The organism is Salmonella sp. 2020_1395, assembly GCF_043848115.1.
GTDB classification, from domain to species: Bacteria; Pseudomonadota; Gammaproteobacteria; order Enterobacterales; family Enterobacteriaceae; genus Salmonella; species Salmonella enterica.
Genome location: NZ_JBCMFH010000004.1, coordinates 338,650 through 396,320, shown reverse-complemented (window position 1 = coordinate 396,320; position 57,671 = coordinate 338,650). Strand labels below are relative to the sequence as shown.

The window sequence follows — 57,671 nt, the reverse complement described above, 5'->3', positions numbered from 1 at the left end:
GACAGGCTCTGGATCCTCCACCGCGCCGTGGTGGACTTCCACCTTCATTTCCGGCAACTCAGGCAGGGGCGGAAGGTTTTCCTCCGTGACGGGCTGCGTGCTCTCCGGGGCGTAGATCAACGTTCTGACGGTGGTCTGCGGCGGAATGTCCACGCTGCTTTTCGGCGGCGGCTCAAGCCGCTTACGTGTGTTCTGCACAAAATAAAGCAGGTTCTCCACATGCGGCTGGCGTTTCAGTTCCACCTGCTGGAGTTTGTCGCAAATCAACTGTAACGCCCGTTCGGTGCGGTACAGCAACGGCAGGTCCGCGCCGGAGAAGGACAGCTGCTGGCGCAGAATATTGCCGGTGCGCGAATTAAGCCAGTCGAGCATCCCGGTGCGGGCTGACTCATCCTGTGGCCAGAATTTGTCCCAGTCGTGGCTTATCATGGCCGCCAGCAGCTCCACCCCTTCGCAAAATCCGGCCAGGCCGTGCGTGCGGGTGCGCGCCAGGGTGTAATAAGTGGCCGTGTGCAGATCCACGCCATGGGCTTTAAAAATGGCCAGCGCCAGCGATTCCACCAGTTTCCAGTTCAGCTCCGGCTGCGACGGGTGAGACGATTTGTTGATCTCTTCCCGCAGGGCGCTGAACTCCGGCAGGCCGCGCGGATCCTGGCCGGTAACAATAATGTGCGTGAGTGCGTCCTGACTTATTTCAGCCTCCTCAGTACAGGGTATCCGGCAGCCGGAACTGACTGAACAGCCCGCCGGTGAAGGGGTTATCTTCCGTATCGGTATGTACCCGGTACACCATCGCTCCGCCGTCCACGTTAAAGCGCACGCTGAATGTCCCCTCCTGAACGCCGGTAAGTTGCCCGGCGCCGAACAGCCTGAACTGTGCCCACGGCCCGCTGAAACTGATGCTGCGCGGCGCGCCGCCACTGACGCCTATCAGCGCCCGCTTACTTTCATTGCCTTCACGCATGTTGTTCGGCCAGACCAGATGGGCGGTGTAATTGCGGCCCTGGCTGTATGTGGAAAAATATATAAGTAAAAAATTACGTTACTATTTCATGTATAAGTGATACTGTGCTTTCTTATGTGGTGATTATATATGATGTTTATCTGACTGTCTTTAATTAATAGTTCGGATATGTTTTGGTTGTTCTCTCTGTATTAGGTCAGGATAGTCTTCAACATCAGATTTGTTTCAACTTCGTCCGTTTCCCAGGAACAAAATGCTTAAAGTCTCATCCAGCCATTTATTGATTTTTTCAAGTATCTATTATCGTTAGTCATTTTTTACAGGTTAAGTTTCTTGCCTGATGATATGGATTTTAGAACATGCAATTTATTAACTATCATTTTCAAAAAAGATGGATAGCAACCATATAATGAACCCAGCAATCAGTATTGATATAATGATGTAGACTATTCTTAGTGTCCATGTGTTTAAATAGAGCAACCAGTAAAGACACAGAATAAAGGTCCATCCACTGATTGCTGAAATTAGACCATATATGAGAAAATCAATGATTTTTCTTGACGCTTTTTTATTTTCTGATCTCATTTGCCATTAGCTCCATCATTTTTTCGAAAGCAATCTGACCATCATTTCGTCTTATTTTTATTGCGTCAACAACAGGTTCCATAATTGATTCAACAAGGAAGTATAATAAATCTAAATCGGTTGGTCTTAATCTGTTATAAATCTCAGGACAGTCTTCTTTCAATGCCCTGGATGTATAAATCGCTCTTTCTGCCATACCTCCTGTTAATAGTATATTACCAATTATCGCACCTGAAATGGAAGCGCTTATTGATATGATTTTGCTTAACTGTGCTGATGATACAGAACTTATTGCTTTCTTCATGGTTGCTTTAGCAATTTCTCCAGAAACAAAGGCATTAGCTATAGTTCTACCAAAGATAGCGCCACCAATATGGCTGAATATTTTATTTTGCGTTTTTTCTGGAACGTGAGAAAATAACTCATCGAATATTAAATTGATTAGTCTGGTAAATGTGTCTTCATCAGAAATCTCTCTTTTTATAAGTGTTGCTAATCGGTAGTGCTCAATTTCATTTCTATATCTATTCTCCGTGTCCAGAAAAGCCCGTCCAAGGTAAAATATATCTACTGGGACAGATAATATCCCATCTGGTATACCACCAGCAGATTCAGGAGATACCATTATTTTGATAAGCCTTCTAACAACATCATAGTACTCACTTAGACAATACGCATCGACGGGCAACGTGCTGTTACCCATATTTATGACGTAATGATTACTCATGGAGTATATATCTCCATCTGATGAGTATGTCTCATTACCACATAAGGTGGAACGCTTGTTACTCATTTTTTCATTGTTTTGCTCTCTGATCGAAGGCATTAAATATCCCTTTGTTGTTTTTTTTAAAAAAGACGCGTATTCCAGGTGCTGAATGCACTGGTCCCCGCAATACAATGTTCATGCGTAAATGTTTCATAAATAAATGATATATTTTCTTCCGGTTGCCCGTCACTGCTGCTTACCGTATGTGGAACTATTAAATGAATGCTTGCAATACGGGCTTTAAGCAACTGTATTTTGTAATACATCTCATTTATACCGAAGCGATTAGTCCGGTAAAACTCAATATCGCAGGTCAGAATTTCATTTTCTGTAATTGCTTTATTTAACAAAGGAGTAGCTTTATCCACTGGTTTTCGAATAGTCAGAGCAAGGTGGTTTACGTTTTGATTCCGCGTGACGCCATGTTCAAGGGCCAGGACTAAAATTTGATCGATGTGAGCGATTTGTGCCTTATTGCCAATGGATGCCATTGATGAACACCCCGCTGAAATCAGTCCCTGTTTTTCTCCATTAAGTGTCAAATAACTTAAATTCGCCATATTAATCTCCTTTCATTACTATCTCTTTCCGGCTTCCGTTTCGGTTGCCGTCGTCGTCAGTATATTGTTTTTCAGCAACAGCCAGCGGCTTAACACCCCATCCAGCCGTTCATTAATTTGTTTTTCCAGCGCCTCCGTATTCCGTCCCTGAGCGCGGGCATCCTGGTACTGCGTCAGCAGGGATTCCAGCGGCGTTTCCTGATTCAGCAGGCGTTCCGCCTGCCAGGTCACCGTTTTAATATAGGAGAGGGTAAAGCCCTGCTTCTCCGTTTCCCGCTGCATCATCAGGTCAGCAAAGTCACGCAGATTCTGGCGCGCCTGCTGCCAGCCGCGCATTTGCGGGCTGCTTTGCGCGCGGGTTTTCAGGATTTCATTCCACTGCGCTGTCGCCTGCTGCTGTTGCAGACTTTCCGGCCAGCGGCTGTCTGCGGTTCGCATCATCTGCATCCCCGCCTCCAGCAGTTGCAGCGGCGAGGCGTCGGGAAGCTGTTGTAACCGCTGCCCGTAGCTGTCCAGTTCAGGCGAGGCCAGCCAGAGCGTTGCCGCGCCCTGCGCCGTGTCCCTGACCTGCGCCAGTTGCTGTTGCATCGGGTACACCTGCCACCACCAGAGGACGGCAGCGACAGCCGCAGCGCAGACGACACCGGCCATAAAGCCTTTTATAGTCCGGCCTGACGTGGCCCTGGCGACAGGCTCTGGATCCTCCACCGCGCCGTGGTGGACTTCCACCTTCATTTCCGGCAACTCAGGCAGGGGCGGAAGGTTTTCCTCCGTGACGGGCTGCGTGCTCTCCGGGGCGTAGATCAACGTTCTGACGGTGGTCTGCGGCGGAATGTCCACGCTGCTTTTCGGCGGCGGCTCAAGCCGCTTACGTGTGTTCTGCACAAAATAAAGCAGGTTCTCCACATGCGGCTGGCGTTTCAGTTCCACCTGCTGGAGTTTGTCGCAAATCAACTGTAACGCCCGTTCGGTGCGGTACAGCAACGGCAGGTCCGCGCCGGAGAAGGACAGCTGCTGGCGCAGAATATTGCCGGTGCGCGAATTAAGCCAGTCGAGCATCCCGGTGCGGGCTGACTCATCCTGTGGCCAGAATTTGTCCCAGTCGTGGCTTATCATGGCCGCCAGCAGCTCCACCCCTTCGCAAAATCCGGCCAGGCCGTGCGTGCGGGTGCGCGCCAGGGTGTAATAAGTGGCCGTGTGCAGATCCACGCCATGGGCTTTAAAAATGGCCAGCGCCAGCGATTCCACCAGTTTCCAGTTCAGCTCCGGCTGCGACGGGTGAGACGATTTGTTGATCTCTTCCCGCAGGGCGCTGAACTCCGGCAGGCCGCGCGGATCCTGGCCGGTAACAATAATGTGCGTGAGTGCGTCCTGACTTATTTCAGCCTCCTCAGTACAGGGTATCCGGCAGCCGGAACTGACTGAACAGCCCGCCGGTGAAGGGGTTATCTTCCGTATCGGTATGTACCCGGTACACCATCGCTCCGCCGTCCACGTTAAAGCGCACGCTGAATGTCCCCTCCTGAACGCCGGTAAGTTGCCCGGCGCCGAACAGCCTGAACTGCGCCCACGGTCCGCTGAAACTGATGCTGCGCGGCGCGCCGCCACTGACGCCTATCAGCGTCAGCTTACTTTCATTGCCTTCACGCATGTTGTTCGGCCAGACCAGATGGGCGGTGTAATTGCGGCCCTGGCTGTAGTCCACTAACTGCCCGTCCAGGTTCAGCACGCTGCGCCGTTTGTTGCCGGAAAGCGACACGGTTTCCACGGCAAACTGCGCGCCCAGGCCGTTCTGTCTGCTGAAAAACGCCTCGCGGATTTCCTGTGCGGTATCCAGTTGCTCCCGGACATCCTCACGAATAATCACGTTGTTATCCCCGTCCTCCAGACTCAGATCGTTTTCCATAAACAGCCGCAGGTTCTGCTGATAAAAGGTATCCAGTACGCCATTCGGTTTAAAGAAGCGTTCAAACGCATCCAGCGACGCATCTGACTGTGAGCGCGGGTTAAACGGATAGTTGTTGGCAAGCTGTTCGTTAAACGGTTTCACCACGTTGTCACGCCAGTCAATCTCCATGTAATGGACCGCTTCCACCATCACCACGTGCCAGGCCTGATCCGCCAGCTTGCCCACCCAGCGGTTGAGCGGGGCAGGCAGGGTTTTCGCCATCTGGCGGGTGGCGAAAATAGGATCGCTGCTGTTCTGATCCAGCCGTAGCTGCACCGCTTTCAGCGCTGATTTTCCCGGCACCGGCGCGTTCTGAATAGCCAGCAGGTAACGGTGCAGCTCCGTCAGTTGCTGATAGACCGCCTGGAGGGTGTTTTCTTTGTCTTTCTGTATCGCCAGCGTGCTGTTTTCCGGGGCAAATTCATGCCCCAGGCGGGTCAGCAACTGGTAATCCGGCTCCGCCATCGCCTCCTGAAGCGCCTTGTCATCCAGTTTTTCAGAGAGAACGGCAGGCTGCGTGTTGTCGCGCAGTGCCGTCAGCGCCCGCTGGAGCGGCTGATCGCCGCTGATGATCTGCTCCAGCGCCCCGGTCAGTTGCGCAATGGATTCGTAATTGCGCACGTTAAGGTTGTCCATTCCGGCTCGCCAGGTGGCGGTGTAGTCGCTGAGATACTGTTCAGTGAGCTGGCGCTGGATTTCTGCCCGGTCGGCGTCGCTGTATTTCACGCTGCGGGTCAGGTTCAGCACCCAGGAATCCATCGCCGTCAGTTCGATCAGCGCGTCGCGCTGTTTGACAAAATAACTTTGCAGACCGTAACGGGTGAGGAACTGCGGAACAATGAGCTTATTATCATCCCCGGAGGTAAAGACCTGATCAAACGTGGCGCCCACCTGGTCGCGCAGGTTCAGGTCAGCGGGCAGCACGCCCATCGCCCGCGTTTTCAGACTCTGGTAAACGCGCTGGTAGACGGGCAGTTTGCTGAGCTCTTTCTGCGCCGCCACGACCGGACTGTCATACGGCGTCCAGCGGCTGATGGCGTCGCCGTCGCCTGCCTGACGCTCCGCGTGCCAGTCGGTGTGTTTCAGCGCGTAGTCCAGATGAGACATCAGCTGTGCCTGAATATCGCGCTGGCCGTGAAATTTATCACTCCAGCGTTTCGCCATATACTGCTTCACCACCTCGTCGCTGCGTCCGCTTTTATCTTCCAGCATTCTGATAACGCGCAATACCGCAAGCTTCTCCTCGCTCTCCGCAGGCGCGGCATTCATCTCTTTGACCAGGCCGTTAAACAGGGCGGGCAGGTAACGCTGCTCCAGCAGTTGCAGGTAGGTCTGCTCCACATATGGGCCGACACGCCTGCCCTGATATAATCCCATATCGGCCAGGCGGCTGCGATCGCCCCAGTCGCCGTAGGCCAGCGTGGCGTCACGCACCGGGTTAAGTAACGGCAGTTGCAGGTTGCCGTATTCGTCCATACCCTGCGGTGGCGGCACGGACATAAAGGCTTTGGCCTGCTCCAGTACGGTGATGCCGGAACGCCAGTTGTTATTGTAATAGTGATGCCAGCCGATAATCAGCAGCAGGGCGGCGATGCCGCCGGTGGCGGAAAACACGGACAACCGGCGGCGGGACTGCATCAGCCAGACGCGGCTTTCACTGGCGAGGTTAGGCTCAGCCAGTAAGGTCTGCGGAAACAGATTACGGGTGAAATACGGTAACGTGTCCACCAGCGGCCAGGCGGTCAGCGGGCTGCTGCCCAGCCGGAACTGACGGGCGGCGGACTGCATAAAAATATCGTCTATCTGGCCGCGTTGCAGGGAGGAGGTGAGGTACACGCCGCGCAGCATCACATCCATATTTTCCCCGTCCAGCAGCCCGTTCAGCAGGGCGATCAGCGGCTCGCGGCCCCCCTGGATCTGGCGGACAAAGCTGAACAGGGAACTGCGGGAGCCGGGGGCTAACATCCGCTCCGGCAGGGCGTTATTCAACCGTTCGCCCCATGCCTGCCAGAAGGCATTCAGTTCTGTACGCCAGTCGTCATTTTCATGGGCATGACGGGTAAAGGTGACGCCAAGAATGGCGTCGCGATCGTTGCGGTCCAGTGACTGAAACAGGGCGGCGAAACCGTGCAGTAGATCCAGCCGGGTCAGCACCACATAGACGGGGAGCTGGCAGTGAAGATGCTGGCGTATATCCTGCAAACGTCCGCGCAGGATCTGCAACAGGTGCTCACGGCGTGGCTTGTCGGCGGTCAGCAGATCGGGCAGATCCAGCGTCAGTATCAGACCGTTCAGCGGCTGCCGGGCGCGTTTTTGCGCCAGCCAGTCCAGCATATGGGTCCACAGGCGGCGATGCAGTATATCCGCATCCTGTTGCTCAAAGAGGAGACCGTCGGCGTCAAAAATCACCGCCTGTTTTCCCACATGCGGGATAACATACCGGCGCTGCTCCACGCCCCGCAGCGCCTCCGGGGCATAAATGATGTCGGACGGATACCCTTCGCGCAACAGCGTGGTTTTACCGCTTCCTGCCGGGCCAATGACCATATACCACGGTAGCTGCCACAGATAGCGGCGGCTGTCGAGATGGCGTTGCAGACGCAGTAACCAGTGATCGAGATAGCGTTGCTGGGTGTTCAGTTCCACGCTGAGCGGATCCTGCGCCTCGTCCCGTTGCTGGCGCTGCTGTTTTTCCAGCAGTTGCAGGCGCTTCATGACCCGGACGGTCAGCCACGCCAGCGCAATCAACCCCCAGGCGGCGGTGGCCAGCCAGCGGTTCGCCAGCGGGGCCAGCCAGCGCTGCTCGTAGAGCGTCCATGACGGACCTTTCCACCAGATCCATACCAGCAGCAAAATCCACGCCAGCGCCAGCAGCCAGGCGGCAGAAACCTTAAACCGGGGCATTGCCGGTCTGAGTGCCGATCTCAGTGTGCTGAATAATCGGGGTGTCGGTAATCTGAACACAAAAACTCCTGTTGTCTCTTACTGTTCTGCCGTGAGTTTGTTTTCCAGTTGTTCCAGCAGGGACGGCTCCCATTCAGCCAGCGTCATGCGCAGCCCTGCTTTAAACAACATCCGGTACTGTTGCTGTGCCAGTTGCGCCATCCCGGCTTCTTCTAACAGTTGCGCGCCAAGATACTGCCGGTGGAACCGATCGCGCGGATCGCCTTCCGGCAGGGTTTCCAGGTATCGCAGCGCGGCCTCCAGCCCCTGCTCGCTGAAACACTGGCGGACAGCCTCGGTGTCTTCACTGGTCCGCACCATCGGGGCTGTCTGACTACCCGGAGACGCCGCCAGCCACTGTTTTGTCTGTTCGCTGATAAACGGCGTGCGGTCATTAAACAGCAGGGTGGCAAGTTGCGGCAGGCGGGCGAGAAAACGGACCACCTCATCCCGGATGGCTTCTGCCGCGCTGGTGTAGCCCAGGCGTTGTGCGGCCTGCGCTGAAAGGTAATGACCATCGAGCCAGTACGGGGCCAGCAGCAGGCTTTTTTCCACCTGTTGCCAGAGCGCCAGATCGGCGTTGTTCAGCCGCGCCTGGTAATCGGCGGTCATGTCGGCAGGCACCGCCGCCAGCGGTGTGCGCCCGTCGCTTTCGGCTTGGGGGACGGATGTAATGGCCTGCCATAACGCATGGCGGCGCAGGCGGTAGCCCTGCGGTGAATCCGGCTGGCGCTCACAGAGAATGGCGGCCACTTTCAGCAGCGTGTCGCGCCAGGCTTTGTCGTCATGGCTGTCGATATCCACCGCTGGCGCCGTCGTCGCCGCAGGCGCAGACGGTGATACCGGGGCGGACGGCGTGGCCGAAACCGGAGCCGGATGCGTGGACGGGCCAGCCGCTGGCGGCACCGGGGCGGCCCCGCGAAATGCCCGGCGATACTGCGACGAGAGGTCATCGACGGCCTGTGTCAGCGCCGGGATATTCTGCTCCTGCCAGCGCTGCGCCAGTTTCGCCAGTTCAGCCAGCAGGCTGTCGCGCTGCGCGGTACGGGCTGTCTCTGCGAAACTCTCCACGCCGGTTTCAAAGCGTTTCAGCACCTGGGTGGCGAAACGCTGTTTATGTGCCGCATTTTGCGGTGCCGCCACAGTCCAGTAATGCTCCACGTACAGCGCCAGCAGACGCAGCGCCAGCAGCGGATCACCGGCATGTTGCAGGGTGCGCAGCAGATGGGCCAGCAGGCGAAAATCCTTGCTTTCCGAGGCCAGGATCACCAGCCCCCGGCGCTGAATTTCCGGGATATCCAGCTGGCTGTGCGCCAGCGAGCCGAGTTTAAGCATTTCGCCGTCGATATATTCCCAGCCGGGATTATCGTCTTTCAGCGCGCAGGCCAGTTTGTCATCCGGCAGATTTTCCAGCAGGTGCGAAATCCAGGTATTCGGGTCGCGTAAGTCCATATTATTCTCCCGCCCAGTGACAGGCTTCACGCAGCGGCGCGATGGTTTTTGCCAGTCCATCGATGTTAAACGTCAGTTTTCCGGCTGCGCTGTCGGTACCGGTATCAATGGTCAGCGTTTTTGCGCCGAAAAGTTGTTTTATTTCGGCGATGCCGGATAAGCCCCGGCTGGACTCCAGCAGGGTGCCGTTTTCGCGGATAAACCAGCGCGACCGAATCTGTCGGGTATCGGCGTTCAGCGTCACGTCGATGCTGTCCGGCGTCATGGCGTGGGTCAGCGCCACCTGCATCCGGGTGATGTTGTCCACGCAGCTGAACATCAGCACCGGGCGCGGCGGTACGTTGCCGATGGCGGGCGTGGTGATAATCACCGTTGGCCGCTCGCCGCCGCTCTGCGTCATTATCAGCGCGGTGGAGTTGTCCGGGCGCTGTTTTTCCTGGGCGAAGGCGCGTTTCCAGGCTTCCCCTTCGTATTTTGCCTTCACCAGCGCGCTGGCAAAACCGGGCTGCTCTGGGGTGAGGATTTTGTCGTAGCAGTCCAGACGCTCCAGTGCCGCAGGCTCCCGGCGACAGGCCGTCATGGCGCTGAGAGTCGCCTGTGCGTCTGTTTCCGGGACGCCCGGCACCACAATTCCCGGCAGCGCGGCAGCCGCCTGTTTGGCCGCGGTTTCCGCCTGTACTGCGCCGGGGAGCAATCCCGGGAGTAGCGCCATGATCAGGAGCATTGGCATTCTGCTCATAGAACGGCTTCGTCCTCTGTTTCCGCTACGGGCTGAGTATCCTCATCCGGCACATCCTCCACATCCGCGGTAAACGCGCCGTTTGCCACGCCCAGCGTGATACGGGCGATGGCGATATTCGCCGCCATTTTCTGCAACAGCAGCAGGGAGAGCGGCGGCAGCATCTCGCCGTCGATGACCGACTCCAGCATCCGCGCGCCGTTTTCGGCGCGGGTGACGCGCTGCATGATTTCGTCAGTCACGTCCGGCTCAATCACCACCTCCGCGCCGAAGCGGGCGCGCAGCACGTTGTCCAGCCGCGCCAGCTTCCCGGCGATAATGACGGCAAGCGTTTCTTTAGATAACGGCAGGTACGGCACCACTTCCATACGCGCCAGCAGCGCCGGTTTAAAGAAATCCGCCAGTACCGGGTACAGTGCTTCCTGCATGGCTTCCGGGTTGTCGGCATGTTCGACAATCACCTGATAACCGAGGTTGGAGGTGAGGAAGAACACCACATTTTTGCAGTCGATAAGACGGCCTTCGCCGTCGGCCATCTCGCCCTTGTCGAACGCCTGGTAGAACAGGTTGAGCACGTCCGGGTGGGCTTTCTCCACCTCGTCGAGCAGCACCACGGAGTACGGTTTCTGGCGAATCGCTTCGGTCAGCACGCCGCCTTCGCCGTAGCCGACATAGCCCGGCGGGGAACCAATCAGGCGTGAAACGGTGTGTTTTTCCTGAAACTCCGACATGTTGATGGTGGTCAGGTACTGGCGACCGCCGTAGAGCAGTTCGGCCAGTTGCAGCACGGTTTCGGTTTTGCCGACACCGCTGGGACCGGCCAGCAGGAACGCGCCGAGCGGACGTCCCGGACGGCGCAGATCGGCGCGGGCGGTCAGCAGGTGTTTATGCAGGTGCTTAATCGCCAGCGCTTGGCCTTTGATGGTGTCGCCCAGCCACTGCGGCAGGTCGGTGATGACCGACATTTCGTTTTGTGACAGGCGGTTAAGCGGCACGCCGGTCCATTCGGCAATCACGCTGGCTATCTGTTTTTTATCGACGTGCGGGGAGACCAGCAGTTGCGTGTGGTGCAGGGCGTCCAGTTCGGCGGTGAGCTGCGCGAGGCGGGCGGCGGGCGAAATTTCAGGTTCCGCTTCCGGCGGCGCTGTGACGGATTCATCGTCACTGCCCACAGCCTCTGTTTCAGGCGTTGCGGTTTCATCGTTGCCGGTAGCGTCCGTTTCGTCCAGCAGCCCCTTACGCAGCGCGATAATTTCCTGCACCAGCGTCTGCTGCTGGCGCCACGCGGCCTCCAGCGCATCCAGTTCGGTCAGCGTTTCGTCATACTGAACGATAACTTCAGTCAGCCGTGAAGTATCCGACCGCAGGCCGATGCGAATTTCGCGCTCAAGCTGGCGTATTTCAGCTTCACACTGGTGGCGCAGAGTCGTCAGCGCCGAAATTTGCTTCGGCGGCGACGAAAGGTTAATCGCCACGCGGGCGCAGGCGGTATCCAGCACATCAATGGCCTTATCCGGCAACTGGCGGCCTGACAGGTAGCGCTCGCTTAACGTCGCGGCGGCCTGTAACGCTTCATCGTCAATCAGCACGCCGTGGGACTGCTCATACACCGCCGACAGGCCGCGCAGGATAATGGTGGCTTCGGCAGCATTGGGTTCGCTGACTTTCACTAACTGGAAACGGCGCGACAGGGCGGCGTCTTTCTCGAAGTATTTTTTGTATTCGCTCCAGGTGGTGGCGGCGATGGTTTTCAGTTCGCCGCGCGCCAGCGCTGGTTTCAGCAGGTTGGAGATATCCAGCCCGCCCTGCTGGTTGCCCGCGCCAATCAGCGTGTGGGCTTCGTCGATAAACAGGATGACGGGTTTCGGCGACTGAATGACTTCCGCCATCAGCCCCTTAAAGCGCTTCTCAAACTCGCCTTTTACCGACGCGCCCGCCTGCAAGGCGCCGAGATCCAGCGTCATAATATCGGTATCGCGCAGCTTGTCCGGCACCTGACCGGCAATAATGCGCAGCGCCAGCCCTTCAATCAGCGCGCTTTTGCCCACGCCCGCTTCGCCCACCACCACCGGGTTATTTTTACGGCGGCGGCAGAGGATATCGATCATCAGGTCAATTTCGTTATCGCGGCACAGCACCGGATCAAGCCGTCCCTGGCGGGCATCGTCGGTCATGTTTTTGGCATAGCGGGCCAGCAGGGTGTCGCCGGTATCGGCTATGGCGCTGGCGGCCTGCCCGTCCGCATTCAGGATCACCGATTCGGCGGACTCCTTCGTCCACCCGGCAAAATCCTGCCGGAGCAGGTCGCGGTTGATGGCGGTGAGCAGCCGGGCGGCGGCGGGCGGCAGGTAGCGCAACGGCGAATGCAGCAGGGCGAGCAGCAGCACGCCGCCGCGCAGTTCGGTCTGCTGCATTTCCGCGGAGGCCAGCAGCCAGGCCTCTTTCAGCCATTCAACCAGCATCGGGGAAAACGACGGGTAGCTGTCAGATGAACGGGCGGCAGCGTAATTTTCCACCGTCAGCGCCTGGCGTAAATCATCGGCGCCGATCTCCGCACGTTCGGCAATCACCCGAAAGTCGCTGCGCGGGGTCGCCAGCATCTGTAGCAGCACATGCGCGACGGTAATTTCTGCCGCCTGCTGGCTCATACACTCCGACGCCGCCGCTTCCAGCGCCTGTTTCGCGAAGGGAGCAAGCCGTTTTACCAGGGTGGCTAAGTCAATCTGGATCATGGGATGAAATCCTTACCTGGCAAGCAGCCGGTTTAACTGATGAAGAATGTCCTGCGTCTGACTGTCCAGACGCAGCAGATAAAACAGATAAAACAGCGCCAGCACGACGATGCCGCCGCACAGAACATGCCGGATGGTCAGCCGCTTAATCAGCTGATAGCGCCCGCCCTGGGTTTTTTTATCCTGGTGCAGCAGCGGAAAGGGTGCGTCGCCGCGCAGCTTATGCAGGACGTGATACAGGCGGCGGTATATCTGCTCAAACTCCCCCTGGTCCTGGACGGCGACTTTGTAACGCCCGCGAAAGCCCAGCGAAAAGCAGATGTACAAAAATTCCAGCAGATCCTGGTAGCGTTTGGGTTCGCGCATCAGGCGCTCCAGCAGGATAAAAACCTTTTCACCGCCCCAGGCTTCGTTATGGAAATGCACCAGCAGCGACTGCTTGATCCACTCGTTTTTGTTCGACCAGCCATTCCCCAGCGCCGCCTCGTCAATAAAGGTACACAGGATGTAACGAAACGAGATAATCACCCCAGGCTCATAACCCTGCTCCTGGAGTAACTGCTCCACCGCCTGCACATCCGTCACCACCTGGGTGAACAGGTGTTCAGGCATGGCATGACTGTTCATGCCCGAAACGCGCATCACCATCCCCAGCAGCGGGGTGGCGGCATCGATCATCGGGTTCAGGCTGTTGCCGCGCAGCGCCAGCTGATACTGGCGCTGGCCTTCTCTCTCGTATCCGGGTAAAGGGGGCAGTGACAGCTCATCCATCGCCTTATCCTCTTATGGCCCACAGTTGCATGTTCAGATCCGGGAACGTACCGGAAACATGCAGGGCGACAGCGCCGGTGGCCGCCACATCCGCCCAGGCGGCCCCGCTCTTGTCCAGTTCGAAATAGCTGAAACCGGCATGGTACGGAAGCTGGCGGGGGGCCACCATCAGCGTATGCAGCGGGATGCCGGGGATTTGCACGCTGACCATATTGCGGATTTTTTCCGGCGAGGAAATTTTTGACTGCTGGATAAACTGGCGCTGGAGTTGCAGCGTCTCCATTTTCGCCGCCACCGCCAGCACGAAGGTGGCCGACTGCAACAGCGTGGAGTCATGTACGTCAGCCTGCCAGATGCCATCGCGCAGATGCAGCGGCAGGTTAACCGCCCTGGGCGACAGGACGGTATGTAATGCCCGTTTCACTTCCGGCAACAGCGTTTTGAAGGTGTCCGTCAGGTTACGGTGATCGTAGACATCCAGCGGACAGGGCAGGCGGGATGGCTCGGTAAATGTCATCAGCTCGCCCAGCAGCCCGGCCAGATCGAGATAAAAATCTTCCGGATGGAGGTGCGGCCTGCGGGCGCGGTGGGTGAACCGCGTCTGGTTACGGTTGAGCAGTTGCAGCATCATAAATTCCGCAACGTCGGCAATACCGCTTTGCGCCGGAGAGCCAATGCGGTTAGCCAGGTCATTGGCCCGGCCGCCAACCGCTTCCTGGACTTCCCGGAGAAATTCACGCAGCCGTGCGCTGACATAGACGTTCTGGCAGGTGGGGATAAAGTTTTCATCCAGCATCAGGGAGCCGTCCGCACGCCTGTCTTTGATACGGCACAGCGGCAACGTGACATACGCGCTCATATCGTCCGCTCCGCTCATAATGCGGGGGGTCAACTGGCCCAGCGTCAGCGTCCGGGCATCGCCATTCTCGGAATGCAGATCCCGGACACTGGCATCGTTCAGCCGGTAACGCCCAACCTGCTGCCCGTAACTGACTTCGCCTCTCACATCGCTGGCAACGGGTAAGGCCAGATAGACATTGCGGCTTTCCTCATCAGGAAAACTGTCCGGATGCAGCGGATCGGGGAGCGCATCCTGGTCCGGAAGGGAAAACACGGTGCCGTCCGGCAGGGTGCCCGACGCGCTGTCGATCATAATTTTGCCCTGTCCCAGCAGCTCATCATTGAGGGAAAGCTCGGTAAATCCCCAGGACAAATCATGAATGGCCCGGAAACGCAGATTATTCACATAATCGTTATAACGTTGTTGCTGCTGGAGATGGTGCGGACGCATCAGCGTTCCTTCCCGCCACATCACCTTGTTTCGCGTGGTTGCCATCGTTAATCATCCTCTTTTTTCATTTCAATACTGCTCTGCCGGATATGCACCAGCAGGCGGTAGTTGTGTCCTGTCCCTTCTACCGGTTCGATTTGCTTCCATTCCGTGGTCTGGTCGTCGGAAAAATAGGCAATCACGCCGATAAACTGCGTTTTCTCATCCAGCTTCACCTGCGGCAGGGTTTTCATGGTGTCGGGCAGCAGGCTGAAATCCTGGTGATCGATATAGTTTTTCCCCAGCGCGTCGGGCAGTGCGGTGGTGGCTATCTGGTCGTAGTCGGCCGCCTGAAATTTTGAGTCATCGCTCAGATAAACCAGCTGCACGTCCACCGCAGCCGCTTCACCGTCCGCGTTGATATTGGCATCCGGCTCCGTCAGCAGCGTAATCGTCACCTGCGAAGACTGGTCTGCCAGCTTACCGACCTGAATATCCGGGTTTTTGATCACCTCGCCGATTTTTTTTACCGTTTCACAACCGCATAAGGCGAGGGTGAACAACGCCACCATCGCCCAGGCGAGGAAACCACGGCCTGTCATGCTTCCGGCTCCCGCTGCTTTTCACGCAACACCCGGTCATACACCTGGGCATACACTTCGTTAAACAGCATCTCAAAACCCTGCTGGCGGCTGGAGGCCAGCTCATCGTAATAATCGCAGTACATCTGCCACGCACCGGCATCATCCAGCGGTTTACGCAGTTCGTGGCTGCGGCGGTACTGCACAAAACGGCGCATCAGACTCTGTGGCGAGAAGGCGTCCAGCAGCACGCGCAGCGATTCCACAATCGCGGCGCGGTTGGCTTCTTCGTGATGACGAATATTGCGCAGGCTCTCGCTGACGGCGGCGGGCGCGGCCAGATGTACCGGGCTTTTCCCTTCGGCAAACAGCACGTCCAGCGCCGTGGCGTAGTCCATATTCAGGCGCAGCGGGTTATCTTCCAGCGGGCGCAGATGCTTGTCTGACAGGCTGTTGCGGCGCTGCTGTAGCTCAAGCAACCCCTGAATCGCCGCCTGCAATGTCCTTCCGGCCTCTTCCAGAAAATCGTCGGCGTCCTGGGTGTTATGCACGGCAAGCGATCCCCCCAGCCCGCGCAGTAACGGCGTGACGGCGAGATGGCGCTGCGCCGCGTCTGCTGGTGACATGCCCTCTTCATTATCATGTGGATCGGCATACATGGACGGCAGATCCATAAACGGCGTGTTGATCCCGCCGTTTATCGCCGGATCGGATAACGGGGCGGAGGGCCGGGCCGGGGTGATACCCGCAAGCGGATTGTCCCTGGTGGTCAGACTTTCAGCCTGGAGCACCTGCAACGGATCGGTGGAAAAGCCATTAACAACGGTATCCGCGAGCTGATGGCGGGACGGCATTCCCGGATATTCCGGCGCGCCGTCCGTGGACAGCAGCGTGTCCGACAGGAGGTCGTGGTTAGAAACGATAGTTTCAGGCGTCGCCATCTCCTCATCGTAATGCCGCATCCCGCCTTGGTTCAGATAAACCCGGAGTATCAGATGCCCGGTCTGGATCTCATCGCCCTGGCGTAACTGCACCTGGTCTGAGGCCGCCGTGACTTTAGCCTGGTTCAGCCATAATGGCGAAGCCAGCGGATGCAGGCAGAATGCGCCATCATGCAGGCTGATGCTGAACGCCTTCGCCGGAACGTTCTGGTGCCGGTCCTGAACAGGCCAGTGGCATTCGCTGCCGTGGCCCACATCGCCGTCTCCGGTGAACAGACACCGTGCGGTACGTCCGCTCTCCAGCTCGTTACCGTTAACGACATGCAGTGAAAGCGTCTGTTGCCGCGCTTTTTCTTCCGCCATATTCTGCTCCATGATAGTGATATTTTACTCCCTGACCCTGATGGTGACTGAGGGATGCTCTCCCGGCTCGCCGAGAAATGACGTCCAGCCCAGCAGCGCGCTCTTGTTATCGCCCAGCCGCATAATCCCCACCTGATCCGGGGCCAGCCCCAGGTGTAAATCCCAGGCAAGCTGATCGCGCAGGACGAAGGAGACAAACATCGCCAGCGGCAGAAAATTTTCTCCTGACGGCAGGAACGAGAGAAACTGCTTGCGGCTCAGGTGGTTAATACTTAACTGAAATTTACCGCTGAGATCGGGAACCCGCGTACCGAGGACAAAATTGCCCAGCACCGATCGCCCAGCCAGTTTTTCGCCATTTTTAATCGTGTAACATCCAAGACTGTTCTGCTGATCCGGCTCGATATCCACCATCCGCCGCTGCCAGTTTTGCAGCGTCACGTCCGATAAATTTAAATCGAAACAGTGCGCAACCAGTGTGCAGACGATCTCCGGCGAACGTCCCGGATTTGCCAGTATCCCGGCATAGGCCAGCATCTTACTGTGGTTAACGGGCAGGCTGTCGCGAAGCTGCCGGTGGCCCAGCCCCACCAGGGAATACATCCGCTGCGAGAACGCATCCACGCCGCCGTTACGGAACGCTACGTGGTAACGGTACTTACGCCAGATATGCCAGACAAACTGCGTCAGGCGATGGCTGAACATATCCAGAAAATCGCTGACCGGACTCTGCTCGTGCGCGGATTTCCAGGCCAGGTGATCAAGGTAATAGCCGGGGAGGGGCGACTGGCTGCCCTGCAATCCCATAAAGGTGGTGGTCATCCGGAACAATCCGGAAGCATCCTGCTCCAGCGCGCTGACATCGCTTACCGGAAATCCCAGGCTGGCGTCCGCATGGAAACGAATGGTTTCCTGCGCCGGAGGGGTATCCAGGGATAACACTGGCGTTTCGCCGCCTTCTGATGCCAGCCGGTGCAGCAGCTCAGAGAGCGCGAAAAAATTACAGGCGCAGGCATCCTGAAACAACGGCTCCCGCAGCGTGCGTTGTTCATCCTGCGCCGGAGTCTCGTCCGGACTCAGATGAGCGGGTGTTGCCCGGTTCTTTCCGCCCATTTCCATGACTCCTGGCTTTCCGTATTAACGACGGTCAGCATGTGGAACGAATTGACGCTGGCGTACAGCGACAGAAAATGCGACAGCACCGCGCCCAGCAGATACATTTCACCCTCGCAGACAAACGGCTCCGGATGAATGGACAGGGTGGACGCCAGCCCGCGCACCGGTATGCCGGTAAACAGGCGATCAACAGGCGTAGTTTCCAGCCGTTCAATGGCGTCCAGCTTCTGTTGTGACAGACGGGCCATCTGCGGATGATGAATGGCGTGGCGATCAAAATTGGCGATAACCTGTTTGAGCGCATCAGCATCCAGCAACGACAGATAATTCAGGTTCATGGCAGACAGCAACGACCAGTGCAGGCTGCCGTCAATCACCGGCCAGAGCGGTCTGGTGGGGCGGGTGATATTGCGAAATGACGCCACTGACGCGTTTTTACCTGTCGTACCGGTGATATCGCCGGGCCGTAGCTGTACCGGCAACTCCCGGTTGGTGCAGGTCAGCGATACCGAAACCACTTCATTATTAAGCAGTGAGGCATCCGGGAGGCTGCCATCGGCATGAATAAAAGCCAGGGTATGATCAAAGCCCCGGTGAAACAGCGAGGTCCTGGTCCGGTGCTGCCAGTAGACCACTTCCCGCTTACGGCTGTACTCCATCTGGTGGCGGAAACTCTCAAAAGCAGGCCAGTGGCGCGCGGCCTCTGTGATCACTGGCCGTCCAAGATCCGCTTTTCTGTGCTTCCCCTGTGTCTGACTCACCACGCTGTTAACCGAAAAAATATCGTAATGATCCGGAAAATGACGGCTGGGAACCAGAGCGTAATCCTGCCGCTGATGATCCAGCGTGATGGCTTCGGCATGGTGGGCAAACAGATTAATGGCGGGCGCACAATATAAGCGCAGGGAATCATCCCGCAGCCGGATATCTGCCGGTAAGGGGCGTGAAAACCGTAGCCGCAGAGTGAAACGGTTCTCCTTCAACCGGTCTGGCAATGCCGGAATGCCACAGGCATCGAAAAACAGAAAACTGTCGGCGTAGCAGAAAAACTCCTGGAGAACACGGTAGCCGCTGTGGACATTACCGGGCCAGGGCAGCATGGCGTCCTCTGACTCAAAACCCACCGCTTTCAGCATAAATTCAGGCATCGGGATCGACTGCCCGCCCGCCATCAACTCTGCGCCCTGTAAATATTCACAAAACCACAGATAAAGCTGGTAGCGGGTATAGTTATCATCGTTGCCCAGCCAGAAGCGCAGCCTGTTCAGATCCAGCGTGGCAAAATCAGTGCCCGGTGCGACGGCAAACGTAATATCAATAATGCCGTGGCGGGGCGTACTGCGATTTTCAACCTGATCCAGTTGAACGGGTAACAGCCAGATATCCCGGCAAAGAGTGAACGTACAGGGCGGGGCTACATCGTGCTCATTGCCGGAATACGCAGACAATACCGCGTTTCCCTGAGTCCCCTTCGCCCCGGTTGTGAACTGCTCATTACGGGGGATCAGTACCGGCACGGAGGTTTTATCCATATCCGGCGCATATTCAATCAGCGTCATCGACGGCACCGGGCGCAGATAATTGGGCCACAGCATCCGGATCAGTCCGTGCGTCAGCTCCGGAAACTCATCCTCGATTTTCTGGCGCAGATTGCCGGTCAGAAAGGCCACGCCCTCCAGCAAACGCTCGATATCCGGATCGGCCTCTTTTTCTGCCAGAAACCGGGCCAGATGCGGCTTTTCGGTCGCCAGCAGCTTGCTCAACTGCCGCAGGTGATCCAACTCCTGCCTGTAATAGCGTTCTTCGAATTCCATTCTGCTACTCCACCCGATAATGCTGACTGCCGTCCGGTGCCATATCAAACTCCAGCACATCGTCGATATCGTTAAATGTCACCCAGGCGGTGATACGAAAAATTATCTCCTGTGGGCTGGCGGCCTGTGGCAGGATTGCCCGGACCTCCGCGTGCGAAATCCGGGGTTCATAACGCTCAATACACTGCACGATGGCCTGGCTCATGGCGCTGCGGTAATTATCCGACCCTTCCGGCTCTTCAATACCCAGCCCCGGCGTTCCCCGACAACTGCCGGAACGGGTGTTCAGGATATTGCGCAGACTATGGCGAATGGACTGCCTGAACGCCTCTATATTACTGCCCTCCCGCCAGTTTCTGACGGGAGGGTTTTCCAGACGCTCAAACAGCGATCCGGCAGGCCTTTCGCGCGCCGGTATCACTTATCTAACCGTCCGACTAAAGACAATTCAAACGACGCGCCCATATATTTAAAGTGGGGCCGTGCGGAAATCGCCACCTGATACCAGCCCGGCTCGCCGTCCACATCCAGCACCTCCACTTTAGCGCCACGCAGCGGCTTACGGCTGCGGACATCAGCAGGCGGATTCTCCTGGTCGGCGACATACTGGCGCACCCAAATATTCAGCTCCCGCTCCAGATCGCTTCTCTCTTTCCACGACCCAAGCTGCTCGCGTTGCAGCACCTTAATGTAGTGCGCGAGGCGGTTAATAATGAACAGATAAGGCAACTGCGTACCCAGCTTGTAGTTGGTCTCGGCGTCTTTGCCCGGAAAATGCTTGGGTTTCTGAACGCTGTTAGCCGAGAAAAACGCCGCATTATCGCTGTTTTTACGCATGGTCAGGGTGATGAACCCCTCTTCGGCCAGCTCGAACTCACGGCGGTCGGTGATCAACACCTCCGTCGGGATCTTGGCCTGAATCTGCCCCATTGACTCATATAAATGTACCGGCAGATCTTTTACTGCGCCGCCGCTCTGCGGCCCGATAATATTGGGCGCCCACCGGTATTTCGCGAACGAATCGGCTATATTACTGGCCAGCATCCAGGCGGTATTGCCCCACAAATAATGCTCGTGGCTGTGGCTGACATTTTCGGCGTAGTTGAAGCTTTTAATCGGGTTTTCGGTCGCGGAATAGGGCTGGCGAAGCAGAAAACGCGGCGCGGTCAGTCCCAGGTAGCGGGAATCTTCGGAATCACGCAGGGCGCGCCATTTTGTATAGGCCGGGCCTTCAAAAATGGCGTAGAGATCCTTGATATTGGGCAGCTCGGTCCATGATTTCAGGCCCATAAACTCCGGCGACACGGAAGAAAGGAACGGCGCGTGAGCCATTGCGCCGACGGCGCTGACATAGTTCAGCAGCTTCATATCCGGCGTGGTATTTTTGAACTCATATGCGCCCAGCACCGCCGCAATGGGTTCGCCGCCAAACTGCCCAAACCCGCTGGAATAAACATGCTTATAGAAGCCGGACTGGGTAATCTCCGGCGCGAACTCGAAATCTTCCAGCAATTCCGCTTTGGTGACATGGAGGACATGCACCTTAATATTCTCACGAAAATCAACGCGATCGACCAGCGCTTTCATTGAACGCCAGAACGACTCCAGTTGCTGAAACTGAGGGGCGTGAATAATAGCATCCATCTGACGGCTGATACGGGCGTCGATGTCCGCAATCATGCTGTCCACGGCCAGTTTGTTTACGGGTTCTGCAGGTGAAGTGGATTGCAGGAGGCTGGCAACAAAAGCCGTTACGCCCTGACGGGCAATATCATAACCGTCAGCGCCGGGCTGGATACGGGTTTGTGCCATGATTTCATCAAGCAACGACGGGGCATGGCTTCCCTGTTCAGTGCGGGTGGAAACAAGTTCTTCTTCCTGTAAAGACATACTGAAAATCCTTGTGTTGATCTGTATTTCTGGAACCAGGTTTCACTGTCAGTGGAACACCTTTCGCCAGTGTGGCTTCATCTGCTGGTACCCGTTGATATGGATGATTTCATCCATTAGACATCCGATCCTCTGGTCAAGCGCCGCGACCAATACCTCCAGTGTTTCTGTGTTGATGTCGCCTGTCTGACTGATAAATAACCGGATCACTGCCTGCGTTATTGCGTCATCGGTTCTGGAGGTCTCTTCCCGCAAGCCCATACCAGGATAATCTCCCTGAAAAACAGAGGTTACTGGTTTTCTGCCTGGCTGATCTCCCGCAGTAACTGTTCGCGGGATTCTTCATTTTCCAGCAATGCCTGAAGCTGGGCGCGAAATGCAGGCAGATTACCCAGCGGCCCTTTTAATGCTGTCAGCGCTTCGCGTAGTTCCAGCAATTTGTTCAACTCCGGCACCTGTTTTGCCACACTGTCCGGAGAAAAATCGTTCAGGGATTTGATTTCCAGCGAGATATTCATCTCATCGCCATCTTTTGCGTCGTCCTTCAATGATGCCGGAACTGCAAAATTCAGGCTAATGGACGCTTCTGCCATCACTGAATTGAATGAATGTTTGTCGATAGAAACCATCTGGCGTTCATCAAGTGGCGCTGTTTCCTGTGAGTTTCCGGTATCCCCCACTATCAACATATTAAGGGGTAATTCCACCTCAGAAGGCTCACCGTCCGTTTTTGGAATATAAGAAATATTAATGCGTTCTTTGGGTGCCACGCTGCCGTTATAATCTTTGCTCATAGAGATCATCCATCAGGTTACGTTATGTTTTTTTGCATCTCCGTACAGACTATGGAATGCCGTGTAATAAAAATCCTGGTAATCATTTTACGCACAGAAAATTTTTTGAGAAGCACTTTTTCAAAATGGAATACAGGAGTATTCTTCTTTTGTGGCTATTTCTGGATGACGTTGTTTTTATAAGGAATATCTTAAAAGATATTTTAATGAATGGTGTTTTGTTTTTTAGTTGATTGATATATATGTATTTTTTATTTAATCATGTATTGGGGAAATGCTATCTATATTTATTTGTACACTTTTTGTTCATCATTAATAAAATGGCATGGTGAATGAGGTTTACGAAGATGGTGATGGTGAAAAAAAAGAATGGATATAATATTTATTCATGAGTAAGTATCGCCCTTATTTTATAGAAATAAATGCTGATATATTATCATGTGAATATGTTGGCATGTAATTTAGTCATCATGTGAATGCTTTTTAGTCTCAGATTGTACGATTCAGCTTGCTATATGAAGAGAGCTTAAGCTACAGGATTTTTAATGTAATCCACATATTTTTATCTGTCGGATATCTTTCTGCAGATGTATGTAAGTGTCATTAATCGTTAACAAGGAGTTTATAAATGCCAACACCGTGTTACATCTCAATTACGGGGCAAACCCAGGGCAATATCACCGCTGGTGCATTCACCGCAGATTCTGTCGGCAATATCTACGTGCAGGGTCACGAGGATGAAATGCTGGTACAGGAATTCCTGCATAACGTGACCGTACCCACCGATCCACAGTCCGGGCAGCCGAGCGGCCAGCGTTCGCACAAGCCGTTCATTTTTACCGTGGCGCTGAACAAAGCCGTACCGCTGCTGTACAACGCGCTGGCGTCCGGTGAAATGCTGCCGAAAACCGAACTGCACTGGTGGCGTACTTCCGTTGAAGGCAAGCAGGAGCATTACTTCACCACCCGCCTGACGGACTCAACGATTGTGGATATGAAACTGCATATGCCGCACTGTCAGGACCCGGCAAAGCGCGAATTCACGCAGTTGCTCGAAGTCTCGCTGGCCTACCGCAAAATCGAGTGGGAACACGTCAAATCCGGCACCTCTGGCGCGGATGACTGGCGCGCGCCGCTGGAAGCGTAAAACGGAATCAACAGCATCCCGCCCTGACGGGCAGGGTGCTGTTTTGCCTGAAGACGGAGGTAAAAAAAGTAGTGCCAGTAAGGGGTTACGTTTTTATTACGGGAGATGGCGGACGCCGGATACTTCGGCGGTAGCGTGCCCGGAGGCAGGCGTAACACTGTACTGTCATTCGCCGCAGTCCGGCAGGCGGTTTATTTTCCCCGTTAATTCATGAGGTTATTCATGTCAACAGGATTACGTTTCACACTGGAGGTGGACGGCCTGCCACCGGATGCGCTGGTCGTGGAGTCCTTTCACCTGAGCCAGTCCCTTTCCACGTTATTTTCCCTCGATATCTCGCTGGTCAGCCAGCAGCTGCTTAATATTGACTTCTCCCAGGTACTGGAACAACCGGCGCACCTGAAAATCTGGCAGGGCACGGAGATACAGCGCCGGGTGAACGGCATCGTGACCTGGTTTGAGCAGGGGGAAAACGACGGACACCAGATGCTGTACAGCATGAAAGTTCGCCCGCCGGTGTGGCGCGCCGCGCTGCGCCAGAACTCGCGTATTTTCCAGAACGAAGACATAAAAAGCATTCTCGGGACGATACTGCAGGAAAACGGCGTGACGGACTGGAGCCCGCTGTTCAGCGAGCCGCATCCGGCGCGGGAGTTCTGCGTGCAGTACAGCGAAACGGATTACGACTTTCTGGCGCGGATGGCGGCGGAGGAAGGTATTTTCTTTTACGAGGAACATGCGCAGACCAGCGACGACCAGAGCCTGGTGCTGTGCGACACGGTGCGTTTTCTGCCGGAAGCCTTTGAAATCCCATGGAACCCGAACACCCGCACCGAGGTGAGCACGCCGTGCGTCAGCCAGTTCCGCCACAGCGCGCAAATCCGCCCCTCCTCCGTCATCGGCAAGGACTACACCTTCAAACGCCCCGGCTGGGCAGGCCGCTTTGAGCATCAGGGTGAACATCAGGATTACCAGCGCACGCAGTACGAGGTGTTTGACTATCCGGGGCGCTTCAAGGACGGCCACGGTCAGAACTTCACCCGCTGGCAGATGGAGGGCTGGCGTAATAATGCCGAAGTGGCGCAGGGGAAAAGCCGTTCGCCGGCGATATGGCCGGGACGGCGTATTCAGCTGACGGAACACCCACAGGCGAGCCTGAACCGGGAATGGCAGGTGGTGAGCAGTGATTTACACGGCAGCCAGCCGCAGGCGGCGGCGGGGCGTTCAGGCTCCGGGACGAGCCTTGAAAACCATTTTACGGTCATTCCGGCGGACAGGACATGGCGGCCACGCCCGCTGCCCAAACCGTCAGTGGACGGCCCGCAGTCGGCAGTGGTCACCGGCCCGGAAGGGGAAGAAATCTTCTGCGACGAACATGGGCGGGTACGGGTGAAATTTAACTGGGACCGGTATAACCCGGCGAACCAGGACAGCTCGTGCTGGATACGGGTGGTACAGGCGTGGGCGGGGCCGGGGTTCGGCAACCTGGCGATACCGCGGGTGGGGCAGGAAGTGATAGTGGACTTCCTCAACGGCGACCCGGACCAGCCCATCATCATGGGGCGCACCTACCACCAGGAAAACCGCTCGCCGGGCAGCCTGCCGGGCACTAAAACGCAGATGACCATCCGCTCGAAAACCTATAAAGGCAGCGGGTTTAACGAACTCATGTTCGATGATGCGACAGGGAAGGAGCGGGTGTATATCCACGCGCAGAAGAACATGAATACCGAGGTGCTGCACAACCGCACCACCGATGTGACGAATAACCATGCTGAAACCATTGGCAATAACCAGGTGATCGCTGTCACCAATAACCAGATACAGACCATCGGCGTCAACCAGATCCAGAACGTTGGCGTCAACCAGGTGGAGAAAGTGGGCAGCAATCAGGTGATCAAGGTGGGGACAAACCAGATTGAAACGGTGGGACTCCTCCGCGCCCTGAATGTGGGCGTGGTGTACCAGACTACGGTGGGCGCCATTATGAACACCTCAGTGGCCATGATGCAGTCTTCACAGGTGGGCCTGCATAAATCGCTGATGGTGGGGATGGGGTACAGCGTTAATGTGGGGAACAAAGTCACCTTCTCGGTGGGGAAAACAAGGTCAGACAATGCCGGGCAGACAGCGATTTATTCTGCGGGTGAACATCTGGAGCTTCGCTGCGGTAAAGCCCGGCTGGTAATGACGAAGGACGGAAAAATTTTCCTTAACGGAACGAAAATTGATCTGGAAGGTGCGGAAAGCGTCAATGGTGATGCGCTGACGATCAACTGGAACTGCGGCGCAACAGAAACCGTGCCGGATGCGCCGAAGGATGACTCGCCGGAGCCGAAGATGCCGGATATGAGGAAGTTCTGATCGGTGAGCGATCAACCAGGCAGTGGTATGACGGGATAAAAAAGAAGAAGGACATTAAGGAGTAAGGTATGAGCGGAAAACCGGCGGCCCGGATGGGCGATATGACGAAATACGGAGGCCCGATTGTCCAGGGGTCGGCAGGGGTGCTGATAGGCGCGCCGACGGGCGTGTCGTGCTCGGTGTGTCCTAACAGCCCGATAGAAGAGGTGAAAGGTCATCCGGTAAACCCGCTGCTGGGAGCAAAGGTACTACCCGGTGAGACGGATTTTGCGCTGCCCGGCCCGCTGGCGTTCATCCTTAGCCGCGCCTACAGCAGTTACCGGACGAAGACGCCCGCGCCATCGGGGCTGTTCGGTCCTGGCTGGAAGATGGCTGCCGATATGCGCTTACAGATTTGTGAGCGGGCGCTGATACTGAACGACAACGGAGGCCGGAGCATTCACTTTGAGCCACTGTCGCCGGGTGAGTCGTCATACAGTCGCAGCGAGTCGTTCTGGCTGGCGCGGTGCGGGGTGCTTATGCCGGATAAAAGCAACCCGCTGCATGACCTCTGGCAGGCACTGCCGGAAGAGATACGGTTAAGCCCGAACACGTACCTGGCAACAAACAGTATGCAGGGGCCGTGGTGGGTGCTGGGGTGGCCTGAGCGGGTGCCGGGCGCGGATGAGGCGTTGCCCGCGCCGCTGCCGCCGTACCGTGTGCTGACGGGGCTGGCGGACAGCTATGGACGGACGCTGACGTATCACCGCGCCGCAGAGGGTGAACTGTCCGGGAATGTCACCGGGGTGACGGACGGTGCGGGACGGCGCTTTCAGCTGGTGCTGACCACGCAGGCGCAGCGTGCGGAGGCGGCACGCGGGGCGGGTTCCGCCGCACCGGCATACCCTGAGACGCTGCCCGCCACGGAGTACGGCACGGATAACGGTATTCGCCTCTCGCAGGTATGGCTGACGCATGAGCCGGACGCTGAGGGCGACCAGGAGCCGGCAATGCTGTCGCGCTATGAGTACACGCCGGGCGGAGAGCTTGCCGCCGTGTACGACCGTGGGGGCATGGAGGTGCGCCGCTTCCTGTATGACGCGGACCATCCGGGGCGGATGACGGGCCACCGGTATGCAGGCAGGCCGCAGATGCGCTACCGCTATAACCGTGATGGTCAGGTGGAAGAGCAGCTTAACCCGGAAGGCTTAAGCTACCGCTATGCGTATGAGAAAAACCGCGTCACCATCACGGACAGCCTGGGGCGGCGTGAGGTGCTGCACACGGAAGGTGAAGGCGGGCTGAAACGGGTGGTGATGAAGGAATCCGCCGACGGCAGCGTGACGCGCAGCGAGTACGACCCGGCGGGGAGGCTGAAAGCGCAGACGGACGCGGCGGGGAGAAGGACGGAGTACAGCCTGCACATGGCGTCGGGGATGGTGACGTCGGTGACGGGGCCGGACGGGAGGACAGTACGCTATGGCCATAACAGCCAGCGGCAGTTAACGTCCACGACGTACCCGGACGGGCTGCGAAGCACGCAGGAGTATGATAATAAAGGCAGGCTGACGGCGGAGACATCGCGTACCGGTGAGACGACGCGGTACAGCTATGATAATCCGCAGAGTGAATTACCGACAGGGATACAGGACGCCACCGGCAGCAGTAAGTCAGTGGCCTGGAATCGCTACGGGCAGATGGTGGCGTTCACGGACTGTTCGGGGTATGAGACGAAGTATGAATATGACCGGTTCGGCCAGATGACGGCGGTACACCGGGAGGAAGGGCAGAGCATCTACCGCAGCTATAACCGCCGTGGCCTTCTGGTCTCGCAGAAAGATGGTCAGGGCCGCGAAACGCAATACGATTATAACGATGCAGGCGACCTTATCACTGTGACCGGCCCGGACGGAAACCGCACTGAAACGCAGTACGACGGGTGGGGAAAGGCTGTTGCCACCACGCAGGGCGGGCTGACGCGGCGGATGGAATATGATGCTGCTGGCCGTGTGACGCAACTGACCAACGAGAACGGCAGCCACAGCGCATTTACCTGGGATACGCTGGACCGCCTCACACAACAGACGGGCTTTGACGGACGGGTACAGCGGTACGGTTATGACGTGACGGGAAAACTCACACAGAGTGAAGATGAGGACCTGGTCACGCACTGGCACTACGATGACTCAGATCGCCTGACGCACCGCACCATCAACGGAGAGGAAGCCGAGCGGTGGCAGTATAACGAACAGGGCTGGCTGACGGAGCTGAGTCATCTCAGCGAAGGGCAGCGGGTGGCGGTGCATTACGGCTACGATAATAAAGGCCGTCTTATCCGCGAGCGGCAGACGGTGAATGACCCGGAAACGGGGACATTGCTGTGGGAGCATGAGACGTTACAGGGGTACAGTGAGCAGGGGCTGGCAAACCGGTTTAAGCCGGATAACCTGCCGCCGGTGGAGTGGCTGACGTACGGGAGCGGTTATCTGGCGGGAATGAAGCTGGGGGACATGCCGCTGGTGGAGTACACGCGTGACAGGCTGCACCGCGAGGTGTTGCGGCGGTTCGGTTCAGACACCCTCCCGGAGAGTTATGAACTGACGACCACATACACACCGGGCGGTCAGTTTCATAGCCAGCACCTGACGCTGCCGCAACTTGACCGGGAGTACGGTTACGATGAGGGCGGCAGACTGGTGCGCATCAGCGGACCGCAGCAGACGAGGGAGTACCGCTACAGCGAGAGCGGACGCCTGACCGGGGTGCATACCAGCGCCGAGAATCTGGACATTACCCTTCCGTATGCCACGGACCCGGCGGGAAACCGGCTGCCGGACCCGGAGTTTTATCCCGACAGCGCCAGTACGGTATGGGCGGATAACCGCATCACGGAAGATATGCAGTACCTGTACCGCTACGACAAATACGGCAGGCTGACGGAGAAAACGGACCGTATCCCGGAAGGAGTGGTTATCCGGATGAACGACGAACGTACACACCGGTACGAATACGATAACCAGCACCGTCTGGTGCATTATGTGCGGACACAGCACGGAGAAACGCAGGCGGAGGGGCGGTATGTGTATGACCCGCTGGGCCGCCGTGTGGGTAAGGGGGTGTGGAGGCGGGAGCTGGTTCACTGGAGCGACACGAGGATGGAGCTGTCGCGCAGGCCGTATGTGACGTGGTACGGCTGGGAGGGGGACAGGCTGACGACCATCCAGACCGGACAGAGCCGTGTCCAGACGGTGTATGCGCCGGGGAGTTTCACGCCGCTGGTGCGTATCGAAACGGATAATGCGGAGCTTGAGAAAACGCAGCACCGCAGCCTGGCGGAGAAGCTGTCACAGGAGGGAAGTGAGGACGGCCAGGCGGTACAGCTTCCGGCGGCGCTGACGGCGATGCTGGACAGGCTGGAGGGTGAGCTGAGGCGTAACGCGGTAAGTGAAGAGAGCCGGGCGTGGCTGGCGGGATGCGGGCTGACGCCGGAGCAGATGGCGGGACAACTGGAGCCGGAGTACACCCCTCAAAGGAAAATCCATCTTTACCACTGCGACCAGCGTGGCCTGCCGCTGGCGCTGATTACCCCGGACAACACGGTGGCATGGCGTGCGGAGTATGATGAATGGGGAAACCTGTCGGGCGAGGAAAATCCGGCGGACCTGGAGCAGGTGATACGGCTGCCGGGGCAGCAATATGATGAGGAATCGGGGCTGTATTATAACAGGCACCGGTATTACAATCCGGGACAGGGAAGGTATATCACGCAGGATCCGATTGGGCTGAAAGGGGGGCTGAACCTGTATCAGTATCCGCTGAATCCGATTTTGAATATAGATCCTTTAGGATTATCAGGTTGGGATTCTCTTGGATATGGAGGATTTAGGGAAATATGCCAGCAAGCTGGTTCGGCAGTACATTATCTAACACCACAAGAAGCAGCAGGAGTGATACATAATATGGAAACTATGCATAACGTATACAATCCGTTATCTAAATATGTTTTCGGGATATCAGTAGGTTCAACTATAACTGGTATAGCTGGTACGAGTTTCGGAGTGGCAACTGTTGCAGAAAAAGGTTCTGCATGTATTAAGGATGTAGTTAAGTCCGTGATAAAAGACGGAGAAAGAGATCCAACAAATTTGGCATTAACTTGCGGAAAAAGCTTTATAAATGAAGGTGGTTCCAGTTTTCAGGGTAAGGTATCCGATTACCTTATTGACGCTCTTTTTTCCTATAAGGCGAAACAGTAATCACTGTTATGGATAACGTAACAGTAAGAAATCCATCTATTTTAACAATAGTAAGCTGAAGGATAACATGAAGAAAAACATATTAATGATGGTTTTTACAGTAATTGTTTTATTTGGAGGAGTTATTGCTTGGCTTTATCATTCAAATGATAGTTTGGAAAATGTGAGTGCGAATAGTGATATAGCACATCTAACCAAGTTAGCAGAACAGGGGGATATGAAAGCACAAACAGATCTGGGGCTTGCTTATGGGAGTGGTAACAGTATCCCACAGGATTACACAAAAGCAATGTATTGGTATAATCAGGCTGCAAAACAAGGTTACGCACCAGCACAATTTAATCTCGGTCTTTTCTATGAAAATGGTTGGGGTGGAAGCAGAGATCTTCAATTAGCAAAAGAATTTTACCGTAAGGCGGCAAATCAAGGCTTTACCAATGCTCAAATAAATTTAGGCATTCTATTTATGGATGGCAAAGGGGGAGAGATTGATTATGTTCAAGCCAGAAAATTATTTATAAAGGCTGCTGAATCCAATAATCCAGTTGCTATTTATAATCTGGGACACATCTATAATTATGGATTGGGCATTCCAAGAGATGATGTTCAGGCTGCAACATGGTATAGCAAAGCGGAAGATCTTGGTTCAATGAGCGCAAGAAATTCACTTGCTCTATTTTATGCAAAAGGATTGGGTAATCTGCCTGTTGACAGAAACAAGGCATTAAAATTATTGAATATTTCTGCTTGTCAGGGATATGCGGTAGCTCAAAATAATCTTGGAATATTATATTCTGATGGTACAGATGAATTATCTAAAGATTATCAGCAATCCTACGCCTGGTTCTCAGTGGCATTTTATAATGGTTTTAAAGAGGCTGATACCTCACGAAACGTAATCATGGGAAAATTAGAAACTAAAGAAATTGAAAAAGCTAAAGCACTTTCCACTGAATATATTGAAAAATACCATACTAATCTCAATGGAGATGACACAGATAGAGATAAAGAGTGTAAGCATTTATACCCGTGATTATTGAAGATGCTTGATTTTTCAGCGACAGAAGATCATTCTACTCGCTAAGAAAATGTTCATTACTGACCAAGAAAAAGTTGAACTTGAACGCCTTCACAATTCCAGTCGTGACGGGCGAGGCAGAGTGATCTTACCCAGAATAGTGGACACGCGACTAAGTGAGTAAACTCTCAAGTAAGAGGTGACTCACATGACAAAACCAGCATCAACCACCAAAAAGCCACGCAAGCAGCACACGCCTGAATTTCGTCAGGAAGCCCTGAAACTGGCTGAACGCATTGAGGTGGCCGCTGCCGCCCGCGAACTTAACCTGTATGAATCACAGCTCCACAACTGGCGAAGCAAACAGCAAAATCAGCTCTCTTCTTCTGAACGCGAGCAGGAGATGTCCGCTGAGATCACCCGTCTGAAACGTCAACTGGCAGAACGGGATGAGGAACTGGCCATTCTCCAGAAGGCCCCGACATACTTCGCGAAGCGCCTGAAATGAAGTATGTCTTCATCGAAAAACATCAGGCTGAGTTCAATATCAAAGCCATGTGCCGTGTACTTCAGATTGCCCGTAGCGGCTGGTACGTCTGGCATCAGCGTCGTCATCAGATAAACCGGCGTCAGCGGTTCCGCCTTGTCTGTGATAACGTCATCCGGGAAGCATTCAGTGACGCAAAACAACGCTATGGTGCGCCACGCCTGACGGATGAGCTTCGTGCTCAGGGTTACCAGTTCAACGTGAAAACCGTGGCGGCCAGCCTGCGTCGGCAGGGGCTGCGGGCGAAAGCCTCGCGCCGGTTCCGTCCGGTCAGTTACCGCGAACATGGTCTGCCAGTCTCAGAGAATCTGCTGAAGCAGGACTTTTGCGCCAGCGGCCCGAAGCAGAAGTGGGTGGATAACATCACGTATCTTCGCACCGGTGAAGGCTGGCTTGATCTGGCCGTGGTTATCGAACTGTGGTCGCGGTCAGTCATTGGCTGGTCGATGTCCTCGCGGATGACAGCACAGCTTGCCTGCGATGCGTTACAGATGGCGCTGTGGCGGCGTAAATGTCCGGAAAATGTCATCGTGCATACAGACAGAGGCGGTCAGTACTGTTCAACGGATTACCAGAGCTTACTGAAACGCCATAATCGGCGGGGAAGCATGAGCGCCAGAGATTGTTGTTACGACAATGCCTGTGCGGAAAGCTTCTTCCATACGCTGAAGGTGGAATGTATCCACGGAGAGGACTTTGTCAGCCGGGAAATAATGCGGACAGCAGTGTTTAATCATAGTGAGTGTGATTACAATCGGTGGCGTCGTCACAGTGCCTGTGGCGGTCTCAGTCCGGAACAATTTGAAAACCAGAACCTCGCTTAGGGTTGTGCCCATATTACGCGGGTAGGATCAGAAACCCCGCTGACAGTGTTGAATCCAAAGACTTAAAAAGCGGAGCGACAGCTCCTCTGGATTTATGTCAGCGGAGAGTCCACCGGCTCCGTATTTGGCACTGTTCGTTTACTGGTAGCGGTTCACCAGATCTTTCACCATTGACGCATAGGTTCTTTGCCTGAGCTGCGAAATCTGCTGTTCTGTAGTTGCCTCTGCGGAATCTTTTTTCCCCGGCTGCGGTGGAAGTACTGTATTCTCATAGTTGAGTGGCGACCAGGTGGCCCATTCGCCCGTAGCCACGTCCACTAAGGTGAAACGCACCAGATAACGCAACGATACGCTGTCGGTCAGTTTTTCATTTTTAAAATCTGACCAGACGGTGTTTTTTGTCATGGCGTCATATTTGCCAGACTGCAACGTATCCTGATAAACGATAATGGCTTTCTGATGTCCTTTCGCGGCAACATAGCGCAGCGCCTGCATCCAGTTCATATTTTCGGCAGTAGCAATGTCCTGATTTCCGTCTTTAATTTTGTCTTTACTGCAGGTCACAGTCTTTTGTCTGTCCGGGATGCCAGAGAACGTCGCAACAGTATAATACTTGCTCATTTCCTGCTGCATAATAGCTTCCGGTGCGCGATTACCAGACTGAACCAGAATGACGGCAGAATTCAGCGGTACGCTGAATTTCTCACCTTCCAGTGCGGCCTGGATATCTTCTTCTGAAACGGCAAGTGTGGTCTCGTTACCAAAGATATCTTTATCTGTTAACTGACTGGCCGTATTTTTACTGATACTGCTTTCCGTTCTGGAGATGTCCTTTTTCTTTGCGTCAATGGGGGAACGCACACAGGCGCTCAATAAAAATATTGTTGTGCATAAATAAATCACTGAACAGATTTTCATATGTTTTCCTGAAGTGTGTATTGGATGGCGATGTAATTAAAAGACTCTGATTATTGTTTTTATTATATCCTGTTATTGATAATTTCAGGAGAATTGTTTTGTATTCATAAATCAAATGAAATGTTCTATTTTGATATTTCCTGATTATTGTTAATGTGTCTGGTATCAATTTTAGTATTTGATTTTTATTTGCCAGTGGTGTTTCTGTTTGTAATAACTGACGATGATATTGAGTCCCTCTGGAAGATAAATAAAGGAGAATGTGATATGAGTTCGGTTCCTTATCACAGTAACCATTCCGTCATGCCGGTCCGGGTAACGATTTATGAAGCCGTTAATATTATAAAAAAGCAAGCTAATGAAGAGTTTACAGCCAGTGAAATATGGCGTTATGCGCTCTATGGGCACCTTACGCTATCCATCTATTTTCAGTCTCCGGTGATCTTTCGGCGGATTAAAACCAGAAAAAATAAAATATTTTTAATGAAGGGGAAGGATGATCCAGTTAATCGACTCTGTTACCTGAACAGTGATATCATTTTATGAGCAATAGCTGGAGGGTGAAAACTGAAGGTGATTACATCTCTCCACCCAGTCATATAATGGATACACCATTACTGGGCTATGAATATGTTATGCTGCAACGATTACTGGCGCATTCACTGAATCTACCGCTACCAGAGAGCGGGCAGTGTAATATCTATTGTGGCGTTCTTGTCAGTGATGGAAGTAATATTTTTCAGGTTTTTGAATATCAGTATCTGGAGCAAAGGATTTTTCAGCAGTTACAATTAATTCCGGTAGATAAAGCAAGCCTTTGCCATGACGAAATCAATAAAATACAGTTCGACAGAACAAAGAAAGATTACTTTCCTGTCTATCATTTTCCAGGAGATGCCTGTTTCGTTGTAAAAATGTAGCATCTTGAGTCATTCATCAGTCGGTTTTATTCCTCTCAGACTAAGCCATCAACACAGATTTCAACGCCGCTGTCGCGGTTATTATGGCTTGCCTGTAAACATAATGAACACACTAATTCTCTGCTTGACCACCCTTATAAACTGGTCACACAAGATCACAGGAACCTCTCACGATGAGGCGCATGTATCCTGGTTTACGACATCAGGAAATGTGGCGCGTTTATTGCCAGGTAGGCGTTGTGAGACGTCACTTATTTACGCCAGGTTTCAGCCGTAGCGATGGGCATGGATAAAAAGAGTATGGCAATCAGCGTGATAATGCTAAAAAACAATTAATACTTTTTTAACAAAACTAAAGCTTGCTATGTTCAGTTAACCATGCGTTAATGGTTGTGCGGTTTGATACAAACTTATCTGAAGTAGTGATTGTAATATTTCTCATCATTTGTTCCTCTTGAGATCTCCTTTAGGTTTTTTTCTCTCTGATAATTTTCTTCAGGCCATTTTGCCCAAGGGCTCATTCAAAAGGTAACAATATTATGACGACGAAAATCACTGGTTTAGTAAAATGGTTTAACCCTGAAAAGGGCTTTGGTTTCATTATGCCTAAAGATGGCAGCAAAGATGTGTTTGTGCATTTTTCCGCCATTCAAAGTAATGAATTCCGCACTCTGAATGAAAATCAGGAAGTGGAGTTTTCAGTAGAGCAGGGACCAAAAGGTCCATCAGCGGTCAACGTTGTGGCGCTTTAAGGCAACTGATATTACTAATAAAATTCACTTCCGGTGTCCATGTTGCCATGGTTCACAATACAGAACATCGACATTCGATGTTACTGAGCAAAACCCGTTTGGCGCGAAATGTATTTTTTGTAAGTCAACCATGATCACTTTTGATAATGTTGGATTATACATTCGCTCAGGACAGGTTCCGCCAGATTTTAGAAAATAATTCATATTAGCTCCGTACAGGAGCTTTTTTATGCCCGGATGATTATCATCTATAGACGCTGACATCCATCATCTATAGTGGCTTACCTTTCCCCAAAGGTGTTATTTCTCTTGCAGACAGCGCCTGAAAAAAGCGATGTTGTCTTCATCTATCCGATGAAACCAGGTCAACCTGTCTTTGTGCCGTTATCCGTTATTTAATTCTTGCCCTATAATAACAAGCCCGCGCTAAGCACGGGCTTGAATAACATAAAGCGTCTTAGAACTGGTAGACCAGACCAACACCTACGATATCATCGGTTGCAATACCGTTGTTTGCGTAGAAGTCATCATCTTCGTCCAGCAGGTTGATTTTATAATCAACGTAGGTGGACATATTTTTGTTGAAGTAGTAAGTCATACCAACGTCAACATATTTAACCAGATCTTTGTCGGTGTAACGATAGTTACCATGGCTATCCATATCCTGGCCGCCTAAATCTTTGCCCTTAGACTGCAAGTAGGCGATGGACGGACGCAGACCGAAATCGAACTGATACTGTGCAACCACTTCAAAGTTCTGGGTTTTGTTAGCGATACCGCCGCCACCCAACTTACCGTCTGCAGAGTGATAGTCGCTGTCTCCATAAGAGGTCATATTGCGGGTTTCAGAGTACATCGCCGCCAGGTATACGTCATAGGCGTCATATTTGACACCTACGGTCCAGGCTTCGGCAGTTTCACCGCCGGCATCATTGTTGCCATAGTAACGATGACCATCACCATATCCATTACCTACTTGGGCATCGGTACGGTCAGAATTTGAATAAGCAGCTCCCAGGCTTAACCCGAAGTCAAAGTCATAAGAGGTAGAGAGGCCGAAACCGTCACCGTTTTCTTTATTTGTACCGCGGTTAGTTCCATTACCGGAGCCTTCCTGGCCAAATCCGTTATTGCCACTTTCGTTATTACCCTGGTATTGCAGCGCGAAGTTCCAGCCTTCCACCAGGCCGAAGAAGTCGGTGTTACGATAGGTGGCCAGGCCGTTAGCACGCTGAAGCATATATACATCTGTCTGGGTGTAAGAGTCGCCGCCGAATTCCGGCAGCACATCGGTCCAGGCTTCAACGTCGTAGATAACACCATAGTTACGGCCATAATCGAAAGAGCCGTACTCGCCGAATTTCAGACCGGCAAAGCCCAGACGAGTCCAGGACGTATCCCTGTTACCTTCAGTGCCACTCGCCTGCATGTTGTATTCCCACTGACCATAGCCGGTCAGCATATCGTTGATCTGCGTTTCGCCTTTAAAGCCAATACGGGCGTAGGACTGGTCGCCGTCGCTGCCTGCATCGTCAGAGAAGTAACGCAGACCATCAACTTTGCCGTACAGGTCGAGTTTGTTGCCATTTTTATTATAAACTTCAGCCGCATTTGCTGCGCCTGCCACTAATAACGCCGGGACAAGCAGTGCCAGAACTTTTCTGTTCATTATGTATTCCCTTATGATAATAATTTATATGAATATGTAGCCACTTCAACAAAACTACAAATTGATACTATTCTATGAAGTTCATGGAATTTAAAAAATAACATGTAACAAAGGTATTTAAAATATTTCAATTTGTTTCTGTTTGGTTTTTTATAATACAGGCTATATAAGTAACTAAGAATATATATTCTATAATTATCATTTTTTATCAATGAGTTATGTGTTTTGATTTGATGGTTGCTGGTGTGAATATAATTTGTTTTTTATATGTATTTGAAGCTTTGATTATGAAAAAGCATAAAAAAAACCGGCATAAATGCCGGTAATGTGGGTAATGATAAAATAAATGATAAAAGGCTAATAACCGAATCATTCTGACACTTAATGCTGATAAAATAAAACGCTATCGCGGTGCGTAAAAATAAGTTGTTCTGGTGATGGGTTATTCTGCATCAGAGTGCGATTCAATCACCATTCCCTTATTTAACAGCAGGTTCAGCGCCAGACGCAACATTAACTGAGAATAAACTATTTGTGGAATGAATAACCAGAACAGGTGGATAAGGTATTCTATGGTCGAAATGTGACTAATATCACATTATAATGTAATTAATGTCATATGACTTACATCACAAAAGCGGAGTAAAGTTTGAGTACCAGGGAGGACAACGCCACCCGTAGCATGGGCGGTAAATTAGCGTTATGGGTTTTTTATACCTTTTGCGGCTACTTCATCTGGGCGATGGCGCGTTGCGTGTGGCTGATGTCCGCCATACAAACCGAGCCGGTTCTCGGCCCAATCAGCACTCCTGGCAGCGCAACGGAAAAATGGCTTAACGCGCTTTCGCTGGGCGTCGTCTGGCTTATTCTGGGGAGTATTGCCTGGTACACCCGGCCTCGCAAAAACAGGGGGTATCCCGCCGACACTCAGCCAGAAACGCGCAAGCACGCAAGGATGTAAAGTGGTGGCGGATATGTCAGGATAGCGAACCCTGTGCTCAGGCATGTAATAAAAATGGTCTGCTATAAAGAGAGGGCGTATGGACTCAGGATACTGGCAATCGCAGTTTGAAGACTGGCTACGTCACCACCACCAGGAACAGGATGCCGCCCATGACATCTCCCATTTTCGTCGTGTTTGGGCAACCGCGCAAACGCTGGGGGAAAACAGTCCTGTCGACTGGCTGGTGGTGCTATCGGCATGTTATTTCCATGACATCGTCAGCCTGGCGAAAAATCATCCGCAGCGGCATCGTTCTTCCATTCTGGCGGCGGCAGAAACCCGGCGTATTTTTCTGCGGGATTTTCCTGACTTTCCGGCAGAAAAACTGGCGGGCATTTGTCATGCTATCGAAGCGCATAGCTTCAGCGCAAAAATTGCGCCTATCACGCCAGAGGCAAAAATCGTACAGGATGCAGACAGGCTGGAGGCGTTGGGCGCCATTGGTCTGGCGCGGGTCTTCGCGGTCTCCGGCGCGCTGGGCGTCGCGCTGTTTGATGCCGACGATCCCTTTGCCGACAGACGGCCTCTTAACGATAAGCAATTCGCGCTCGACCATTTTCAAACCAAACTGCTGAAACTGCCGCTGACGATGCAGACCGAACGGGGCAAGTCCCTGGCGCAGCGTAATGCGGATTTTCTGGTGTCGTACATGGCGAAACTGAGCGCTGAGCTGAAAGGCGACTATGAAACACGGGATGAGGCGGTCATCCAGATGTTTGCTACGCATCAGTAACCCCTGCCGCTGAAACGTAAACCGCGTCATTTTATGTTAGTCTGTCGGCAATTATTTTTGGCCGGTTAAATGTATGCAGGAAAATATTTCAGTAACACACGCCCGGAACCTCATCGCCGACGACGCCGGAAGCGAGATCCAGGCGATGCTGAGTCAATTGCTGGAAATCTACGATGTTAAAACGCTGGTGGCGCACCTTAACGGCCTGGGCGAGCAGCACTGGAGCCCGGCCATCTTCAAGCGCGTAATGATGAACGCGGCATGGCATCGCTTGAGCGACAATGAACTCACCTGTCTTAAAACAGAGTTGCCGACGCCGCCAGCGCATCATCCACATTACGCCTTTCGTTTTATCGATCTCTTCGCGGGCATCGGCGGCATTCGCCGCGGATTTGAAGCGATAGGCGGACAGTGCGTGTTTACCAGCGAATGGAATAAGCACGCGGTACGGACATATAAAGCGAACTATTTTTGCGATCCGCTGCAACATCGCTTTAATGAAGATATCCGCGATATCACGTTGAGCCACCGGGAAGGGGTCAGCGATGATGAGGCGGCGGAACACATTCGCCAGCATATTCCGCAACATGATGTCCTGTTGGCGGGCTTTCCCTGTCAGCCATTTTCTCTGGCGGGCGTTTCCAAGAAAAATGCGCTGGGCCGCGCCCACGGCTTTGCCTGCGAGACTCAGGGGACGTTATTTTTTGATGTCGTAAGAATTATCGACGCTCGCCGCCCCGCGCTGTTTGTGCTGGAAAACGTGAAAAACCTTAAAAGTCACGACCAGGGCAACACTTTCCGCATTATTATGCAAACGCTCGATGAACTGGGATATGACGTGGCGGATGCCGCTGACAATGGCCCGGACGATCCGAAAATTATCGACGGGCAGCACTTTCTTCCTCAGCATCGGGAACGTATTGTGTTGGTGGGATTCCGTCGCGATTTAAACCTGAAAACCGATTTTACGTTACGCAATATCGCCCGCTGTTATCCACCGCGCCGTCCGACGCTGGCAGAACTGCTGGAGCCCGTCGTCGAAGCCAAATATATCCTGACGCCGGTGCTGTGGAAATATTTATATCGCTACGCGAAAAAGCACCAGGCGCGGGGAAACGGTTTTGGCTATGGCATGGTTTACCCTGACAATCCGGAAAGTGTGGCGCGCACGTTATCTGCTCGCTACTACAAAGATGGCGCCGAAATTCTGATCGATCGTGGTTGGGATATGGCGAAAGGCGAAGTGAATTTCGACGATGCTGGCAACCAACAACATCGTCCCCGCCGACTCACGCCGAGAGAGTGCGCGCGTTTAATGGGATTTGAGGCGCCGCAAACGTACCAGTTCAGGATACCTGTCTCGGATACGCAGGCCTATCGCCAGTTTGGCAACTCCGTGGTGGTGCCGGTATTTGCCGCGGTAGCAAAGCTGCTGGAACCCAAAATTCACCAGGCGGTGATGCTGCGTCAGAGAGAGACGGTAGATGGCGGACGTTCACGATAAAGCCACGCGCAGTAAAAATATGCGCGCGATAGCGACCCGCGATACGGCTATTGAAAAACGTCTTGCCGGCCTGCTAAGCGCGCAGGGGATTACATTTCATACTCAGGACGCGACATTACCGGGCAAGCCGGACTTTGTGGTGAATGACTATGATTGTGTGATTTTTACTCACGGCTGCTTTTGGCATCATCACCACTGTTATCTGTTCAAAGTACCGGCCACGCGAACGGCTTTCTGGCTGGAAAAAATCGGTAAGAACGTTGAGCGCGATGAGCGCGATATTCAGCGTTTACAGGCGCTTGGCTGGCGGGTACTGATCGTCTGGGAGTGCGCCTTGCGCGGACGAGCGAAATTGAGCGACGCGGCGTTGGCGGAGCGCCTGGAAGAGTGGATCTGCGGCGGCGGCGCCAGCGCGCAGATCGACACCCAGGGGATTCATCTACTGGCGTGAATCTTCCGTTTTACACGGCGTGACCACCGCCCTGGCGGGAAACAGGTACTTACCCAGAGTCACCAGCACTACGGCAAACACAATCACACCCAGCGCGGCCCATTCAACGGGCGATAACCTCTCGCCGCCCAGGCCAGTGCCAAGCAACACGGCGACAACCGGGTTCACATAGGCGTAGCTGGTCGCCAGCGCCGGACTGACGTTGCGAATCAGGTACATATAGGCATTAATGGCGATAATAGAACCGAATAACGCCAGGTAGCCGACGGCCATAAACCCCGATAAACCAGGCAGCGTGGCGAGCTTTTCGCCGGAAAGAAACGCCGCGCAAAGCAATACCACGCCCGCCGCCAGCATTTCAATCGCGCCCGCCATCATGCCCACAGGCAGGGCGATGCGCGAGCCGTAAACGGAACCAAATGCCCAGCTCATCGAACCTATCAGGATCAAAATCGCGCCCCACGGATTGCCGCTTAAATTACCGCCGCTGTTCAGCAGAATAATCCCGGCAAGTCCAATGGCAATCCCCACCCATTCTAATTTGCGCGTTTTAATACCAAAAAAGTAGCTAAAGCACAGCGTAAATAGCGGGACAGTGGCGACCACGACGGCAGCAATGCCCGATGGCACGTTTTGATGCTCCGCCACCGTCACCAGACCGTTACCCACCGCCAGCAGCAGTAGACCAATCAGCGCGGCGTTGATGGTCTGGCGCAGCGGCGGAAGTTTTTCGCCGCGCAACAGCAAAAACGCCATGAGCAACATCCCCGCCGAGAGAAAACGTACGCCAGCCATCATCAGCGGCGGCCAGCTTTCAACGCCTATGCGGATAACAAAATAGGTAGACCCCCAAATGATATACAAGGCAAAAAGCGCGCCAAAAAGAGGTAATAACTGCCGGAAACGCATAATCACTCACGGTGAAATAAAAAGGGTGAATATAGTAAACGTCAAAATTATTATGCTGGCGAGCATTATAATTGTCCTTTTGGAATAAAAAGGCGTTGACCCGCGCCGCCGGTTTCGGCATTACGCATTTTGCTACATACTTAACGTCTTAGAAGAAAAGACCGAGGAAATCATTTTGGCAGGAAGTAGCTTACTGACATTACTCGACGATATCGCCACGCTGCTGGACGATATTTCGGTAATGGGCAAATTGGCCGCGAAAAAAACCGCGGGCGTACTGGGGGATGACCTGTCGCTCAATGCGCAGCAGGTGACCGGCGTTCGCGCTAATCGCGAGCTGCCAGTGGTATGGAGCGTGGCGAAAGGATCATTAATCAACAAGGTTATTCTGGTGCCGTTGGCGCTGTTGATAAGCGCATTTATCCCGTGGGCCATTACGCCTTTATTAATGTTAGGCGGCGCGTTTCTCTGCTTTGAAGGGGTAGAAAAAGTCCTGCATACCTTTGAGGCGCGAAAACACAAAGAAGACCCGGCGGAGCGGCAAAAACGTCTTGAGGCGCTGGCTGCGCAAGATCCTTTGGCCTTTGAAAAAGATAAAGTAAAAGGGGCGGTCCGTACCGATTTCATTCTGTCCGCTGAAATTGTGGCCATTACCCTGGGGATTGTCGCGCAGGCGCCGCTGCTTAATCAGGTGTTGGTGCTGGCGGGGATTGCTTTGGTTGTGACTATTGGCGTATATGGCCTGGTGGGTATTATTGTCAAACTGGATGATATGGGGTACTGGCTGGCGGAAAAGCGTAGCGTGCTGGCGCAGGGCGTCGGTAAAGGATTACTGATTATCGCGCCCTGGTTAATGAAAGCATTATCCATTGTCGGTACGCTGGCGATGTTTCTGGTCGGCGGCGGGATTGTCGTACACGGTATTGCGCCGCTACACCATGCCATTGAACATTTTGCGCAGCAGCAGGGGGCTTTCATGGCGCATACGATCCCTGCGGGGCTGAATCTGGTGCTCGGCTTTATTATCGGCGCCATTGTGGTGGCGCTGGTGAAAGGTGTGGCGAAAATTCGCGGTGTTTCGCACTGATTTTCTAGAATGAATTATGCAAAATTGTCCATCCTCGTCTAAGGTGAAAACGTTTCATCTGATACAGGAGGCAGGTATGGTCTTTTCTGTCAGTGAGGAAGTTACCGTGAAAGAGGGTGGGCCCCGGATGATCGTCACCGGTTATTCCAGCGGAATGGTAGAGTGTCGCTGGTATGATGGTTTTGGCGTAAAGCGGGAGGCATTCCATGAGAATGAGCTCGTGCCAGGCAAGGAAAGGCGCGTGCGGGACGAAGCCCGATGACAAAACGCCCGGTTAATGCCGGGCGTTTTGCTGTGGAGAAAAAGAGTCGTCGCGCTGCGACATGCTGCTACCTGGTTATGCCAGGATTGAGTGGTATCCCTTGATGAGGTCTGGCTACCGTAAGCCATCAGGGGGAGTTGTATCAATAACCAGGAGTTACCAGGGTGCCGCACGAAACACTGTTAGACAATCAAGGCTGGTTTAAAAAGCTGGCGCGGCGTTTTGGTCCCGGTCATGTCGTCAACACCTGTTTTCTGATCGTGATGCTGTTCTCGACGCTACTTACCTGGCGGGAAGTGATGATACTGAAAGACGCGTATGTCGCCAGTCAGCGCAATCATCTGGGGAGCGTCGCGAATGTCCTTGACCGCCAACTGCAATTCAACATGGACAGGTTGATCTTTTTACGCAACGGTATGCATGAAGCGCTGGTGGCGCCGCTGGCTTTTTCCGCATTGCAAAGCGCGGTGACGCAGTTTGAGCAACGACGCGTCAGACATTTCTGGCAACTGGAGTTGGATAAGCGGCGGACATTGCCGTTATATGGCGTTTCCGATCAATTTGTCGCCCGGACGACGCTTCTTTCGCGGGAGAGTCGTGACCTGGCAAATGAATTAACCGCCACGCTGGAGTTAGGGTATCTGGCGCGTCTGGCGCGCTCATCCGCCATGCTGACGCTGGAGACGATGTATGTTTCTCGCTCAGGGTTTTACCTCTCAACTCTCCCTACGGCGTACGGTAGCGATATTGTCTCCCGTTACTATCAGTACGTGACCCAGCCCTGGTTTATCGAGCAAAGCCAACGGCGTAACCCACAGCGTGGCGTGCGGTGGTTTACCTCCGCACAGCCCTATGTTGCTGACGAGCAGAAAAAAGTGACAGCCAGTCTACCGCTGGATCACGATAATTACTGGTATGGCGTACTGGCAATGGATATTCCCGTCGCGTCATTACAGCGGTTCCTGCGCGATGCGGCCGAAAAGGATATTGAAGGGGAATATCAGCTATACGATAACCATCTCCGTTTGTTGACGGACTCCGCGCCGGAACAACAAACCGCGAATACGTTAAATGACCGTGAGCGCGCCTTACTGGCGCGTGAAATAGAAAAAGATACCCTGGGCGGGCTGCGTTTAGGAACGCATTATGTAAGCTGGGAGCGGCTGGATCATTTTGATGGCGTCCTGCTGCGCGTGCATACATTACGTGAAGGCATACAAGGGAATTTTGGCAGTATTAGTATCGCGCTGACGCTGTTATGGGTGCTTTTTACGGCGATGCTGTTGATCTCCTGGGGCGTTATTCGACATATGGTCAAAAACATGTTTGTTCTGCAAAATTCGCTGCAATGGCAGGCATGGCACGATCCGCTGACCCGGCTGTATAACCGTGGCGCGCTGTTTGAAAAAGCGTCCAGGCTGGCAAAGCGTTACCGGGAAGCCCGCCAGCCATTTTCTGTGATACAGCTGGACTTAGATTATTTTAAAAGCGTTAACGATCGCTTTGGTCATCAGGCAGGCGATCGCGTGTTGTCCCATGCCGCTGGGCTCATTGGCAGCACCATTCGGGCGCACGACATCGCCGGACGGGTAGGGGGCGAAGAGTTTTGTATCGTGCTGCCCGGCGCGACGAAAGCTCAGGCGCTGCAGATTGCCGAACGCATACGCCAGCGCATTAATGACAAAGAGATTCTGGTGACGAAAAGCACGACGCTTCGTATCAGCGCGTCAATGGGGATCAGTAGCGCGGAGGAATACGGCGACTATGATTTTGAGCAGTTGCAGTCACTGGCCGACAAACGGCTTTATTACGCCAAACAGTCCGGACGTAACCGTATTTGCGCCAGCGACGCGACTCAGGAGCGGGAAAAGAAATAGTCCATTCCTTCGCGCCAGCCATCCGGCCCTTCGGTCTGGCTACGGTAGACGCGCTGAGGATCGTCGTTACGCAAATGTACGCCCTCCCGGTTTAGCCCTTTAACGACAACCGCATAATCCATCACATCCAGTAAAGGCGCATCATTGGGACCGTCTCCCAGTCCCAACGTCAGAGGACGCGCGCGCCACTGCCGACGATATGCTTCTATCAGCCAGTTAGCAGCCTGATCTTTACCGGCGGAGGCGTCCAGCACATGCCAGAAACGGGCGCCATGGACAAATTGCAGTCCCAGGTCATTTAAACGGGCGACAAACTGCGCCATGCGTTCATCGCTATCGCGCCAGATCAGCGACACCGACGCTTCATGCAGACGGGTTAGGGCAGACTGTGCCCGGTTTAGGCCCGTCCATTCGCTTATCACCTGATCGTCAACGTCATCAAACGTGGTGAACTTAAACTGTTCCTTTTCACGCAATTTATGCAGGACGAGGCGGATTTCGTTGTGAGAAATACCGGCTATCAGGCGGGGATAGTTGGGATGGTCTTCCCAATGAACGTCCAGTTGGATCACCGCGCCGTTTTCCGCAATCAGCGGCAGTCCCTGTAGATTTAACGTCGTCTGGAGCTGGAGCATTTCAGCCGCGGTTTTACTGCTACAGAGGATCACGGGCACGCCGCTTTCATGCAGGCGTGTAAGCCAGGGAGCCGCGGGCTGCCACTCAAACGTGTGGCTGTTCAGCAATGTGCCGTCCAGATCGGTAAAAATCAGCAAGGGGTCATGGATTGAGAGCATTTTTTCCTCATTTTCCGTTGCAACGGCGGGCTTATTTCCAGGAAAAGTCCTAAAGCACACCCGAAAGAAGTCGAACGCTAACTGGAACCGATCCCGTCGCTTCCAGGCAGCACATGCGTTGTCACACTTTTGCTACCGAACTATTAGCGCGCTTAATCATTCATGTAAAAAATATTTACTTGTCATGCAAAAAAATTGCAGATAAGGTAAATCTCACATCAGATTTCCTGGTGTAACGAATTTTCAAGTGCTTCTTGCATAAGCAAGTTTGATCCCGACCCGTAGGGCCGGGATTTTTTTCGGCCATTTTTAACGGTTTACTTCTGTTACACTAAAATCATGAATATCCAGCTCGAATGCTTCAGCTAATTCATGCCATGTATGATATTCCCGTCCGTCTACGCTCACCCGCTCAGGATCTTCCTGGCTACGGTGAACCTCGCTTTCGCTGATTTCATTGATGGCCGCCAGTAGCGCATCTACATCGACGCTCACTTCGCGCTTGGCCGTATCACTGTACTCTTTTGCCGTTTTCATCTTCACTACCTCACGGGTTCCTGACAGCCTAAGTATAGACCGTTGAGAAAACCAGCAAACACGCCAGCAAGGCGCTGTCAGACGCAGAAAATTGTTCTACACTGGCACAAAGCGACAGGAGGAAAATGATGAAGGTGAATGATCGGGTAACCGTTAAAACGGACGGCGGTCCCCGCCGACCAGGCGTGGTACTGGCAGTGGAAGAATTTAGTGAAGGCACAATGTACCTGGTTTCGCTGGAGGATTACCCGCTCGGCATCTGGTTCTTCAATGAGTCAGGTCACCAGGATGGTATTTTTGTCGAGAAGGCGGAGCAGGACTAATTGAGCCGGACTGGAGGTACATTGCCAGTCCGGATGTCTCAGCGCATGTTAACAAAAATGCCGTTAGTGACGTTATCTGTCAGCCGCACTACGTGATAGATCACTTGTTTATTATGCGTTTTTATCTTTCTTTTTATATTCCCCTTATGGGAGGATACTGTTTTTGCTTTAATATTCATTCTGTCAGAAATCTGAATGGTTCCCTGACCTTCCATCCACATTCGCAACATGCTGGATTCAGTTCGACTTAACGATAATGTTGGTAAATTTATGGTTCCTGAAATACCCGACTCTTTTTTCAGAATATCGCCAAGAATGGTATCCAGCGAGTCAGGTTTAATCGATTTCGAGCTAATCAATAAGTTTTTTCTTACTAATAAATATTCATCAAAATGCACATTAGCAATTGCCATAAAAACAATAAATAACGTGTCAGGATGTTGATTAATGATTTGCTTTATTTGTTGACTGTCTGAAGGCGTATGAATGAAACAGTCCTCATTAATAAACACCACCGAAGGCTGATGCGCGCCACAAGCGATAGCGAGTTCGTCAACGGTTTCGATGTCGTTGATTTCCCTTTTTTTCACCCCTCTGCTGACCAGATACCCGCTTAACCCTAGCCGGGTGTAACTGCATAAATCCATAATAATCGTTGACATGGCATACCCTCACTCAATGCGTAACGATAATTCCCCTTACCTGAATAACTCACCATAATCAGACGGAACACGAATAGTCACCTTAGACAACGCTTACGCGGTTTTTCAGGCGAACTTACTATCCCGTAAAGTTACATATAATTTGCCAGGAATCATCTTAAAGTAAAGTGAATGTTGCGTTATGTGAGTGAAGTAAAAACAAATAAGGGGCAGCGGATATATCCTGGTGAATGTTTTTTAAAATTTATTTTCGGATAAACCTTAGTAAAACAGGATAAAAATTATGGGTTATTATTTATCGGCATCTCGCTAACAATATCAGCAAGCAAATTGAAAATTTCGCTGAATAAATGTTCGCAAAACGGCGCAATTAATGGCATTAGCGCGGCCATCAGCATAATGCCGACGGTGAGGGTAAGCGGGAAACCGATAACAAATATCGAGAGCTGCGGCGCCATGCGGTTTAATAGCCCCAGCGCCAGGTTGAGCGTAAGCAGGAGGGTAATGACCGGCAATGCCAGCATCAGTCCGTTTAAGAAAATGAGCCCACCGGCCCTGGCGAGCGCCATAAATGCATTACTGTTCACCGGGTTACTACCGATGGGCAGAGTATGGAAGGTATCGACCAGCAGCGAAATAAGCCACAAATGGCCATTAAAGGTGAGAAACAGTAGCATGGCGAGCATATCCATAATACGCGCCAGAACCGGCATATTCAGGTGGCTGCCCGGGTCGACGAAGGTGGCAAAGGAAAGCCCCATTTGCAGACCGATAAACTCACCTGCGGTACGCACCGCCGCAAAGGCGAATTGCATGGTAAATCCCAGCGCAATACCGATCAGAATTTGTTGCATCGCCAGCCATAAGGCGGCAATAGAAAAAAGCGGCGTATCGTTTGCCGGTAGCGACGGCGCGATAACAAGGGTAATCATTATTCCCAACCCCAGTTTTACCCGCTTGGGAATAGCGCGCTCGCTGAGAATGGGCGCCGTTGAAATCAGCGCCAGTATGCGCAGCAAAGGCCAGAAATAGAGATGCAGCCAGTATAGCCATTGCTCGCTTGTAACCTGGATCATCGTTCTGTTTATCCGATGATATAAGGTAAATTGCTGAACAGAGTGCGTACGTAGTCCAGCAGCAGGTTGAGCATCCACGGGCCGGCAACGATAATTGCGATGAATACCGCGACGATTTTAGGGATAAACGACAGCGTCATTTCATTAATCTGAGTCGCGGCCTGCAAGATGCTGATAATGAGGCCGGTAATCAGCGCGACGAGTAACAGCGGCGCAGCCAGGGCGAGAGCGACTTTCATCGCCTCGGTGCCCATCATCATGACGGATTCAGGAGTCATTTTGCGCCTCTAACTGTAAAAGCTTTGGGCCAGCGACCCTACAAGCAATTGCCAACCATCGACCAGCACAAACAGCATCAGCTTAAACGGCAGGGCGATTGTCGCTGGCGGCACCATCATCATCCCTAACGCCATCAATACGCTGGCGATCACCAGGTCGATAATCAAAAAAGGGATAAAAATCGTAAAACCGATCTGAAACGCCGTCTTTAATTCGCTGGTGACATAAGCGGGCAGGAGGATACGCATCGGTACTGCTTCCGGTCCCTGTAACGGACCGCTATTGGCCAGACGGGCAAACAGTGCCAGATCGGCTTCGCGGGTTTGGCGCAGCATGAACGCGCGTAACGGTTGCGCGCCTTTATCCAGCGCTTCCTGCATAGAAATTTTCTGCTCGCTAAACGGCTGGTAAGCATCCACGTAAATCTTGTCAATGACGGGCGACATAATAAAAAAGGTCAAAAACAACGCCAGCCCGAGTAACACCTGATTTGGCGGTGCCGAGGGCGTGCCCAGCGCGTTACGCAACAGGCCAAAAACAATGATGATACGCGTGAAGCTCGTCATCATCAGTAAAATCGCCGGCAGAAACGTCAGCGAGGTGATGAAAACCAGCGTCTGGACGGATAATGACCAGCTTTGGCCTCCGCCCGCTAATGGTTGGCTGATAAGCCCCGGCAGTTGCGCAGCGGCGGCGGGACTAAAAAGCCACAGACCCGCCAGAGAAAGGAATAACAAACGGCGCATCAGGATCTCCCGGAACGCTTGAGTAAGCTCTTCATCATGTTCTGGAAATCCGCCGGTGGGGCAACGGGTGCTTCCGTGTCATTCTCCGCGGGCGGCAGGGTGTGCAGCAGGTTGATCTGCGAGGCGGTCACGCCCAGTACCAGGCGCGCATTTTCGACCTCGACAATCACCACGCGTTCGCGCGGGCCAAGCGAGGCGCTGGCTGACACCTTGAGCCCCCGGACGCTATTTCCTTTTGGCGCGAATCCCATACGCTTAATCACCCAGGCCGCCGCCAGAATGAGCGCAATAATGCCAATTAATGCGCCGCTCACCTGCATGAGCGGCGATCCGGCTGGCGCGGTGGGCTGAGAAACCGTGGCCTCTGTCTTCATCATTAACGACTCAAACGACGCATACGCTCGGATGGCGTAATAATATCGGTGATACGTACGCCGTATTTATCCGCCACGACGACCACTTCACCCTGGGCAATCAGGTAGCCATTAATCAGGATATCCAGCGGCTCGCCCGCCAGCCCGTCCAGCGCGACGACCGACCCCTGCGTCAGACGCAGCAGTTCTTTAATGGTCATTCGCGTGCGGCCCAGCTCTACGGTCAGTTTGACCGGGATATCCATAATCAGATCGATATCCTGCATAGCACCGCTGACATCGCCGCCGCCAAGCTGTTGGAAAACCGCGTCGGCGGCGCTTTTATTGGTGGTCGCTTTTTGCTCGTTTAACGCGTCAGCCCACAGATCATCCAATGCGCCAGTATTCTCATCGGACGGATTATTCATGTCACTCATTTGGGCTGTTCCTCATTCAGCGAATTCAAAATTGGGTTGATCAAATGTTCTACGCGTAGCGCATACTGTCCGTTTACGGTGCCATATTGGCTGGTGAGTACCGGAACGCCGTCCACATGAGCAATAATGCGGTCGGGTTTTTCAATCGGCAGTACATCGCCGGGTTTCAGCTTCAAAATCTGGGAAAGACGTAACGGAATATCGGCAAAATTGGCCACCAGCTCCAGTTCAGAGTGCTGAACCTGGCGTACCAGGTTATCACGCCAGTTCTGATCTTCATGGCGCGAGTTTTCCAGCGGCGGATTCACCAGCAGCTCACGCAGCGGCTCGATCATGCTAAATGGCAGACAGATGTTAAATTCACCGGTCAGATTGCCGATCTCCACATGAAACGGCGTATTGACGACGATATCGTTCGGCGAGGTGGTGATATTGGTAAATTTCACCTGCATTTCGGAACGCACATACTCCACTTCCAGCGGATTAATGGCTTTCCATGCGTCGCTATAGCCTTCCAGCGCCAGTTTCAGCATACGGTTGATGACACGCTGTTCCGTATGGGTAAACTCGCGGCCCTCGACTTTGGTCGGAAAACGACCGTCGCCGCCGAACAGGTTATCGACGGCAATAAACACCAGACTCGGCGAGAACACCACCAACCCGGTGCCGCGTAGCGGCTTCAGGTGGATCAGGTTCAGGTTGGTCGGTACCGGCAGGTTACGCGCAAATTCGTGATACGGCTGAATACGTATGGCACCCACGGTAATATCCGGGCTGCGGCGCAGCAGGTTAAATAATCCCATCCGGAACTGGCGTGCGAAACGCTCGTTAATAATCTCCAGCGCCTGCAAGCGTTCACGCACGACGCGACGCTGAGTATTGGGATCGTAAGGGCGAATATCGCTATCGCTTGCGATACCGGGAGTGGGTTCGTCTTTGGTGTCGCTGTCGCCGTTCAACAGCGCGTCGATTTCAGCCTGAGAAAGAATACTATCGCCCATATCGTTACCGCAGAATAAAAGCTGTATAAAGCACGTCAGTGACGACCTGTTTTGGTTGTCCGGCAACGAGCGGCGCGGCCAGCGTCTCTTTAATGGCGGCAATCAGTTTTTGTTTGCCAGCTTCTGTTGAGAGCTCGGCGGCATTCTGGCGGGAAAACAACAACAGCAGACGGCTGCGTACTTCCGGCAGATATTCATTTAATCGCGCGCGTGTCGCTTCGTCTTTCAGACGCAGGGTCACGCCGATATACAACACGCGATCCGCATCGCCCAGATTGACGGTAAACGTATCCAGCGCAAAAAATACCGGCGCGGGCGGCGGAGCCGGTTCCGCTTTAGCGTTCGTGGTCGGTTGCTGCTGCATACGCCAGTAGCTATAACCGGCGGTCGCGCAGGCGGCGAGGGTAATCAACACCAGCAAAGGTATCCAAATCGAGCGTTTGCTCTTTTTGTTAATCGCGGAGTCAGTCATCTGATACGGGCTTCCTGTTTCGGTACTGCTTATTGGCTGATTATCCCGTGTCCTGTCCACGACAAAGCGTGGAAAAGACGCGGATAATCATGCTACCTCTGGCGTTAGGCGAAGATATCCACTGCGCCATTGCCGCGCGCGGCGGCCTGAAGCGAGGCCGGCGCCGCTAACGCTATGTCATCTTCAGCGCCAAACGCGTCCGTGTGTTGGGCGCGGGCAGACTGTTGTTGCGATGAAGACTGCTGCTGTCCGGCAAAGCTTTCGCTACTGATGCTGCTTTGTCCCAACTGAATGCCGCTTTCCGCCAACTGAGTGCGCAACATGGGCAGGGCGGCTTCCAGCGCGGCGCGGACATGGCTGTGCGGCGATACCATCTGGAGCTGCGCCTGATTGTCATCCAGCTTGAGCGAAATATGCACCTGACCTAACTCTTCCGGATGCAATCGAAGCTGCGCGCTTTGCTGTCCCTGACGCGTAAATAACATGACCTGCTGACTGAACGTTTGCTGCCATTCATGGCTGCCTAACGGCGCGCTGAGTACCGGGGCTGAGGCGACAGGTAGCGGTTGCGGTTGCGCCGTGGCGCTGCTGAGCGTCGGCATTGCCGCGCCATGCGTTACTGGCGCGGGCGGGCTATCCACCTCCACTTTCGCGCTGGTCGCGGCGGCAGCGACCACCAGCGGCGTCAGTGATGGCCCCGTGGCGCGATCGTCGCTGGCGCGCGCAAGCGACGCCTCGGTTTTCCCTTTTTCATGCTCGCTAAAAGAGAGCGTATGTGTCTCTTCCTGCGGCGCCGATGGCATGTCGCCGCGCAACAGTGACGGCAAGGCGATGTGATTTTCAGCCAGCGTCTCTCCGGCGACAGGCGTCGCGACAGGTTGTCCGGGCAGCATGGCGAATAAGGCGCTCAGACTGGCAAGATCCTCATCGCTCAGCGCGGGCGTTTTCTCATCATGCTGCGCCGTCTTACTCAGTGCGGCCAGAGCGCTGGTTTTCAACGATGGCGTTAGCGTAGACAGTAGATGCTGCGCTTGTGTCAGATCGGTAAGCGTTTCATCCGTCGCATTCGCTTTTTGCGCCAGCAGGTCGGCAAGCTTCACCGCCTGGCCCGGCTCGCCATGTTGGGTCAGTAGCTCTTTCGATAACTTGCCGCCTGCCGCCTGTAAATCGGCCAGCGTGATGCGGGCGTCTTTGCCCTGTGCGCCGTCTGCGCCTAACGCGCCCGCCAGGAGCGCCAGAAAGTCCTCGGCTGAACCGGTGGTTTTTCCTGACGTCAGACCCGCGGTCATGTCGGTATCGGTGGTGATCAGTTGGGGCAGGGTGATCATTCGGGTTTCCTCATTGCTGCACGCTGAGCAAATTCATCCATCTTTTTCTGATCCATGCGGTTTTCAGCTAACAGCGCTGCCGCGGTTTGTCGGTCCTGTAAGGTTTGCCAGGCCTGAAGTCGCTGCTTTTTCTCACGCCAGCTCTTCAGCGCCAGGTCGACTTTTTGCGTCCACTGCGTAAGCTGGAGGCGATGCTGCTCTATCGCCTTTTCCAGTGTCTGAATAAACTGCTGATAGTTGATCCAGCGATTACTGGCGATGCCGTTGCCCATATCGGTGTTCAAATTACTGCGATACTCATTCTGATAATCGATCAGCATTTTGAGCTGTTCTTCTGCCTGTTGGCAGCCGCGACGCATTTCGCCCAGTAAACGCGCCGCGTCATCTACCTCTTTTTCGGCCAGATCTTTGAGTGTTTCCAGAGCGCCATGTTGTGCCATGATCGTCGCCCTCCTGCTTTATCACACCGTCGGGAAAATTAAATCGAGCGCCTGCAGAGAGTCCTCCCAGTCGGCCCGTTCAAAAATGCCTTGCTGCAAAAACGCTTCCAGTTGCGGCCATAAGGTAATGGCTTTATCGAGCATCGGATCGCTACCTTTGGCATAAGCGCCGACGCTGACCAGATCGCGGTTACGCTGGAAACTGGAAAGCAACTGTTTAAATAGCCGTACCCGCGCATAGTGCTGCTCGGTAATGAGCGCGGTCATCGCCCGGCTGATTGACGCCTCGATATCAATGGCCGGATAGTGCCCGGCCTCCGCCAGACGGCGGGACAAGACAATGTGCCCGTCGAGGATTGCGCGTGCCGAGTCGGCAATGGGATCTTGTTGGTCGTCCCCCTCGGTCAACACGGTATAAAACGCGGTGATAGAGCCGCCGCCGTGGATGCCATTACCGGCACGTTCGACCAGCGCCGGCAGCTTTGCGAACACCGAGGGCGGATAACCTTTGGTGGCTGGCGGTTCGCCGATTGCCAGCGCAATTTCACGCTGTGCCATCGCATAGCGCGTCAGCGAATCCATAATCAGCAACACATGCTGTCCGCGATCGCGAAAGTCTTCGGCGATGCGGGTGGCATAGGCGGCGCCCTGCATTCGCAGCAGTGGCGAAACATCCGCCGGGGCGGCAATCACCACCGAACGCGCGCGACCGTCGGGGCCGAGAATATTTTCGATAAAATCTTTAACTTCGCGGCCACGTTCGCCGATAAGTCCCACGACAATCACGTCCGCCCGCGTGTAGCGCGCCATCATGCCAAGCAGAACCGATTTACCAACGCCGGAACCGGCAAAGAGTCCCATACGCTGGCCGCGCCCTACGGTTAACAACGCGTTGATAGCGCGTACGCCGGTATCCAACACATGTTCGATTGGCGTTCGCTGTAGCGGGTTAAACGGCGGCGTGATTAACGCGCCAGTTTCCAGCGTATCCGGCGCAGGCAGTCCGTCGAGCGGTTTACCGCCGCCATCCAGCACCCGACCAAGCAGGGCCGGGCCGAGCGGTAGCTGTTTGCCGCTTTGCAGACCGTCGCCATGCCCGTTACGGGCGTAAACGCGGGCACCGGGCAGAATGCCTTCGACCTCTTCCAGCGGCATTAAAAACAGACGCTGGCCGTTAAAACCGACGACTTCCGATTCCACCTCTTTGGTTTCAGGGCCGTCCTGGCGCTCAATAATGCAGGTGGCGCCCAGCGGAAGCTGGAGACCGGTGGCCTCCAGTACCAGGCCCGTGGCGCGGGTTAAACGTCCATAACGACGCACCGCCGGCAATAACGCCATTTTTGCTTCAAAGTTGTCGAGCGCGGTAAGCCAGCGGGTCAGACGCGTGGTCATCAGAGCACTCCCGGCGCCGCCAGGCGACACAACTCTTGCCAGCGAGTGGCGACGCTGGCGTCCAGATCGCCCTCATCGGCAGAGACTTTACACCCGCCGTGATGCAACGTTGGATCGCCGCGTAACCGCCATCCGTGAAGACTGAGCGTGGCGCCCAGCATCTCTTCCACCCGCTGTAAGTCGTCCGGATGCACGCGCAACTGCGGCTTGCCGCTAAAGAGCGGCTCTTGCTGCAACAGTTGTTGAATCTGTTTAATCAGCGCCGAGTTGTCCACCGCCGGCGTTTGGCCGATGACCTGACGCGCAGCCTCCAGGGCCATTTGCATCAGCCGTGAGGCGATAACGCTATCGAGCGCGTCAAGCGTGTTCTGAAACTCGCTCACTAACTGCTGCATACGGGCATGAATCGGTGCCTGCTGCGTCTGCGCCTGGGCTTGTCCTTGCTCCAGCCCCTGCGCTAACCCTTCCTGGTATCCCTGCGCGTGTCCTTTTTGCCGTCCCTCCGCCAGCCCGGCGTTATAACCTTGTTCATGGGCCTGTATTTTTAGCTGCGCCAGCTCCTGCTCCAGCTGCTGTTCGGCAGTGAGTTCGGGCTCCGGCGTATCGTCTGTCAAGGTCACGTTATCAGCCTCAACCGGCACAAACGTCTCCGGCGGCGGGGCGAGATCGTCGGGGGTCCAGACTTGCCACGGCAATTCATTAGACATAGGTATCCTCGCCGCTGCCAATCACCATTTCGCCGGTTTCCGCCAGACGACGCACAATAAGCAGAATCGCTTTCTGCTCGTTTTCCACCTGAGACAGACGAACCGGGCCACGGTTGGCAAGGTCGTCGCGCAGGATATCGGCGGCGCGCTGGGACATATTGCGCAGGAACTTCTCGCGTAATGGCGGTTCGGCGCCTTTCAGAGCGATCAGTAGCGATTCGGAATCCACTTCCTGCAGCAGACGCTGGATACTGCGATCGTCCACATCCACCAGATTTTCGAACAGGAACATCTCGTCGATGATTTTCTGCGCCAGTTCGCCGTCGAATTCGCGCACAGCGGTAATAACCGCTTCTTCCTGCTGCGTTTTCATCAGGTTGATAATTTCCGCCGCGGTTCTTACGCCGCCCATTTTGCTGCGTTTCAGGTTCTGACCGTCGAGCAGGCCATTCAGCACTTCGGTCAACTCCGCCAGCGCCGCCGGCTGTACGCCGCCAAATGTCGCGATACGCAGCATCACATCATGACGCAGACGCTCGTCAAACAGCGCCAGAATATCGGCGGCCTGACTGCGTTTGAGGTGGACCAGAATGGTGGCGATAATCTGCGGGTGTTCGTCGCGAATCAGGTCGGCGGCACTCTGCGGTTCCATAAAGTTGAGCGTTTCGATACCGCTGGTGGTATCGCGCGTTTCCAGAATATCTTCCAGCAGGCTGGAGGCGCGTTCTTCGCCCAGCGCTTTAACCAGTACGGAGCGCAGGTATTCGTTGGCGTTAATATTCAGCGCGGCGAACTGCTCCGCTTCTTGCTCAAACTCTGATAGTACGTCCGTCAGTTGTTTGTTGGAGATCTGACGCACGTTAGCCATCGCCGTACTTAACGCCTGCACTTCGCGAGTGGAGAGGTGTTTAAACACCTCTGCCGCCCGGTCTTCGCCAATGGTCATCAACAAAATGACGCTTTTATCGGTACCGCTAAGATTACTCATGATCGTTACTCATCCACTGGCGAATGACCAGCGCCACCACGCGCGGATCGTTGTCTGACATTTCGCGAATACGCTGGCTCATCACCTCGGCGCCCAGACGCTGATTAGCCCGGCGTTGCTGGAGCTGCTCGTCTTTGCTAAGGCGTACTTCCACGGCTTCTTCGGTTTCCTGGCGAACCTGCGCCTGTTCCTGCGCCGCTTTCGCTTCTTCAACGCGGCGCGTCAACTGCGGACGTACCGCTTTGCGCCACAGAATCCAGGCCACCACCAGCACCAGTAACCAGCGACCTGCCGCGAGCAACTGATCGATAAAGGACTGCTGTTGCCAGAAGGGCAGTTCGCCGCCGGTGTTATCCACTGCGCTAAACGGTGAATTCACCACGTTTAGCGTATCGCCGCGTTTATCAGAAAAACCCATCGCCTCACGGGTTAGATCCTCGATCTGTTTCATCTGATCGGCGGTTAATGGCAGCGGTTTGCCATCCGCCAGCGTTTTGTAATTCACCACGACGGCCACGGAGAGACGCTCAATATCGCCCACATTCATTTTGGTGTGACGAATGGTGCGGTCCACTTCGTAGTTACTGGTTTCATTACGCTGCGTATTGCGCGGGCCAGCGTTGTTACTGTTGGTACTGGTGCTGGTTTGTGGCGTATTCTGCGCGTTTTGTTGATTGGTCGGCGGCGTGGCGATCGGCGCCTCGTTAGGCGGCGCTGGTTGGTTCGACAGCGCGCCAGGCACGCCGCCGGGATATCCCGCGCCTACCTGTTCGCTAATATTCAACTGACGTGAACGCAGGGTGGCCTTCGACGCATCGCCGTTCGGGCTGTAGTGCTCTTCCGTCTGTTCTTTATTGGCAAAATCCAACTGGGCGGTTACCTGAGCGTGAACATTACCGTTCCCGACGATAGGCGACAGAATGGCTTCGATACGGCGTTGGATGCGGCTTTCCACATCATTAGCGAATTTTAATTGCGCGTCATTAAGGTCGCGACCGCTGGTATTGGATTGCGTGAGCAGATGACCGGATTGATCGACCAGAGTGACGTTTCCTGGCGGCAAACCAGCGACAGCGCTGGAAACCAGATGTACCACGGCGCTAATTTGTCCTTCATCCAGCGCCCGTCCCGGTTCAAGTGTGACGGTGACGGAGGCGGAAGGGGATTTTTGTTCCCGCACAAATAGCGACGGCTTTGGCATCGCCAGGTGAACGCGGGCGCTTTTTACCGGACCCAGCGTCTCGATCGTCCGGGCCAGTTCACCTTCCAGCGCGCGCTGATAATTCACCTGCTCGCTGAACTGGCTGATACCGAATTTTTCCTGATCAAGCAGTTCAAAGCCTACCGCGCCGCCTTTAGGCAGTCCCTGCTGCGCCAGACGCAGACGCAGTTCATGCACTTTGTCGGCGGGCACTTCAATCGCGCCGCTGCCATTGGCAAAGCGATAGGGGATATTCATCTGGGTCAACTGCGCGACGATCGCGCCGCCGTCCTGATCGGAAAGGTTGCTAAATAACGTGCGGTAATCGGGCGTTTTGGCCCACAGCACCATCGCAACGACGATCGCCACGGCAGCGGAACCCGCCACAATTAACGGAATTCGGGGATTCGCGCGTAGGCGATTAAGCCACTCGAGAGGTTTAGGTTGGGTTGCAGTCGATGCAGTCGCACTCATCTCGCACCT

General features: G+C 54.1%; 53 protein-coding genes and 1 pseudogene (1 of these 54 running past the window's edge). 17 read left to right on the top strand and 37 right to left on the bottom strand.

What is annotated here, in order from left to right:
* The 18 genes and pseudogenes from ACH0WD_RS09335 to tssB all read right to left on the bottom strand — a co-directional run.
* On the bottom strand, nt 1-693 hold the 5' portion of the coding sequence (locus ACH0WD_RS09335) for a type VI secretion system ImpA family N-terminal domain-containing protein (RefSeq protein WP_001747993.1). 675 nt of this gene lie to the left of the window's left edge; only the first 693 of its 1,368 coding nucleotides appear in the window; its start codon is at nt 691-693; the stop codon falls past the left edge of the window.
* Between the two features lie 10 nt (nt 694-703).
* Nucleotides 704-1,012, bottom strand: a pseudogene (locus ACH0WD_RS09330) (type VI secretion IcmF C-terminal domain-containing protein); the annotation flags it as partial.
* Between the two features lie 520 nt (nt 1,013-1,532).
* The gene (locus ACH0WD_RS09325) at nt 1,533-2,375 is read right to left on the bottom strand and encodes a hypothetical protein (RefSeq protein WP_001139255.1); all 843 of its coding nucleotides are present in this window, start codon (nt 2,373-2,375) and stop codon (nt 1,533-1,535) included.
* A 23-nt stretch (nt 2,376-2,398) separates the two neighbouring features.
* Nucleotides 2,399-2,878, bottom strand: a complete 480-nt coding sequence (locus tag ACH0WD_RS09320) for an Hcp family type VI secretion system effector (protein WP_000002328.1) — start codon at nt 2,876-2,878, stop codon at nt 2,399-2,401.
* 18 nt (nt 2,879-2,896) lie between these two features.
* Complete coding sequence (locus ACH0WD_RS09315; protein ID WP_000076070.1) at nt 2,897-4,258, bottom strand: VasL domain-containing protein; 1,362 nt, start codon at nt 4,256-4,258, stop codon at nt 2,897-2,899.
* Between the two features lie 10 nt (nt 4,259-4,268).
* Entirely contained in the window at nt 4,269-7,700 is a 3,432-nt protein-coding gene (tssM, locus tag ACH0WD_RS09310; RefSeq protein WP_371064113.1) for a type VI secretion system membrane subunit TssM, read from the bottom strand.
* Nucleotides 7,701-7,808: 108 nt separating this feature from the next.
* A complete protein-coding gene (tssA, locus tag ACH0WD_RS09305; protein ID WP_000365805.1) occupies nt 7,809-9,221 on the bottom strand; it encodes a type VI secretion system protein TssA in 1,413 nt (470 codons plus the stop codon).
* A 1-nt stretch (nt 9,222) separates the two neighbouring features.
* Nucleotides 9,223-9,960, bottom strand: a complete 738-nt coding sequence (gene vasI / locus ACH0WD_RS09300) for a type VI secretion system-associated protein VasI (RefSeq protein ID WP_000089147.1) — start codon at nt 9,958-9,960, stop codon at nt 9,223-9,225.
* A complete protein-coding gene (tssH, locus tag ACH0WD_RS09295; RefSeq protein ID WP_000614296.1) occupies nt 9,957-12,692 on the bottom strand; it encodes a type VI secretion system ATPase TssH in 2,736 nt (911 codons plus the stop codon). Before tssH ends, vasI begins: the two co-directional genes overlap by 4 nt.
* A gap of 12 nt (nt 12,693-12,704) precedes the next feature.
* On the bottom strand, nt 12,705-13,463 hold the full coding sequence (icmH, locus tag ACH0WD_RS09290) for a type IVB secretion system protein IcmH/DotU (RefSeq protein ID WP_000343978.1): 759 nt from the start codon (nt 13,461-13,463) through the stop codon (nt 12,705-12,707).
* A 4-nt stretch (nt 13,464-13,467) separates the two neighbouring features.
* Nucleotides 13,468-14,799 carry a type VI secretion system baseplate subunit TssK gene (tssK, locus tag ACH0WD_RS09285; protein WP_000246455.1) on the bottom strand — a complete coding sequence of 444 codons (1,332 nt, stop codon included), beginning with the start codon at nt 14,797-14,799 and terminating at the stop codon, nt 13,468-13,470.
* Between the two features lie 2 nt (nt 14,800-14,801).
* The gene (gene tssJ / locus ACH0WD_RS09280) at nt 14,802-15,335 is read right to left on the bottom strand and encodes a type VI secretion system lipoprotein TssJ (RefSeq protein WP_000147703.1); all 534 of its coding nucleotides are present in this window, start codon (nt 15,333-15,335) and stop codon (nt 14,802-14,804) included.
* On the bottom strand, nt 15,332-16,618 hold the full coding sequence (gene tagH, locus ACH0WD_RS09275) for a type VI secretion system-associated FHA domain protein TagH (RefSeq protein WP_000796942.1): 1,287 nt from the start codon (nt 16,616-16,618) through the stop codon (nt 15,332-15,334). The genes tssJ and tagH overlap by 4 nt, the downstream gene beginning before the upstream one ends.
* A 24-nt stretch (nt 16,619-16,642) precedes the next feature.
* Nucleotides 16,643-17,731, bottom strand: a complete 1,089-nt coding sequence (gene tssG / locus ACH0WD_RS09270) for a type VI secretion system baseplate subunit TssG (RefSeq protein ID WP_000509052.1) — start codon at nt 17,729-17,731, stop codon at nt 16,643-16,645.
* Nucleotides 17,695-19,548: a type VI secretion system baseplate subunit TssF gene (gene tssF / locus ACH0WD_RS09265; RefSeq protein ID WP_000393863.1), complete on the bottom strand. Its 1,854-nt coding sequence runs from the start codon at nt 19,546-19,548 to the stop codon at nt 17,695-17,697. The genes tssG and tssF overlap by 37 nt, the downstream gene beginning before the upstream one ends.
* A 4-nt stretch (nt 19,549-19,552) precedes the next feature.
* On the bottom strand, nt 19,553-19,969 hold the full coding sequence (gene tssE, locus ACH0WD_RS09260; RefSeq protein ID WP_000611701.1) for a type VI secretion system baseplate subunit TssE: 417 nt from the start codon (nt 19,967-19,969) through the stop codon (nt 19,553-19,555).
* A complete protein-coding gene (tssC, locus tag ACH0WD_RS09255) occupies nt 19,966-21,438 on the bottom strand; it encodes a type VI secretion system contractile sheath large subunit (RefSeq protein WP_001747654.1) in 1,473 nt (490 codons plus the stop codon). The genes tssE and tssC overlap by 4 nt, the downstream gene beginning before the upstream one ends.
* Nucleotides 21,439-21,728: 290 nt before the next feature.
* A complete protein-coding gene (tssB, locus tag ACH0WD_RS09250; protein WP_000031252.1) occupies nt 21,729-22,232 on the bottom strand; it encodes a type VI secretion system contractile sheath small subunit in 504 nt (167 codons plus the stop codon).
* Between the two features lie 628 nt (nt 22,233-22,860).
* On the opposite strand from tssB, the gene ACH0WD_RS09245 reads away from it, so the two are divergent.
* The 5 genes from ACH0WD_RS09245 to ACH0WD_RS09225 all read left to right on the top strand — a co-directional run bounded on the left by ACH0WD_RS09245 (nt 22,861) and on the right by ACH0WD_RS09225 (nt 32,367).
* On the top strand, nt 22,861-23,379 hold the full coding sequence (locus ACH0WD_RS09245; protein WP_001142966.1) for an Hcp family type VI secretion system effector: 519 nt from the start codon (nt 22,861-22,863) through the stop codon (nt 23,377-23,379).
* 222 nt (nt 23,380-23,601) lie between these two features.
* Complete coding sequence (locus tag ACH0WD_RS09240) at nt 23,602-25,743, top strand: type VI secretion system tip protein VgrG (RefSeq protein ID WP_000103453.1); 2,142 nt, start codon at nt 23,602-23,604, stop codon at nt 25,741-25,743.
* 68 nt (nt 25,744-25,811) lie between these two features.
* The gene (locus tag ACH0WD_RS09235; protein ID WP_000014621.1) at nt 25,812-29,978 is read left to right on the top strand and encodes an RHS element core protein; all 4,167 of its coding nucleotides are present in this window, start codon (nt 25,812-25,814) and stop codon (nt 29,976-29,978) included.
* 67 nt (nt 29,979-30,045) lie between these two features.
* On the top strand, nt 30,046-31,011 hold the full coding sequence (locus ACH0WD_RS09230) for a tetratricopeptide repeat protein (protein WP_000739389.1): 966 nt from the start codon (nt 30,046-30,048) through the stop codon (nt 31,009-31,011).
* 193 nt (nt 31,012-31,204) lie between these two features.
* A protein-coding gene (locus tag ACH0WD_RS09225; protein WP_109188131.1) for an IS3 family transposase occupies nt 31,205-32,367 on the top strand; the annotation gives its coding sequence in 2 pieces (ribosomal slippage) (nt 31,205-31,475 and nt 31,475-32,367; 1,164 coding nt in all).
* 138 nt (nt 32,368-32,505) lie between these two features.
* Here ACH0WD_RS09225 and ACH0WD_RS09220 read toward each other — a convergent pair.
* Complete coding sequence (locus tag ACH0WD_RS09220) at nt 32,506-33,285, bottom strand: hypothetical protein (RefSeq protein WP_000686701.1); 780 nt, start codon at nt 33,283-33,285, stop codon at nt 32,506-32,508.
* A gap of 267 nt (nt 33,286-33,552) precedes the next feature.
* On the opposite strand from ACH0WD_RS09220, the gene ACH0WD_RS09215 reads away from it, so the two are divergent.
* From ACH0WD_RS09215 to ACH0WD_RS09200, 4 genes are all read left to right on the top strand, one after another.
* Nucleotides 33,553-33,831 carry a hypothetical protein gene (locus ACH0WD_RS09215; RefSeq protein ID WP_001747706.1) on the top strand — a complete coding sequence of 93 codons (279 nt, stop codon included), beginning with the start codon at nt 33,553-33,555 and terminating at the stop codon, nt 33,829-33,831.
* The gene (locus tag ACH0WD_RS09210; protein WP_001747705.1) at nt 33,828-34,205 is read left to right on the top strand and encodes a hypothetical protein; all 378 of its coding nucleotides are present in this window, start codon (nt 33,828-33,830) and stop codon (nt 34,203-34,205) included. The genes ACH0WD_RS09215 and ACH0WD_RS09210 overlap by 4 nt, the downstream gene beginning before the upstream one ends.
* A gap of 539 nt (nt 34,206-34,744) precedes the next feature.
* Nucleotides 34,745-34,957, top strand: coding sequence for a cold shock domain-containing protein (locus ACH0WD_RS09205; protein WP_000208504.1), 213 nt, complete (start codon nt 34,745-34,747; stop codon nt 34,955-34,957).
* 10 nt (nt 34,958-34,967) lie between these two features.
* Nucleotides 34,968-35,156 carry a hypothetical protein gene (locus tag ACH0WD_RS09200; RefSeq protein ID WP_024131109.1) on the top strand — a complete coding sequence of 63 codons (189 nt, stop codon included), beginning with the start codon at nt 34,968-34,970 and terminating at the stop codon, nt 35,154-35,156.
* A gap of 258 nt (nt 35,157-35,414) precedes the next feature.
* Here ACH0WD_RS09200 and ompC read toward each other — a convergent pair whose 3' ends face one another.
* The gene (gene ompC / locus ACH0WD_RS09195) at nt 35,415-36,626 is read right to left on the bottom strand and encodes a porin OmpC (protein ID WP_001080671.1); all 1,212 of its coding nucleotides are present in this window, start codon (nt 36,624-36,626) and stop codon (nt 35,415-35,417) included.
* A 649-nt stretch (nt 36,627-37,275) separates the two neighbouring features.
* Here ompC and drpB point away from each other — a divergent pair.
* From drpB to ACH0WD_RS09175, 4 genes are all read left to right on the top strand, one after another.
* Entirely contained in the window at nt 37,276-37,587 is a 312-nt protein-coding gene (gene drpB / locus ACH0WD_RS09190; protein ID WP_000107435.1) for a cell division protein DrpB, read from the top strand.
* A 79-nt stretch (nt 37,588-37,666) separates the two neighbouring features.
* Nucleotides 37,667-38,362 (top strand): phosphohydrolase, encoded by a 696-nt coding sequence (locus ACH0WD_RS09185; protein ID WP_000377051.1) that lies wholly within the window; start codon nt 37,667-37,669, stop codon nt 38,360-38,362.
* Between the two features lie 73 nt (nt 38,363-38,435).
* On the top strand, nt 38,436-39,866 hold the full coding sequence (locus tag ACH0WD_RS09180; RefSeq protein ID WP_001157300.1) for a DNA cytosine methyltransferase: 1,431 nt from the start codon (nt 38,436-38,438) through the stop codon (nt 39,864-39,866).
* Nucleotides 39,847-40,317 (top strand): very short patch repair endonuclease, encoded by a 471-nt coding sequence (locus tag ACH0WD_RS09175; protein WP_000785978.1) that lies wholly within the window; start codon nt 39,847-39,849, stop codon nt 40,315-40,317. The genes ACH0WD_RS09180 and ACH0WD_RS09175 overlap by 20 nt, the downstream gene beginning before the upstream one ends.
* Here ACH0WD_RS09175 and yedA read toward each other — a convergent pair.
* Nucleotides 40,306-41,226: a drug/metabolite exporter YedA gene (gene yedA / locus ACH0WD_RS09170; RefSeq protein ID WP_001212263.1), complete on the bottom strand. Its 921-nt coding sequence runs from the start codon at nt 41,224-41,226 to the stop codon at nt 40,306-40,308. The two genes, ACH0WD_RS09175 and yedA, sit on opposite strands and share 12 nt — an antisense overlap.
* 169 nt (nt 41,227-41,395) lie before the next feature.
* Here yedA and ACH0WD_RS09165 point away from each other — a divergent pair, with 169 nt between their 5' ends.
* The 3 genes from ACH0WD_RS09165 to dgcQ all read left to right on the top strand — a co-directional run bounded on the left by ACH0WD_RS09165 (nt 41,396) and on the right by dgcQ (nt 44,452).
* A complete protein-coding gene (locus ACH0WD_RS09165) occupies nt 41,396-42,313 on the top strand; it encodes a DUF808 domain-containing protein (protein WP_085920526.1) in 918 nt (305 codons plus the stop codon).
* A gap of 76 nt (nt 42,314-42,389) precedes the next feature.
* A complete protein-coding gene (locus ACH0WD_RS09160; RefSeq protein ID WP_000232161.1) occupies nt 42,390-42,575 on the top strand; it encodes a YodC family protein in 186 nt (61 codons plus the stop codon).
* A gap of 164 nt (nt 42,576-42,739) precedes the next feature.
* Nucleotides 42,740-44,452 carry a cellulose biosynthesis regulator diguanylate cyclase DgcQ gene (gene dgcQ, locus ACH0WD_RS09155; RefSeq protein WP_001119828.1) on the top strand — a complete coding sequence of 571 codons (1,713 nt, stop codon included), beginning with the start codon at nt 42,740-42,742 and terminating at the stop codon, nt 44,450-44,452.
* On the opposite strand, the gene ACH0WD_RS09150 is transcribed toward dgcQ, so the two are convergent.
* Nucleotides 44,431-45,246 (bottom strand): mannosyl-3-phosphoglycerate phosphatase-related protein, encoded by an 816-nt coding sequence (locus ACH0WD_RS09150; protein WP_000948795.1) that lies wholly within the window; start codon nt 45,244-45,246, stop codon nt 44,431-44,433. The two genes, dgcQ and ACH0WD_RS09150, sit on opposite strands and share 22 nt — an antisense overlap.
* 309 nt (nt 45,247-45,555) lie before the next feature.
* The gene (gene yodD, locus ACH0WD_RS09145; RefSeq protein ID WP_000844798.1) at nt 45,556-45,783 is read right to left on the bottom strand and encodes a YodD family peroxide/acid resistance protein; all 228 of its coding nucleotides are present in this window, start codon (nt 45,781-45,783) and stop codon (nt 45,556-45,558) included.
* Nucleotides 45,784-45,911: 128 nt separating this feature from the next.
* On the opposite strand from yodD, the gene dsrB reads away from it, so the two are divergent.
* Nucleotides 45,912-46,106 (top strand): protein DsrB, encoded by a 195-nt coding sequence (gene dsrB / locus ACH0WD_RS09140; protein WP_000867218.1) that lies wholly within the window; start codon nt 45,912-45,914, stop codon nt 46,104-46,106.
* Nucleotides 46,107-46,144: 38 nt separating this feature from the next.
* Here the strand turns inward: dsrB and rcsA are convergent, their stop codons facing one another.
* From rcsA to fliF, 14 genes are all read right to left on the bottom strand, one after another.
* Nucleotides 46,145-46,768 (bottom strand): transcriptional regulator RcsA, encoded by a 624-nt coding sequence (gene rcsA, locus ACH0WD_RS09135; protein WP_000103971.1) that lies wholly within the window; start codon nt 46,766-46,768, stop codon nt 46,145-46,147.
* 281 nt (nt 46,769-47,049) lie between these two features.
* A complete protein-coding gene (fliR, locus tag ACH0WD_RS09130; protein ID WP_000616949.1) occupies nt 47,050-47,844 on the bottom strand; it encodes a flagellar biosynthetic protein FliR in 795 nt (264 codons plus the stop codon).
* A gap of 8 nt (nt 47,845-47,852) precedes the next feature.
* Entirely contained in the window at nt 47,853-48,122 is a 270-nt protein-coding gene (fliQ, locus tag ACH0WD_RS09125; protein WP_000187355.1) for a flagellar biosynthesis protein FliQ, read from the bottom strand.
* A 9-nt stretch (nt 48,123-48,131) separates the two neighbouring features.
* Nucleotides 48,132-48,869, bottom strand: a complete 738-nt coding sequence (fliP, locus tag ACH0WD_RS09120; RefSeq protein ID WP_001253411.1) for a flagellar type III secretion system pore protein FliP — start codon at nt 48,867-48,869, stop codon at nt 48,132-48,134.
* Nucleotides 48,869-49,246 carry a flagellar biosynthetic protein FliO gene (fliO, locus tag ACH0WD_RS09115; protein ID WP_000978276.1) on the bottom strand — a complete coding sequence of 126 codons (378 nt, stop codon included), beginning with the start codon at nt 49,244-49,246 and terminating at the stop codon, nt 48,869-48,871. The genes fliP and fliO overlap by 1 nt, the downstream gene beginning before the upstream one ends.
* The gene (fliN, locus tag ACH0WD_RS09110; protein ID WP_001282111.1) at nt 49,246-49,659 is read right to left on the bottom strand and encodes a flagellar motor switch protein FliN; all 414 of its coding nucleotides are present in this window, start codon (nt 49,657-49,659) and stop codon (nt 49,246-49,248) included. The genes fliO and fliN overlap by 1 nt, the downstream gene beginning before the upstream one ends.
* Entirely contained in the window at nt 49,656-50,660 is a 1,005-nt protein-coding gene (gene fliM, locus ACH0WD_RS09105) for a flagellar motor switch protein FliM (protein ID WP_000502811.1), read from the bottom strand. Before fliM ends, fliN begins: the two co-directional genes overlap by 4 nt.
* A 4-nt stretch (nt 50,661-50,664) precedes the next feature.
* The gene (fliL, locus tag ACH0WD_RS09100; protein ID WP_000132169.1) at nt 50,665-51,132 is read right to left on the bottom strand and encodes a flagellar basal body-associated protein FliL; all 468 of its coding nucleotides are present in this window, start codon (nt 51,130-51,132) and stop codon (nt 50,665-50,667) included.
* Nucleotides 51,133-51,236: 104 nt separating this feature from the next.
* Nucleotides 51,237-52,460 (bottom strand): flagellar hook length control protein FliK, encoded by a 1,224-nt coding sequence (gene fliK / locus ACH0WD_RS09095; protein ID WP_000631667.1) that lies wholly within the window; start codon nt 52,458-52,460, stop codon nt 51,237-51,239.
* Nucleotides 52,457-52,900 carry a flagellar export protein FliJ gene (gene fliJ / locus ACH0WD_RS09090; RefSeq protein WP_000046981.1) on the bottom strand — a complete coding sequence of 148 codons (444 nt, stop codon included), beginning with the start codon at nt 52,898-52,900 and terminating at the stop codon, nt 52,457-52,459. Before fliJ ends, fliK begins: the two co-directional genes overlap by 4 nt.
* 21 nt (nt 52,901-52,921) lie before the next feature.
* Entirely contained in the window at nt 52,922-54,292 is a 1,371-nt protein-coding gene (gene fliI, locus ACH0WD_RS09085; RefSeq protein WP_000213257.1) for a flagellar protein export ATPase FliI, read from the bottom strand.
* Entirely contained in the window at nt 54,292-54,999 is a 708-nt protein-coding gene (gene fliH, locus ACH0WD_RS09080) for a flagellar assembly protein FliH (RefSeq protein WP_000064158.1), read from the bottom strand. Before fliH ends, fliI begins: the two co-directional genes overlap by 1 nt.
* Nucleotides 54,992-55,987, bottom strand: coding sequence for a flagellar motor switch protein FliG (gene fliG, locus ACH0WD_RS09075; protein ID WP_000067735.1), 996 nt, complete (start codon nt 55,985-55,987; stop codon nt 54,992-54,994). Before fliG ends, fliH begins: the two co-directional genes overlap by 8 nt.
* The gene (fliF, locus tag ACH0WD_RS09070) at nt 55,980-57,662 is read right to left on the bottom strand and encodes a flagellar basal-body MS-ring/collar protein FliF (protein ID WP_001276828.1); all 1,683 of its coding nucleotides are present in this window, start codon (nt 57,660-57,662) and stop codon (nt 55,980-55,982) included. Before fliF ends, fliG begins: the two co-directional genes overlap by 8 nt.
* Nucleotides 57,663-57,671: the final 9 nt, after the last annotated feature.

Coding starts and splice junctions, on each gene's coding strand:
- ACH0WD_RS09325 (WP_001139255.1), bottom strand. CDS start 2,375: ATGCCTTCGATCAGAGAGCAAAACAATGAAAAAATGAGTAACAAGCGT.
- ACH0WD_RS09320 (WP_000002328.1), bottom strand. CDS start 2,878: ATGGCGAATTTAAGTTATTTGACACTTAATGGAGAAAAACAGGGACTG.
- tssA (WP_000365805.1), bottom strand. CDS start 9,221: ATGGACTTACGCGACCCGAATACCTGGATTTCGCACCTGCTGGAAAAT.
- vasI (WP_000089147.1), bottom strand. CDS start 9,960: ATGAGCAGAATGCCAATGCTCCTGATCATGGCGCTACTCCCGGGATTG.
- tssH (WP_000614296.1), bottom strand. CDS start 12,692: ATGATCCAGATTGACTTAGCCACCCTGGTAAAACGGCTTGCTCCCTTC.
- icmH (WP_000343978.1), bottom strand. CDS start 13,463: ATGGATGAGCTGTCACTGCCCCCTTTACCCGGATACGAGAGAGAAGGC.
- tssK (WP_000246455.1), bottom strand. CDS start 14,799: ATGGCAACCACGCGAAACAAGGTGATGTGGCGGGAAGGAACGCTGATG.
- tssJ (WP_000147703.1), bottom strand. CDS start 15,335: ATGACAGGCCGTGGTTTCCTCGCCTGGGCGATGGTGGCGTTGTTCACC.
- tagH (WP_000796942.1), bottom strand. CDS start 16,618: ATGGCGGAAGAAAAAGCGCGGCAACAGACGCTTTCACTGCATGTCGTT.
- tssG (WP_000509052.1), bottom strand. CDS start 17,731: ATGGGCGGAAAGAACCGGGCAACACCCGCTCATCTGAGTCCGGACGAG.
- tssF (WP_000393863.1), bottom strand. CDS start 19,548: ATGGAATTCGAAGAACGCTATTACAGGCAGGAGTTGGATCACCTGCGG.
- tssC (WP_001747654.1), bottom strand. CDS start 21,438: ATGTCTTTACAGGAAGAAGAACTTGTTTCCACCCGCACTGAACAGGGA.
- tssB (WP_000031252.1), bottom strand. CDS start 22,232: ATGAGCAAAGATTATAACGGCAGCGTGGCACCCAAAGAACGCATTAAT.
- ACH0WD_RS09245 (WP_001142966.1), top strand. CDS start 22,861: ATGCCAACACCGTGTTACATCTCAATTACGGGGCAAACCCAGGGCAAT.
- ACH0WD_RS09240 (WP_000103453.1), top strand. CDS start 23,602: ATGTCAACAGGATTACGTTTCACACTGGAGGTGGACGGCCTGCCACCG.
- ACH0WD_RS09235 (WP_000014621.1), top strand. CDS start 25,812: ATGAGCGGAAAACCGGCGGCCCGGATGGGCGATATGACGAAATACGGA.
- ACH0WD_RS09230 (WP_000739389.1), top strand. CDS start 30,046: ATGAAGAAAAACATATTAATGATGGTTTTTACAGTAATTGTTTTATTT.
- ACH0WD_RS09220 (WP_000686701.1), bottom strand. CDS start 33,285: ATGAAAATCTGTTCAGTGATTTATTTATGCACAACAATATTTTTATTG.
- ACH0WD_RS09215 (WP_001747706.1), top strand. CDS start 33,553: ATGAGTTCGGTTCCTTATCACAGTAACCATTCCGTCATGCCGGTCCGG.
- ACH0WD_RS09210 (WP_001747705.1), top strand. CDS start 33,828: ATGAGCAATAGCTGGAGGGTGAAAACTGAAGGTGATTACATCTCTCCA.
- ACH0WD_RS09205 (WP_000208504.1), top strand. CDS start 34,745: ATGACGACGAAAATCACTGGTTTAGTAAAATGGTTTAACCCTGAAAAG.
- ompC (WP_001080671.1), bottom strand. CDS start 36,626: ATGAACAGAAAAGTTCTGGCACTGCTTGTCCCGGCGTTATTAGTGGCA.
- ACH0WD_RS09185 (WP_000377051.1), top strand. CDS start 37,667: ATGGACTCAGGATACTGGCAATCGCAGTTTGAAGACTGGCTACGTCAC.
- ACH0WD_RS09180 (WP_001157300.1), top strand. CDS start 38,436: ATGCAGGAAAATATTTCAGTAACACACGCCCGGAACCTCATCGCCGAC.
- ACH0WD_RS09175 (WP_000785978.1), top strand. CDS start 39,847: ATGGCGGACGTTCACGATAAAGCCACGCGCAGTAAAAATATGCGCGCG.
- yedA (WP_001212263.1), bottom strand. CDS start 41,226: ATGCGTTTCCGGCAGTTATTACCTCTTTTTGGCGCGCTTTTTGCCTTG.
- ACH0WD_RS09160 (WP_000232161.1), top strand. CDS start 42,390: ATGGTCTTTTCTGTCAGTGAGGAAGTTACCGTGAAAGAGGGTGGGCCC.
- ACH0WD_RS09150 (WP_000948795.1), bottom strand. CDS start 45,246: ATGCTCTCAATCCATGACCCCTTGCTGATTTTTACCGATCTGGACGGC.
- yodD (WP_000844798.1), bottom strand. CDS start 45,783: ATGAAAACGGCAAAAGAGTACAGTGATACGGCCAAGCGCGAAGTGAGC.
- dsrB (WP_000867218.1), top strand. CDS start 45,912: ATGAAGGTGAATGATCGGGTAACCGTTAAAACGGACGGCGGTCCCCGC.
- rcsA (WP_000103971.1), bottom strand. CDS start 46,768: ATGTCAACGATTATTATGGATTTATGCAGTTACACCCGGCTAGGGTTA.
- fliR (WP_000616949.1), bottom strand. CDS start 47,844: ATGATCCAGGTTACAAGCGAGCAATGGCTATACTGGCTGCATCTCTAT.
- fliQ (WP_000187355.1), bottom strand. CDS start 48,122: ATGACTCCTGAATCCGTCATGATGATGGGCACCGAGGCGATGAAAGTC.
- fliP (WP_001253411.1), bottom strand. CDS start 48,869: ATGCGCCGTTTGTTATTCCTTTCTCTGGCGGGTCTGTGGCTTTTTAGT.
- fliO (WP_000978276.1), bottom strand. CDS start 49,246: ATGATGAAGACAGAGGCCACGGTTTCTCAGCCCACCGCGCCAGCCGGA.
- fliN (WP_001282111.1), bottom strand. CDS start 49,659: ATGAGTGACATGAATAATCCGTCCGATGAGAATACTGGCGCATTGGAT.
- fliM (WP_000502811.1), bottom strand. CDS start 50,660: ATGGGCGATAGTATTCTTTCTCAGGCTGAAATCGACGCGCTGTTGAAC.
- fliL (WP_000132169.1), bottom strand. CDS start 51,132: ATGACTGACTCCGCGATTAACAAAAAGAGCAAACGCTCGATTTGGATA.
- fliK (WP_000631667.1), bottom strand. CDS start 52,460: ATGATCACCCTGCCCCAACTGATCACCACCGATACCGACATGACCGCG.
- fliJ (WP_000046981.1), bottom strand. CDS start 52,900: ATGGCACAACATGGCGCTCTGGAAACACTCAAAGATCTGGCCGAAAAA.
- fliI (WP_000213257.1), bottom strand. CDS start 54,292: ATGACCACGCGTCTGACCCGCTGGCTTACCGCGCTCGACAACTTTGAA.
- fliH (WP_000064158.1), bottom strand. CDS start 54,999: ATGTCTAATGAATTGCCGTGGCAAGTCTGGACCCCCGACGATCTCGCC.
- fliG (WP_000067735.1), bottom strand. CDS start 55,987: ATGAGTAATCTTAGCGGTACCGATAAAAGCGTCATTTTGTTGATGACC.
- fliF (WP_001276828.1), bottom strand. CDS start 57,662: ATGAGTGCGACTGCATCGACTGCAACCCAACCTAAACCTCTCGAGTGG.